General features: G+C 64.9%; 57 protein-coding genes and 1 pseudogene (1 of these 58 only partly in view). 23 read left to right on the top strand and 35 right to left on the bottom strand.

The window, feature by feature from the left end; translation table 11 throughout:
* On the top strand, positions 1-1,206 hold the 3' portion of the coding sequence (locus R3P93_RS10145) for a reverse transcriptase family protein (protein WP_317532961.1). The gene continues 54 nt to the left of window position 1, outside the view; the window shows 1,206 of its 1,260 coding nt (coding positions 55-1,260); the start codon falls outside the window, past its left edge; it ends in the stop codon at positions 1,204-1,206.
* Between the two features lie 78 nt (positions 1,207-1,284).
* Here R3P93_RS10145 and R3P93_RS10140 read toward each other — a convergent pair whose 3' ends face one another.
* Genes R3P93_RS10140 through R3P93_RS10125 form a run of 4 tightly spaced genes read right to left on the bottom strand, consistent with a single transcriptional unit; the run spans position 1,285 to position 6,587 of the window.
* Positions 1,285-3,417 (bottom strand): alpha-galactosidase, encoded by a 2,133-nt coding sequence (locus R3P93_RS10140; RefSeq protein WP_317532960.1) that lies wholly within the window; start codon positions 3,415-3,417, stop codon positions 1,285-1,287.
* The gene (locus tag R3P93_RS10135) at positions 3,414-4,343 is read right to left on the bottom strand and encodes a carbohydrate ABC transporter permease (RefSeq protein ID WP_269595789.1); all 930 of its coding nucleotides are present in this window, start codon (positions 4,341-4,343) and stop codon (positions 3,414-3,416) included. The genes R3P93_RS10140 and R3P93_RS10135 overlap by 4 nt, the downstream gene beginning before the upstream one ends.
* The gene (locus R3P93_RS10130) at positions 4,343-5,242 is read right to left on the bottom strand and encodes a carbohydrate ABC transporter permease (RefSeq protein WP_068045284.1); all 900 of its coding nucleotides are present in this window, start codon (positions 5,240-5,242) and stop codon (positions 4,343-4,345) included. The genes R3P93_RS10135 and R3P93_RS10130 overlap by 1 nt, the downstream gene beginning before the upstream one ends.
* A 49-nt stretch (positions 5,243-5,291) precedes the next feature.
* Positions 5,292-6,587 (bottom strand): ABC transporter substrate-binding protein, encoded by a 1,296-nt coding sequence (locus R3P93_RS10125; protein WP_317532959.1) that lies wholly within the window; start codon positions 6,585-6,587, stop codon positions 5,292-5,294.
* Between the two features lie 211 nt (positions 6,588-6,798).
* Here R3P93_RS10125 and R3P93_RS10120 point away from each other — a divergent pair, with 211 nt between their 5' ends.
* From R3P93_RS10120 to R3P93_RS10090, 7 genes are all read left to right on the top strand, one after another.
* Complete coding sequence (locus R3P93_RS10120) at positions 6,799-8,832, top strand: beta-galactosidase (protein ID WP_317532958.1); 2,034 nt, start codon at positions 6,799-6,801, stop codon at positions 8,830-8,832.
* Complete coding sequence (locus tag R3P93_RS10115; RefSeq protein ID WP_317532957.1) at positions 8,832-9,647, top strand: DeoR/GlpR family DNA-binding transcription regulator; 816 nt, start codon at positions 8,832-8,834, stop codon at positions 9,645-9,647. Before R3P93_RS10120 ends, R3P93_RS10115 begins: the two co-directional genes overlap by 1 nt.
* On the top strand, positions 9,634-10,779 hold the full coding sequence (gene galT / locus R3P93_RS10110; protein ID WP_317532956.1) for a galactose-1-phosphate uridylyltransferase: 1,146 nt from the start codon (positions 9,634-9,636) through the stop codon (positions 10,777-10,779). Before R3P93_RS10115 ends, galT begins: the two co-directional genes overlap by 14 nt.
* A complete protein-coding gene (gene galK, locus R3P93_RS10105; RefSeq protein ID WP_317532955.1) occupies positions 10,776-11,942 on the top strand; it encodes a galactokinase in 1,167 nt (388 codons plus the stop codon). Before galT ends, galK begins: the two co-directional genes overlap by 4 nt.
* Before the next feature lie 21 nt (positions 11,943-11,963).
* Positions 11,964-13,055 (top strand): ABC transporter ATP-binding protein, encoded by a 1,092-nt coding sequence (locus R3P93_RS10100; protein ID WP_300515952.1) that lies wholly within the window; start codon positions 11,964-11,966, stop codon positions 13,053-13,055.
* A 99-nt stretch (positions 13,056-13,154) separates the two neighbouring features.
* On the top strand, positions 13,155-14,279 hold the full coding sequence (locus R3P93_RS10095) for a hypothetical protein (RefSeq protein WP_317532954.1): 1,125 nt from the start codon (positions 13,155-13,157) through the stop codon (positions 14,277-14,279).
* 269 nt (positions 14,280-14,548) lie between these two features.
* Complete coding sequence (locus tag R3P93_RS10090; RefSeq protein ID WP_300515958.1) at positions 14,549-15,379, top strand: MerR family transcriptional regulator; 831 nt, start codon at positions 14,549-14,551, stop codon at positions 15,377-15,379.
* On the opposite strand, the gene R3P93_RS10085 is transcribed toward R3P93_RS10090, so the two are convergent.
* Both R3P93_RS10085 and R3P93_RS10080 read right to left on the bottom strand, forming a co-directional pair.
* Positions 15,367-15,549, bottom strand: a complete 183-nt coding sequence (locus R3P93_RS10085; protein WP_068045244.1) for a hypothetical protein — start codon at positions 15,547-15,549, stop codon at positions 15,367-15,369. The genes R3P93_RS10090 and R3P93_RS10085 overlap by 13 nt on opposite strands.
* Before the next feature lie 39 nt (positions 15,550-15,588).
* Positions 15,589-16,221, bottom strand: a complete 633-nt coding sequence (locus R3P93_RS10080) for a DedA family protein (RefSeq protein ID WP_149407659.1) — start codon at positions 16,219-16,221, stop codon at positions 15,589-15,591.
* 135 nt (positions 16,222-16,356) lie between these two features.
* Here R3P93_RS10080 and R3P93_RS10075 point away from each other — a divergent pair, with 135 nt between their 5' ends.
* From R3P93_RS10075 to R3P93_RS10065, 3 genes are read left to right on the top strand one after another with little or no spacing between them, the layout of a single operon-like run.
* Entirely contained in the window at positions 16,357-17,631 is a 1,275-nt protein-coding gene (locus R3P93_RS10075; RefSeq protein ID WP_317532953.1) for a sensor histidine kinase, read from the top strand.
* On the top strand, positions 17,622-18,278 hold the full coding sequence (locus R3P93_RS10070) for a response regulator transcription factor (protein WP_149407660.1): 657 nt from the start codon (positions 17,622-17,624) through the stop codon (positions 18,276-18,278). The genes R3P93_RS10075 and R3P93_RS10070 overlap by 10 nt, the downstream gene beginning before the upstream one ends.
* Complete coding sequence (locus tag R3P93_RS10065) at positions 18,275-19,048, top strand: DUF4097 family beta strand repeat-containing protein (RefSeq protein WP_317532952.1); 774 nt, start codon at positions 18,275-18,277, stop codon at positions 19,046-19,048. Before R3P93_RS10070 ends, R3P93_RS10065 begins: the two co-directional genes overlap by 4 nt.
* Positions 19,049-19,062: 14 nt before the next feature.
* On the opposite strand, the gene R3P93_RS10060 is transcribed toward R3P93_RS10065, so the two are convergent.
* Positions 19,063-20,292 carry an FAD-binding domain-containing protein gene (locus R3P93_RS10060; protein WP_317532951.1) on the bottom strand — a complete coding sequence of 410 codons (1,230 nt, stop codon included), beginning with the start codon at positions 20,290-20,292 and terminating at the stop codon, positions 19,063-19,065.
* Between the two features lie 42 nt (positions 20,293-20,334).
* Positions 20,335-20,622, bottom strand: a complete 288-nt coding sequence (locus R3P93_RS10055) for an FmdB family zinc ribbon protein (RefSeq protein WP_317532950.1) — start codon at positions 20,620-20,622, stop codon at positions 20,335-20,337.
* Positions 20,623-20,762: 140 nt separating this feature from the next.
* On the opposite strand from R3P93_RS10055, the gene fmdA reads away from it, so the two are divergent.
* Positions 20,763-22,016 (top strand): formamidase, encoded by a 1,254-nt coding sequence (gene fmdA, locus R3P93_RS10050; RefSeq protein ID WP_037195472.1) that lies wholly within the window; start codon positions 20,763-20,765, stop codon positions 22,014-22,016.
* A gap of 34 nt (positions 22,017-22,050) precedes the next feature.
* Here the strand turns inward: fmdA and R3P93_RS10045 are convergent, their stop codons facing one another.
* Entirely contained in the window at positions 22,051-22,644 is a 594-nt protein-coding gene (locus R3P93_RS10045; RefSeq protein WP_269595774.1) for a hypothetical protein, read from the bottom strand.
* Between the two features lie 236 nt (positions 22,645-22,880).
* On the opposite strand from R3P93_RS10045, the gene R3P93_RS10040 reads away from it, so the two are divergent.
* Both R3P93_RS10040 and R3P93_RS10035 read left to right on the top strand, forming a co-directional pair.
* Positions 22,881-24,767 (top strand): HNH endonuclease signature motif containing protein, encoded by a 1,887-nt coding sequence (locus tag R3P93_RS10040; RefSeq protein ID WP_317532949.1) that lies wholly within the window; start codon positions 22,881-22,883, stop codon positions 24,765-24,767.
* Positions 24,768-24,867: 100 nt separating this feature from the next.
* Positions 24,868-25,224, top strand: a complete 357-nt coding sequence (locus R3P93_RS10035) for a hypothetical protein (RefSeq protein WP_149407667.1) — start codon at positions 24,868-24,870, stop codon at positions 25,222-25,224.
* Between the two features lie 6 nt (positions 25,225-25,230).
* Here the strand turns inward: R3P93_RS10035 and R3P93_RS10030 are convergent, their stop codons facing one another.
* Positions 25,231-25,428: a PLD nuclease N-terminal domain-containing protein gene (locus tag R3P93_RS10030; RefSeq protein WP_317532948.1), complete on the bottom strand. Its 198-nt coding sequence runs from the start codon at positions 25,426-25,428 to the stop codon at positions 25,231-25,233.
* Positions 25,429-25,443: 15 nt separating this feature from the next.
* Complete coding sequence (locus tag R3P93_RS10025) at positions 25,444-26,259, bottom strand: hypothetical protein (RefSeq protein ID WP_317532947.1); 816 nt, start codon at positions 26,257-26,259, stop codon at positions 25,444-25,446.
* Between the two features lie 311 nt (positions 26,260-26,570).
* Between R3P93_RS10025 and R3P93_RS24615 the strand changes: the two genes are divergently transcribed.
* Positions 26,571-26,762, top strand: coding sequence for a PLDc N-terminal domain-containing protein (locus R3P93_RS24615; protein ID WP_394855286.1), 192 nt, complete (start codon positions 26,571-26,573; stop codon positions 26,760-26,762).
* On the opposite strand, the gene R3P93_RS10020 is transcribed toward R3P93_RS24615, so the two are convergent.
* Together R3P93_RS10020 and R3P93_RS10015 are read right to left on the bottom strand one after the other, a co-directional pair.
* Entirely contained in the window at positions 26,744-27,196 is a 453-nt protein-coding gene (locus R3P93_RS10020) for a GNAT family N-acetyltransferase (protein ID WP_317532946.1), read from the bottom strand. The genes R3P93_RS24615 and R3P93_RS10020 overlap by 19 nt on opposite strands.
* Positions 27,183-28,157: an aldo/keto reductase gene (locus R3P93_RS10015; RefSeq protein WP_317532945.1), complete on the bottom strand. Its 975-nt coding sequence runs from the start codon at positions 28,155-28,157 to the stop codon at positions 27,183-27,185. The genes R3P93_RS10020 and R3P93_RS10015 overlap by 14 nt, the downstream gene beginning before the upstream one ends.
* A 64-nt stretch (positions 28,158-28,221) precedes the next feature.
* On the opposite strand from R3P93_RS10015, the gene R3P93_RS10010 reads away from it, so the two are divergent.
* From R3P93_RS10010 to R3P93_RS10000, 3 genes and pseudogenes are all read left to right on the top strand, one after another.
* Positions 28,222-28,911, top strand: coding sequence for an aminotransferase class IV (locus tag R3P93_RS10010; RefSeq protein WP_317532944.1), 690 nt, complete (start codon positions 28,222-28,224; stop codon positions 28,909-28,911).
* Positions 28,892-28,960 (top strand): annotated as a pseudogene (locus tag R3P93_RS10005) (hypothetical protein); the annotation flags it as partial. The gene R3P93_RS10010 and the pseudogene R3P93_RS10005, both read left to right, overlap by 20 nt.
* Positions 28,961-29,008: 48 nt before the next feature.
* A complete protein-coding gene (locus R3P93_RS10000) occupies positions 29,009-29,134 on the top strand; it encodes a hypothetical protein (RefSeq protein ID WP_317532943.1) in 126 nt (41 codons plus the stop codon).
* Positions 29,135-29,137: 3 nt separating this feature from the next.
* On the opposite strand, the gene R3P93_RS09995 is transcribed toward R3P93_RS10000, so the two are convergent.
* Together R3P93_RS09995 and R3P93_RS09990 are read right to left on the bottom strand one after the other, a co-directional pair.
* Positions 29,138-30,286, bottom strand: coding sequence for a serine hydrolase domain-containing protein (locus R3P93_RS09995; RefSeq protein ID WP_317532942.1), 1,149 nt, complete (start codon positions 30,284-30,286; stop codon positions 29,138-29,140).
* Between the two features lie 69 nt (positions 30,287-30,355).
* The gene (locus R3P93_RS09990) at positions 30,356-30,928 is read right to left on the bottom strand and encodes a TetR/AcrR family transcriptional regulator (RefSeq protein WP_317532941.1); all 573 of its coding nucleotides are present in this window, start codon (positions 30,926-30,928) and stop codon (positions 30,356-30,358) included.
* 102 nt (positions 30,929-31,030) lie between these two features.
* Between R3P93_RS09990 and R3P93_RS09985 the strand changes: the two genes are divergently transcribed.
* Positions 31,031-31,870 (top strand): alpha/beta fold hydrolase, encoded by an 840-nt coding sequence (locus R3P93_RS09985; RefSeq protein WP_149407675.1) that lies wholly within the window; start codon positions 31,031-31,033, stop codon positions 31,868-31,870.
* Positions 31,871-31,914: 44 nt separating this feature from the next.
* On the opposite strand, the gene rraA is transcribed toward R3P93_RS09985, so the two are convergent.
* Both rraA and R3P93_RS09975 read right to left on the bottom strand, forming a co-directional pair.
* Positions 31,915-32,394 (bottom strand): ribonuclease E activity regulator RraA, encoded by a 480-nt coding sequence (gene rraA / locus R3P93_RS09980; RefSeq protein ID WP_037186639.1) that lies wholly within the window; start codon positions 32,392-32,394, stop codon positions 31,915-31,917.
* 24 nt (positions 32,395-32,418) lie between these two features.
* On the bottom strand, positions 32,419-32,802 hold the full coding sequence (locus R3P93_RS09975; RefSeq protein ID WP_094638507.1) for a DUF5313 family protein: 384 nt from the start codon (positions 32,800-32,802) through the stop codon (positions 32,419-32,421).
* A 225-nt stretch (positions 32,803-33,027) separates the two neighbouring features.
* Here R3P93_RS09975 and R3P93_RS09970 point away from each other — a divergent pair, with 225 nt between their 5' ends.
* Positions 33,028-33,330, top strand: coding sequence for a WhiB family transcriptional regulator (locus R3P93_RS09970; RefSeq protein WP_149407677.1), 303 nt, complete (start codon positions 33,028-33,030; stop codon positions 33,328-33,330).
* Here R3P93_RS09970 and R3P93_RS09965 read toward each other — a convergent pair.
* Together R3P93_RS09965 and R3P93_RS09960 are read right to left on the bottom strand one after the other, a co-directional pair.
* Positions 33,299-34,051, bottom strand: coding sequence for a MerR family transcriptional regulator (locus tag R3P93_RS09965; protein ID WP_149407745.1), 753 nt, complete (start codon positions 34,049-34,051; stop codon positions 33,299-33,301). The genes R3P93_RS09970 and R3P93_RS09965 overlap by 32 nt on opposite strands.
* 205 nt (positions 34,052-34,256) lie before the next feature.
* On the bottom strand, positions 34,257-35,462 hold the full coding sequence (locus R3P93_RS09960; RefSeq protein WP_068045185.1) for a lipase family protein: 1,206 nt from the start codon (positions 35,460-35,462) through the stop codon (positions 34,257-34,259).
* 115 nt (positions 35,463-35,577) lie between these two features.
* On the opposite strand from R3P93_RS09960, the gene R3P93_RS09955 reads away from it, so the two are divergent.
* Positions 35,578-37,170 carry a succinic semialdehyde dehydrogenase gene (locus tag R3P93_RS09955; protein WP_255183219.1) on the top strand — a complete coding sequence of 531 codons (1,593 nt, stop codon included), beginning with the start codon at positions 35,578-35,580 and terminating at the stop codon, positions 37,168-37,170.
* A gap of 24 nt (positions 37,171-37,194) precedes the next feature.
* Here R3P93_RS09955 and R3P93_RS09950 read toward each other — a convergent pair whose 3' ends face one another.
* The 7 genes from R3P93_RS09950 to R3P93_RS09920 all read right to left on the bottom strand — a co-directional run bounded on the left by R3P93_RS09950 (position 37,195) and on the right by R3P93_RS09920 (position 46,472).
* Entirely contained in the window at positions 37,195-38,598 is a 1,404-nt protein-coding gene (locus tag R3P93_RS09950; RefSeq protein ID WP_317532940.1) for an outer membrane protein assembly factor BamB family protein, read from the bottom strand.
* 135 nt (positions 38,599-38,733) lie between these two features.
* The gene (locus tag R3P93_RS09945; protein ID WP_394855285.1) at positions 38,734-40,680 is read right to left on the bottom strand and encodes an MDR family MFS transporter; all 1,947 of its coding nucleotides are present in this window, start codon (positions 40,678-40,680) and stop codon (positions 38,734-38,736) included.
* 57 nt (positions 40,681-40,737) lie between these two features.
* The gene (locus R3P93_RS09940; RefSeq protein WP_068045167.1) at positions 40,738-41,223 is read right to left on the bottom strand and encodes a MarR family winged helix-turn-helix transcriptional regulator; all 486 of its coding nucleotides are present in this window, start codon (positions 41,221-41,223) and stop codon (positions 40,738-40,740) included.
* Positions 41,224-41,364: 141 nt separating this feature from the next.
* Positions 41,365-42,393 (bottom strand): ABC transporter ATP-binding protein, encoded by a 1,029-nt coding sequence (locus tag R3P93_RS09935; protein WP_317532938.1) that lies wholly within the window; start codon positions 42,391-42,393, stop codon positions 41,365-41,367.
* A 25-nt stretch (positions 42,394-42,418) separates the two neighbouring features.
* Positions 42,419-44,062, bottom strand: a complete 1,644-nt coding sequence (locus tag R3P93_RS09930; RefSeq protein ID WP_394855279.1) for an ABC transporter permease — start codon at positions 44,060-44,062, stop codon at positions 42,419-42,421.
* Positions 44,028-45,065, bottom strand: coding sequence for an ABC transporter substrate-binding protein (locus R3P93_RS09925; protein WP_317533078.1), 1,038 nt, complete (start codon positions 45,063-45,065; stop codon positions 44,028-44,030). The genes R3P93_RS09930 and R3P93_RS09925 overlap by 35 nt, the downstream gene beginning before the upstream one ends.
* A gap of 117 nt (positions 45,066-45,182) precedes the next feature.
* Positions 45,183-46,472 (bottom strand): plasmid pRiA4b ORF-3 family protein, encoded by a 1,290-nt coding sequence (locus R3P93_RS09920; RefSeq protein WP_317532936.1) that lies wholly within the window; start codon positions 46,470-46,472, stop codon positions 45,183-45,185.
* 78 nt (positions 46,473-46,550) lie between these two features.
* Here R3P93_RS09920 and R3P93_RS09915 point away from each other — a divergent pair, with 78 nt between their 5' ends.
* Positions 46,551-46,901, top strand: coding sequence for a VOC family protein (locus tag R3P93_RS09915; RefSeq protein ID WP_317532935.1), 351 nt, complete (start codon positions 46,551-46,553; stop codon positions 46,899-46,901).
* Here R3P93_RS09915 and R3P93_RS09910 read toward each other — a convergent pair.
* The 9 genes from R3P93_RS09910 to R3P93_RS09870 form a co-directional block, all read right to left on the bottom strand.
* Positions 46,892-48,001 carry a TDT family transporter gene (locus R3P93_RS09910; protein WP_317532934.1) on the bottom strand — a complete coding sequence of 370 codons (1,110 nt, stop codon included), beginning with the start codon at positions 47,999-48,001 and terminating at the stop codon, positions 46,892-46,894. The two genes, R3P93_RS09915 and R3P93_RS09910, sit on opposite strands and share 10 nt — an antisense overlap.
* 68 nt (positions 48,002-48,069) lie before the next feature.
* Positions 48,070-48,978: a LysR family transcriptional regulator gene (locus R3P93_RS09905; RefSeq protein WP_317532933.1), complete on the bottom strand. Its 909-nt coding sequence runs from the start codon at positions 48,976-48,978 to the stop codon at positions 48,070-48,072.
* A gap of 24 nt (positions 48,979-49,002) precedes the next feature.
* Positions 49,003-49,860, bottom strand: a complete 858-nt coding sequence (locus R3P93_RS09900; protein WP_094669712.1) for a GIY-YIG nuclease family protein — start codon at positions 49,858-49,860, stop codon at positions 49,003-49,005.
* Positions 49,844-51,019 (bottom strand): DNA cytosine methyltransferase, encoded by a 1,176-nt coding sequence (locus R3P93_RS09895; RefSeq protein WP_255183192.1) that lies wholly within the window; start codon positions 51,017-51,019, stop codon positions 49,844-49,846. Before R3P93_RS09895 ends, R3P93_RS09900 begins: the two co-directional genes overlap by 17 nt.
* A 35-nt stretch (positions 51,020-51,054) precedes the next feature.
* Positions 51,055-51,999, bottom strand: coding sequence for a copper resistance D family protein (locus R3P93_RS09890; RefSeq protein WP_317532932.1), 945 nt, complete (start codon positions 51,997-51,999; stop codon positions 51,055-51,057).
* Between the two features lie 16 nt (positions 52,000-52,015).
* On the bottom strand, positions 52,016-52,561 hold the full coding sequence (locus R3P93_RS09885) for a copper resistance CopC family protein (protein ID WP_094638514.1): 546 nt from the start codon (positions 52,559-52,561) through the stop codon (positions 52,016-52,018).
* On the bottom strand, positions 52,558-53,217 hold the full coding sequence (locus tag R3P93_RS09880) for a YcnI family copper-binding membrane protein (protein WP_068045127.1): 660 nt from the start codon (positions 53,215-53,217) through the stop codon (positions 52,558-52,560). Before R3P93_RS09880 ends, R3P93_RS09885 begins: the two co-directional genes overlap by 4 nt.
* 43 nt (positions 53,218-53,260) lie before the next feature.
* Complete coding sequence (locus R3P93_RS09875) at positions 53,261-53,815, bottom strand: hypothetical protein (protein ID WP_068045053.1); 555 nt, start codon at positions 53,813-53,815, stop codon at positions 53,261-53,263.
* Positions 53,816-53,829: 14 nt separating this feature from the next.
* Positions 53,830-54,480 (bottom strand): DUF6474 family protein, encoded by a 651-nt coding sequence (locus tag R3P93_RS09870; protein WP_037186611.1) that lies wholly within the window; start codon positions 54,478-54,480, stop codon positions 53,830-53,832.
* A gap of 107 nt (positions 54,481-54,587) precedes the next feature.
* Between R3P93_RS09870 and R3P93_RS09865 the strand changes: the two genes are divergently transcribed.
* A complete protein-coding gene (locus R3P93_RS09865; protein ID WP_394855278.1) occupies positions 54,588-56,201 on the top strand; it encodes a TM0106 family RecB-like putative nuclease in 1,614 nt (537 codons plus the stop codon).
* Positions 56,202-56,307 lie beyond the last annotated feature (106 nt).

The following is a 56,307-nucleotide window of genomic DNA, read 5'->3' as shown; positions in this document are numbered from 1 at the left end:
GCTGATGCCGAGTGGACGCGATCAGGCCTCGAGGTCGCGTTCGCGCGTCTCACGCCTGAGAAGGCGTCGTGGTTGGCCGATCGCATCATCAATCTGTATCCGAGCCCGCCGTTCGACGAGGCATCGATATTCGTTCTGCTGCGCGATCTCCCGTTCATCTCGGAGCCTTCGAGGTCTTCGCAGCGACCGCAAGTGCGTACCGGCCGCAAACCCTGGCGATTCGAGGTGCCGCGCTACGAAACGACCGGTCAGCTCGCTCGTTCCCTCGACCTGACGATTTCCGAAATAGAATGGTTCGCCGATCTGCAGGGCAGACTCCGAACCGCACCGTTCCCGTTGCAGCACTATCGGTCTGCGCGACTCGACAAGCGGCAGGGAATCCGCCTGCTGGAGGTTCCGAAACCACGACTGCGCGAGATCCAGCGAAAGATATTGCGCCGCATCCTCGATCCAATACCGGCACATCCGGCGGCGCACGGCTTCCGAAAGGCGCGCAGCCCGCGAACATTTGCGATGCCCCACGCCGAACGCGACGTGGTGATCTCCGTGGATCTCCGACGCTTCTTCCCGTCGATCGGCTTCGATCGAGTGGTCGCGATCTTCGAGGCGGTCGGCTACCCACGGAGGGTCGCGGCAAATCTCGCAGCGCTGTGTACGACGGTCACCCCGGCCGGCGAGTTGATCGGGATGGACCGCCCCACCGCAGCGAGGCTTCGTGCCACCCATCTGCCGCAGGGTGCGCCCACGTCTCCTGCGTTGGCGAATCTCGCTGCACGACAACTCGATATCCGAGCGAGCGGACTGGCCCGATCTGTTGGAGCCCGCTACAGCCGATACGCAGACGACCTGGCGTTCTCCGGCGGTGCGGACGTCGACGTCGACAGACTGCTCTGGCTGATCTCCCAGATCGCTCACGACGAAGGCTTCACGATCCATCCGGACAAGACCAGGGTCCGACGCGCGCATCAGAGACAACAGCTCACCGGACTCGTGGTCAACTCGTGGCCGGCAGTGCCGCGAGAAGAGTACGACAATCTCAGGGCGCTGCTGCACAACTGCATCACCGCCGGCGTTGCCGAACAGAACCGAAACGACCACAACGACTTTCGGGCCCATGTCTACGGACGCATCGCCCGCATCGGCGAGACCAACGAGACGCGACGAGCAAAGCTGCTGAGTATGGCGTCGCAGGTGAACTGGGACTGAGCCGCGAATCAGCTCCTCTGATTCGGATTCCAGCCTCCGATCGCAGGCGGGAATACAGAACTGAGGAGCCGATACGCCTCAGAGGGCTCGCACTCGCAGAAGCACTCCGGTCTGCGGGAACAACACCGGGAGTGCCACACCGGCCTGCGCGAGCATCGCACCCGACAGTTCCAGTACCCCGCCGTCGGCGATCCACGGCGGCAGTTGGATACCGTTGCCGAGATCGCTCAGTTCACGCACGAAATCGACGCGATACCTGAGAGAGGGATCGAGACCCGGGAGGCGCACGCGATCCGTGCGGTCCTCGGCCGAGGTGTCCATCCGCACCACTGCGTACGCGCCCTCGGAGAAGTCCGATGCCACGACGCCGTGGACCCAGACGCTCGGGTCGGGGTGGTCGGAGCGCACCACGTCGCCGGTGTGCAGTAGCCCGCGCAAATCCTTGTACAACGTGGTCCAGGCTGCCAGGTACTCGTGATCCTCGGACGATAGTTCGGTGACGTCCATCTCCAACCCAGCGTGGCCGAACAGGGCTGTCAAGCACCGGAATTGGAGCGTGGACCACCGGCCTGATGTGTGCGCGATCTGCGGCCCGACCTGGGATCCGATCAGCTCCGGCGGCAGCAACTGCGTGGTCCACCGCTGCAGCCGTTGACGTTCGAGCGGATCGTTGGTGTCCGACGCCCATACCCGGTCGGTGTGTTCGAGGACCTCGAGGTCGATGCGGGCTCCGCCCGATGCGCAGGACTCGAACTCGACCTGTGGATGTCGGGATCGCAAGGCGTCGAGTAACCGATAGAACGCCGAGGTCTGAGCATGCACGGCAGCGCGTCCGTCGGAGTCGACCGCCAACATCAAGTCGCGGTTGTGATCCCACTTCACGTAGTCCGGCCGCTCGTTCGCCAACACCGTATCGATGGCCGAGAGGAGATAGTCGAAGACATCCTGTCGCGTCAGATTCAGCACATGCTGATGACGCCACTCGAGTGGAACTCGACCCGGTGCTGCGAGCAGCCAATCGGGATGCGTCCGAGCGATATCGGAGTCCAGGTTCACCATCTCGGGCTCGAACCACAGCCCTGGACTCATGCCGAGCTTTCGGACGTGGTCGAACAGCGGAGCCAGCCCATCGGGCCAGACGCCCTCGTCCACCTGCCAGTCGCCGAGGCCTGCCTTGTCGTCACGTCGGTGGCGGAACCAGCCGTCGTCGAGCACGAATCTTTCGACGCCCACGCGCGCGGCGACGTCCGCGATGTCCCGAAGGCGGGTGAGATCGTGATCGAAGTAGACGCCTTCCCAGACGTTGAGCACCACCGGACGCGGCGACGTGGGATGCGTCGAGCGGGAACGCATCCAGCGATGCAGCGCGTGCGCCGAACCGTCCAGTCCAGCAGCGGAGTACACGAAGTGCACCCACGGAGTCGAGTAGGGTTCACCGACCTGCAGAATTACCTCGCCGGGGGCGAGCAGCTCACCGCCGCCCAGCACGCCCGAGGCCTGACCGGCACGCTCGGGCAGGCGCTCCGCCAGGTGCAGGTGATCGCCGCTCCAGGCGACATGGGCACCCCACACCTCGCCGCTGCGGAAGCCGAAGCCCTCGCTGCCTGCGGTGAGTACCAGGGTGGCGTCGTGCCCGGTTCTTCCGCGACGCGAGGCCCGCGCCACCGTGCCGTGATCGAACCGTCGACGCTGCGGGGTGCGTTCGCGGCAGTGCCGGCCCGTCAGATCGAGCAGTTCGGTTGCAGTGTCCGGCAACGGCATCAGGGTCACGACGCCGTCGACGGTCAGGGGTCCGCCCGAGACGTTCCGGACACCCTGACGGACCCGCAGTGATCCACCGACCTCGAGCGACAGTTCGATCGACCACGAGATGCCGAGCTCGCTGTCGGAAGCGTCCACAGTGCAACCGAATTCGGTAGTGGACACGGTCACATCTGCCCACCGCGGGTACTGCACCGAACCGTCGCGATGCATTGCCAGAGCGGGGGTGCCCTGCCAGGCGTCGTCGCCACCAGGTGCCAGGGTGAGCCACCGAGGTACGTCGACACTCGAGTGCGGAACCGCGGGTATTGCGGCCCGGCGCAGTTCGGCGAGATCGTGATCGGAGAGTTCACCGAGATCGGTACCCCAGTGCAGCACGGCCGGAACCGCGGTGGACGACGGGCCGAGGATCACCATGACTCCGTCACGGCGCAGGACGGTGAAACTCACTTGTTGGCACCCATCGTCAGACCGGAGACGAAATGTCGTTGCAGCGCAATGAAAACCAACACCGTCGGCAGTGCCACCAGCACCGAACCGGCGGCGAGGAGGTTGGTGTCGGTGAAGAAGCTGCCCTGCAGATTCTGCAGCGCCGTCGTCACCGGGAGCTTGTCGCCGCTGACCATCAGGGCCAGGGCCCAGAAGAAGTCGTTGTAGATCCACGTCACCATGAGTGTCGCGAGGGCAGCCAGCGCGGGACGGCAGAGCGGCATGACGACCTGCCAGTACTGCCGGAACAACCCGGCTCCGTCGACGGTCGCGGCCTCGAGCAATTCGTGGGGCACGGTCTTCATGTAGTTGCTGAGCACGAAGACGCAGAACCCGGTCTGGAATGCGACGTGCACGATGATCAGTCCCCAGTAACTGTCGTACAGCGAGCCCGAGGAACTCATCCAGTACGGAACCGGAATTGCGTTGTACAGCCGGAAGAGTGGGGTCAGCAGAGTCTGCTGGGGTAGCAGGTTGCCGGCGATGAACACCGCCAACATGAAGATGTTGAACTTCCAGCTGAACCGCGCCAGGATGAACGCCGCCATCGAGCCGAAGAACAGGATGAGCAGCACCGACGGAACGGTGATGATCAGCGAGTTGAGGAAGTAGTGCGGGATGCCGCCGATCTGCCACGAGTCGATGTAGTTGTCGAACGTGAATCCGCCCACCGACAGGTACCCGTTGAGCAGCACATAGTCGTAGCTGCGGAACGAGTTGTACACCGCCCACGCCAGCGGAAACAGCCAGGCCAGTGCCATGACCGTCAGCAGCACGTAGATCGCGATCTGCGCAGTGCCCGCGCGTCGACGATTGGCGACGGCCGCGCGATTGCGGGTCAGCGGATCGCGCTCGGGAGGTGCTGTGCGCGTGAGTGAAGTGGTCATCAGTCTTTGCTCCGAAGAACGATGGCGAGGTACAGGGCGATGAAGACGAGTGAGATGCCGAGCATGATGGTGGCCAGTGCCGAACCGAATCCGATGCGGCTCGCCTCACCGACGACGTTCGCCGTCACGAGCGCCGAGATCAGCTCGAGTCCGTTGCGGCCCTTGTTGATCACCCACACCAGGTCGAAAGCGCGTAGCGCCTCGATGACGGTGATGACGATGATCAGCAGGTTGGTGTTCTTCATCAGCGGGAAGATGACGCTGAAGAACGTGCGAATCGGTCCAGCACCGTCCATCACCGCGGCCTCGCGGACGGACGGGTCGATGGCCTTGAGACCGGCCAAATACAACAGCATGATGTAGCCGGTGTGCCGCCAGCCTGCTGCGACCATGACGGCCCAGATGTTGATGTCCGGATCGCCGAGCCAGTCGACGTCGGTACCGAGCAGGCTGTTGAGGACGCCGCCCTCGGTGGAGTAGATGAGCTGCCAGATGAAGCCGATGAGGGCCATCGACAGCACCACGGGGATGTAGAAGATGCTCTGGTAGAGCCGAGATCCCTTGAGGTTCTTGTCCAGCAGGATCGCCAGCAGGATGCCGATGACGGTGGGGACGAGGAACAGGAACACCAGCCACAGCACGTTGTTCTGCAACGCCTGCTGGAACGGTGGATACGCCTGCACCGCGTCGACGTAGTTTTGGGTACCGATCCACTCGATACTCGACGTGCCGCCGATGCCGTCCCACCGTGCGAACGACAGGATCACCGTGAAGACCGTGGGGATCCAGACGAGTCCGATGACGATCATCGCGGGAACGCCGAGCATCATCGCGATGGTCCACTTCTCGCGAACACTGCGCCTGATCTTCGGCGACTTGACCCGTTCGGGTGCGGTCATGGCATTACCTGATCTCGACGTGGGTGAATGGTGTGGGGGCGAGCGGGATTCATGTTCCGAACACCGCCGACTTCTGACGCTCGATACTGCGGACCAATCCGTCGACGTCGTTCGGGTTGCCGATGAACTGTTGCAGGGCCGGGATCATGACGATCGACGCGAAATCGGGGCGAGTGTCGCGGTCGAAGAACTGCGTGATCTCTCCGGCGTTCTGGACGAGGTCTGCCGACTTGCGCACCAGCGCAGGGAAATCCGACAGGTCGGCGTCGCGGTGGGCGGGAATGGCCTGCGGATCCTGCTTCGCGTAGGCGACGGCAGGTTCGGGGCCGGTGAGGAAGGTCAGCAGCTTCTCGGCACCGGGGCGATTGCGTGGATCGGCCCGCATCATGAAGCCGTCCATCGGTGCCTCGACCGCGGAACTGCCGATGGCGGAGTCGAGTTCGGGGAAGGGAAAGAAATCGAGGTCGTCGCGGTCGGGCCCGGCGGGAAAACTCTGCGCGACGAACATGCCGGCGACCAAGGACCCGACGCTCTTGTTGAGCAACGCCGTCTGAGCGTCGGCGATCTTTCGACCCAGCGGTTGTGGCTGATGGAACGGTAGAAGCTCACGCCACGTGTCGAATACGGTGCGGACGCGATTGTCGGTCCAGCTGACGTCACCGGCCAGCAGGGTGCGGTGGAAGTCGACTCCGTTGAGGCGCAGGTTCAGGTAGTCGAACGTCCCCATCGGCGGCCATCCGTCGCGGGCACCGAAGCCGATCGGGGTGACGCCGTCGGCCTGCATCTGCTTGCTCAGGGTGACCCACTGGTCGTAGGTCTTGGGTGGTTCGTACCCACGCTCGGCCCACAGGCTCGGGCGGTAGAACACTGCCCACGGGTAGTAGAAGAACGGAATCAGATACTGATTGCCGTCGGATCCGGTCGAGTTCTCCTTGAAGGAGTCGCTGTATCCGCCGCCGTTGCTCGCCCACACGCTCGAGACGTCCTCCACCAGACCCTTGTCTGCGAAGTACTTCATTCGATAGCCGCCCATCCAGGTGAACACGTCGTCGGGCGTGCCCTGGAGGTAGTTGTTGACGTTCTCCTGGAACGACGTCGAGTCGACGGTGTTGACGCGGATGTCGCCACCGGTCTGCTGCCGATACATGGCGACGACGTCCTCGACGCCGACCTTGGAGTTCTTGTCCGACAGCCGTGAGCCGAGCGTGATCGTGTTGGGATCGAGACTGCTCGAGCACGACGACAGCACGCCACCTGCGGTGATCGCACCCGCGGCGACGAGCGCAGACCTGAGGAAGTCGCGCCGAGACGGCTGCCAGGTACGCGGCCACTCGTGTGGGTTCATGAGAGTCCTTCGACGGAAAATATCGATAACGATCAGAAGTGAACATTCCGCTGTGCGTTCCGCGGTACTCAACTGACCGTTCGGGGTGATGCAGGTTACAGAAACACGACGCAATGGCGTCTGTCAAGCTTTTCGACGCCCGCTCACCAGCGTCAGTAAGAAAATGTTCATTCATGTTGACATCTGAGGACGTCTCGTTCATATTGTGAGCATGGACACAGCGCGACGCAGCACCTGGCCGACCCAGGGAATCTCCTTCGGGGGCGACTACAACCCCGAGCAGTGGCCCGAGGACGTCTGGCGACGCGACGTAGAACTCATGCACGAGGCCGGCGTCGACTTCGTGACCGTCGGTGTCTTCTCCTGGGCTCGCCTGCAGCCGACCGCCACGACGTGGGACTTCGAGTGGCTCGATCGCGTCATGGATCTGATGCACGAGGGCGACATTCGCGTGGACCTGGCCACGGCCACCGCGTCGCCGCCGCCGTGGTTGGCCACTGCCTACCCGCAGATGCGTCCGGTGGACGATCGCGGTTACCGCTACGCCATCGGTAGCCGTCAGACCTGGAGTCCCAGTTCCGCTGTGTACCGCGAACATTCACTGGTACTGGTCGAGAAGATCGCGCACCGCTATGGTGAACACCCGGCGCTCGCCATGTGGCACGTCTCCAACGAACTCGGTTGCCACAACGCACTGTGCTACTCCGACGACAGCGCACACGCATTCCGGGAGTGGCTCAGCGCCAGGTACATCGACCTCGAGACCCTCAACACCGCGTGGGGCACCGACTTCTGGAGCCAGCGCTACAGCGATTGGGAAGAGATCGTTCCCCCGTCGGTGAGCACCACGTTCGGTAATCCCACGCACCAGCTCGACTGGCGTCGATTCTGCTCCGACGCACTCCTCGAGCAGTACCGCGCCGAGAAGGCAGTGCTGAACCGCATCACCCCTGACGTGCCGGTCACCACCAACTTCATGGTGGGTATGGGGCAGGGACCCGCGCTCGCCGGCAACATGGACTATGCGTCCTGGGCTCCGGAACAGGACATCGTCTCCACCGACCACTACCTGGTCGGACCCGAAACCGGTGATGGCGCAGCGCATCACAAGCTCTCGTTCTCGGCCGACCTCACACGCGGCGTCGCGGGGCGTCGACCCTGGTTGTTGATGGAACATTCCACCAGCGCCGTCAACTGGCAGCACATCAACCGCGCCAAGGTGCCCGGCGAGATGATGCGCAACTCGCTGGCACACATGGCACGTGGAGCAGACGGCATCGCCTACTTCCAGTTCCGAGCCTCCAAGGCCGGAGCGGAGAAATTCCACTCCGCACTGGTGCCGCACGCAGGCGAGGACTCCGCCCGGTGGCGTGAGGTCGTCGAACTCGGTGCGGCACTGCGTCGCATGGCCCCGGTGGCAGGCAGCACCGTCGACGCGCGGGTCGCCGTGCTCTTCGACTGGGCCTCGCAGTGGGCGTGCGAACAAGAGGGCCATCCGTCGATGGCGATGCAGCCCATGGAGATTGCCCGCCGCGCCCATCACGGGTTCACTTCCGCGGGCGTGACCTGCGATGTCGTCCCGTCCTCGATGGACCTGAGCGACTACGACGTGATCGTGGTTCCGGCCCTGTACCTGTGCAGTGACGAGACCGCTGCACGGATTGCCGACGCGGCCGAGGCGGGTGCGCAGGTGCTCGTCACTGCTTTCTCGGGAATCGCCGACGAGGACGACCACGTGCGACTCGGCGGCTACCCGGGGGCCTTCCGAGAGTTGCTCGGAGTCCGCGTCGAGGAGTTCTTCCCGCTCGCCGAGGGCGAGACCCTGTCCCTCGACGACGAGACCGTCGGTGAGATCTGGAGTGAATATCTCACCGCATCCGAGGATGTCGATGTTCTCGCGCGGCATACGCAGGGCCATTTGCGCGGCGTTCCCGCGCTGACCAAGCGGACCGTCGGCACCGGCGCTGCCTGGTACGCGGCCACCGTTCCCGACGCGGACGGCTGGGTGGCACTGACCGACAAGCTCTGCGGTGCAGCCGGTATCGAGACTCGACGTGACCTGGGATCCGATGTGGAGATCGTGCGGCGCTCGGCGGGGGAGCAGTCCTGGCTGTTCGTGCTCAATCACGGAAGTGACAAGGTGAGTGTGCCGGCCACCGGTACCGATCTGGTCAGCGGCGCACACGTCGACGGTGAGCTGATCGTGGCTGCGGGCGGTAGTGCAGTGATTGCCGAGAACAGCTGATGCTCGCCCATCAGCGTCAGCAGAAGATCCTCGACCAGGTGACCGCGCAGGGTGCGGTCAAGGTCGCAGATCTGGGTACTGCACTGTCGGTGTCGGACATGACCATTCGACGCGACGTCAACGAATTGGTGGCGCGCGGTCTGGTCGAGCGGGTGCACGGCGGTGTCACGCTGCCACGATCGGCGAGCGTGTTCGAGCCGGGCTTCTCCGCGAAGTCCGAACTGGATCGAGATGCCAAGGCGGACATAGCCAAGGCCGCAGCGCGGTTCGTGCGACCGGGGACCTCCATCGGCATCTCCGGCGGTACCACGACTCACGCGCTCGCTCAGGAACTACTCGACATCCCGGACATCACCGTCGTCACCAATTCGCTTCCCGTCGCCGAGGTCTTCCACACCGGTGGCCGAACGGATCAGACCGTCCTGCTCACCGGCGGACAACGCACGCCCTCCTATGCGCTGGTCGGACCACTCACCGTCAGCGCATTGCAGAGCATCCACCTGGACATGCTGTTCCTCGGAACGCACGGAGTGGACATCGAATCCGGGCTCACCTGCCCCAATCTGATGGAAGCACAGACCAATCAGGCGCTGGTGGCATCGTCTCGACGCGTCATCGTGCTGGCCGACCACACCAAATGGGGTGTCCGCGCGCTCGCCAACACCATTCCGCTCTCCCGCGTCGACGTGTTCGTCACCGATGCCGGGCTCGACCCCGGCGTGCAGGACGCGTTGTCCGAGGTGGTCGACGACGTGGTGATCGCCGGAGGACCCGTCGACACGAACGAGGAACGAGTACTCGATGACCGCGCATGACGCCACGACGCACGCACTGCGCAAGACGTCGACCACTCTGGCCGACGGCCGCGAGCTGATCTACTACGACGACACCGAGCCCTACGTCTCCGGCGGAGCCACCCGAGACCTGGTCGATACCCGGGCACTCTCGCCGTCGATGTCGCAGTCGCAGATGCGATTCGACGTCCTCACAGGCGAATGGATCGTCATCGCCGCGCAGCGAATGGACCGCACGTTCCTGCCCCCGGCCGACGCGTCGCCGTTGGCACCGAGCCGGCCGGGCCGCCCGGCCACCGAGATCCCGGCGTCGGACTACGACGTGGTGGTGTTCGAGAACCGGTTCCCATCACTGTCCGAAACTGCTGCACAACAGACGCTTCCGACAGAGGTGGACGGCGAGGCGCTGTGGCCGCTCGCGCCCGGCACCGGACGCTGCGAGGTGATCTGCTTCGCCAGTGATCCCGAGGCTTCCTTCGTCTCGCTGGAGCTCTCCCGCGTCCGCACCATCATCGACGTCTGGGCCGATCGCACAGCGGCTCTGTCGGCAATACCGGGCGTGCAGCAGGTGTTCTGCTTCGAGAACCGTGGCAAGGAAATCGGCGTCACGCTGACGCACCCGCACGGTCAGATCTACGCCTACCCCTACCTTCCGCCCCGCACCGACGCCATGATGCGACAGTCGCGCACACACTTCGAGCGCACCGGTCGAGTGCTGCTGGCCGATGTACTCGCCGCCGAGCTGCGTTCGGGTCGACGCATCGTCGTCGATGCCGAACACTGGGTCGCGTACGTCCCGGCGGCGTCGCGCTGGCCCGTCGAGGTACATCTCGCTCCTCGTCGCGACGTTGCGGACCTGGCCGAGTTGAACAGTCCCGAGCGGGACGAACTGGCCGGGGTCTATCGTGATCTGCTGCGCGGCGTCGATGCATTCTTCGACGGCGTCGACGAAGTGCCGTACATCTCGGCGTGGCATCAGGCCCCCGTCGGAGCTGATCGCGAACTGGGACGTCTGCACCTGCAACTGTTTTCGATGATGCGTTCACCGGGTCGGATGAAATTCTTGGCCGGATCCGAATCGGCGATGGGGGCGTGGGTCAACGACACCACACCCGAGCGGATTGCCGATCGGTTGCGCGAGGTGTTGACGTGAACTGGCTCGACGTCGTTGCCGAGGAGGACCTCGCCGATAGTGCCGCCGCGCTGTTTCGTAGCGCATTCGGCGGCGAACCCGACGGCGTCTGGATCGCTCCCGGACGCGTCAATCTCATCGGTGAGCACATCGATTACGCAGGCGGACTGGTGTTGCCGTTCGCGCTGCCGTACGCAACCGCAGTCGCTGTACGGCGGCGCGAGGACACCACGATGCGTGCCGTGTCCACACACACCGACGAGCCGTGGACCGGTGAGCTCGGCGACATCGGGCCGGGCACGCCGTCGGGCTGGGCCGCGTACGTGGCAGGTGTGTCCTGGGCACTGCGGGAACACGGTGTGGGCGGAGTCGATGTTGCCGTGCACTCCTCGGTACCGGTGGGCTCGGGCCTGTCGAGCTCGGCGGCCCTCGAATGCTCGTTCGCGCTGGCGCTCGACGACCTCTTCGATCTGCAGGTCGATCGGAAAGTGTTGATCAACGCCAGTATTCGGGCCGAGAATGAGATCGCCGGTGCGTCGACCGGCGGCATGGATCAGAACATCGCGATGTCGGCCCAGTCGGGACATGCGCTGCTACTCGACTGTCTCGACGGTTCGACGCGTCAGATTCCCCTCGATCTCGCCGCGTCGGGAACTCGGTTGCTGGTGATCGACACCAATGCGCCGCATCGGTTGGTCGACGGCCAGTATGGGGAACGCCGGAAGTCGCTGGACACCGCGTACGCCGAATTGGGGGTGACGACGCTGCGCGGTCTCGATCTGGACAAGGCGGTATCGGGACTCGTCGACGACACCCTGATCGCGCGAGTTCGCCACGTGATCAGCGAAATTCGCCGAGTCGAACAGTCTGCCGAACTGCTCGACCGCGGCGCCGCAGGAGTCGAACTCGGTGAGTTGATGACGGCCTCGCACGCGTCCTTGCGAGACGACTACGAGGTCAGCTCACCGGAGCTGGACAGTGCGGTCGATGCGGCGCTGCGCGCGGGTGCATACGGGGCCCGGATGACCGGCGGGGGATTCGGCGGCTCTGCCATTGCGCTGGTTCCCTCGGAGCTGGTCCAGGCCGTCGCGGACGAGATCGCTACCGGTGCAGCGCGATCCGAACTGCCGGAACCCACTTTTCTGACCGCCGAGCCCTCCGGCTCCGCGCATCGATTCTTCTAACCTCTACAAAGGAGTACTCCCATGGCACAGGTCACGTACGAAGGAGCGACCAAGCTCTATCCGGGATCGGACGTCGCGGCGGTCGAATCGTTGGACCTCGCCATCGAGGACGGCGAGTTTCTGGTTCTCGTCGGTCCGTCCGGCTGCGGAAAGTCCACCTCGTTGCGCATGCTCGCCGGGCTCGAGGACGTCGACTACGGTGCCATCAAGATCGGCGATCGCGACGTCACCTCGCTGGCACCGAAGGAACGCGACATCGCGATGGTGTTCCAGAACTACGCGCTGTACCCGCACATGACCGTCGCCAAGAACATGGGCTTCGCACTGCAGATCGCCGGCATGGACAAGGCCGAAGTGGGCCGACGCGTCGAGGAGGCGGCGAAGATTCTCGACCTCACCGACTACTTGGGCCGCAAACCCAAGGCGCTCTCCGGCGGTCAGCGTCAGCGTGTCGCGATGGGCCGCGCGATCGTGCGGAACCCGCAGGTGTTCCTCATGGACGAGCCGCTGTCCAACCTCGACGCCAAGCTCCGCGTTCAGACCCGCACGCAGATTTCGTTGTTGCAACGCAGGCTCGGCACCACCACGGTCTACGTCACCCACGATCAGGTCGAGGCCATGACGATGGGTGATCGCGTGGCGATCATGAAAGCCGGTGTGCTGCAGCAGTGTGCCAGCCCGAAGGAGCTGTACGAGCGCCCGGTCAACGCCTTCGTCGCCGGGTTCATCGGCTCTCCCGCGATGAATCTGTTCGAGGTGGACGTGGTCGCCGGAGCCGCGAAGCTGGGCTCGCTGTCGGTCCCCATCGAGCGCGCCATCGCCGACCGGATCGACGGCAGCCGCGTCACGATGGGCGTGCGACCGGAAGCGTGGACGCTCTCCGAGTCCGGAACCGACATCGTCGTCGACGTCGTCGAGGAACTCGGTGCGGACGCCTACATCTACGGCCGGACCGTCGAGGACGCGTCGAACCTCGGCACCGTCGGGGCACAGATCATCGCGCGCATCCCCGATATCGCAACCCCGTCGCAGGGCGATGTCCTCCGAATCGCTCCACGCGCCGAGTCCGCTCACTACTTCTCGACGACAACAGGATTGAACCTGCGCCCCTAGGGCCACCTCTCGCTTCTCAACGGCTGTTGCGTTAGTCTCCTCGGCGGGGTGAGTCCGATCTGCACCGATTGCGGATCCACATTTTCCGGGGGATACGAAATGTCGAAGAAGTGGTTGCGCGGCGTCGTGGTGTCTGCAGCGGCGGTCGCGTTGTGTCCGATTGCTACGGTCTCGGCGGATCCTGCGCCGAGTCCGGCACCAGCGACCATCATGGGGTCCATCGACAACGGGCCGGGTCACTTCAGCGTTTTCCGTACCGTCGACAGCGGCCAGCGTCCGACCGCGGAGGACAACGCGGCGTGCAACGACTACTTCGGCTCCCCGCGTTCGTCGACCGTTGTCGAACGCCTCGACGCGCGGATGTACACCTTCACCCACGACCCGTCGACGGGCTTCTTGCAGAACCCGACGGCTCAGAACGTCGGACCGATCTACGTGTGCGCCGGGCCGATCATCGACGGCCAGGCCTTCCTCGACCAGTGGGGCGCACTGACAGCCCCGGGACTGGGCGAGTTGTCGATGTATGGGCCGTGCGGGATCGAGTTCATGATCGGGTTGCCCGGTCGCGCGGCCGTCGATTGTGTTCTGCGAGTGAACCCCAACGATTCCGGGGTCATCGACGGTGTCGCGACCAGCAACTCGATCGCCAACCCGCTTCGCCTGCCGGACGGACGCACCGGCTCGCTGTGGACGCTCTACACGCTCGGTGAAGGGACTGCTCCCGTGCCGGAACCCGTTGCGGGAACACCGCAACCGACCGGTTCGGTGAAGTACAGCGTCGGGCGCGAGGTGAACTCGGTCTCGACCGGAAGCACTCCCGCATGCCCGGGTGGAGTGCGCACGACGGAGATTCACGCGGTGTCGGTGGACGCCGCTACCGGCGCGGCATCGACCGAGCCCTCCGCGGACGTCGCAGCCACCGCATCGATCTGCTACCAGAACCCGTCGTCTCCGGATTTCGGCGCATCGTTGAGCATCACGAGCTACGGTGTCACGCCTGCGCTCACGGCCACGTCCACCGGACAGTGCCGTCGTATCGATCTGCCGATCGAACCGGGCACCGTGCAGCAGTCCTGCGGCTTCACCTTGCCGCCGCAGCCTGCTCTCGGTCTGACCGGCGGACAGGTGACACTCAACGGTCTGGTTCCGACGAACGATGCTGCAGGATCGGCAAACTCGGCCATCTGGACCACCTCGTTCCTCGGTTCCATCACCCCTCGATGAGCGGACGTCGGATCGGGGTGCGCCTCGATCCGGTGCTACCGTCGGCCGGTGCACCTCGTCGTTCCCTCCGATGACTTCGCCGCCGCCTGGGAGGCTTACGCTGGAGCGAGCCGGAGGCGTACGTGTCGACTTCATCGGGTCGGCGGTTCGCTTCTCGATTCCCGTGCCCTGAAGAATCGGGTGCAGCTGACCGCGCTCACCGCGGTCCAGTGCACCCGATTTTGTTCTCTTGACCCTCACACTGTGTGAGACGAGAACCTCGGAGGGTCATGTTCAGCATTGGAGAGTTCGCATCGATCGGCCGGGTGTCGGTTCGGATGCTTCGGCATTACGACGAGATCGGGCTGTTGACGCCGGCACGGGTGGATCCGTTCACGGGCTATCGCTCGTACGACGGTTCGCAGTTCGAGGTTCTGGGACGCATTCTCATGTTCAAGGACCTCGGGTTCAGGCTCGACGAGGTGACGCAGATCGTGCACGGCCAGGTCGATGATGATCGGCTACGCGAGATGCTCGCCGCGAAGCGTGATGATGTCGCGCGTCGACTCGATCTCGATGCCGCTCGTCTGCGTCGCATCGATGCGCGTCTCTCCCACACCGAAGGGATTTCGATGATCACCGTGGACACCAAGTCGTTGCCACCCACCCGTGTTGCCCTCGTCACCGATACCGCCGCCGGGTTCGGGCCCGAGAACATCGGCCCGGTCATCGGCCCGATGTACGCCCGACTCGCCCAGACGCTCGCTGGGCACGGCGTGACGTTCGGGCCGTCGTCGATCGCCATGTACGAAGCCGTCGACGACGGGGACGGCAGCGGCATCACCGTGCATGCCGCATTCGAGGTGACACCTGAGGTCGTTTCGGGTGAGGGCTTCGAGGTTCGTGAGCTTCCGCCCGTCGAACTCGCGGTGACCACCGTTCACCACGGTTCGATGGCCACGATCGGTGAGACGTGGGAACAGTTCATGGCGTGGATCGAGGCCAACGGCTACGAACTCTCGGGTGTCTGCCGCGAGTACTACCTGGTATCGGAGCCGCAGCCGCAGGAGAACTGGGTCACCGAGCTGCAGCAGCCGGTGGTTCGACGTCAGGACGCCTGAGCGAACTCCACGAGGGCGGTGCACTGGCAGCCGCCGGTGACCTCCTCGCATTCGAGCACCAGGAAGTGGCGGACGTACTCGAGGTCCACGCAGTCCGGCTCCGTGCACTCCGCACCGCCGACCGCGTGGATCACGAGTGTGCCGTGGCAGGTATCGAAGCGTGCGGACATGCGAATCCCTTTCTGTCGTATCTCTCTACATCCTTGATATCACCGGGCTCCGACAAGTTCGGGAGAAGACGAGCGTGTTCGACGCCTGAGCTGGGTCGCGATCATGATCGTCAGAGCCGGAATCCAGGCGTATCCCAGGGCGGTCCTGATGATGGTCCGGTCGCCCAGCCACGCCCCGGCCGACACCAGTACACCTGCCCACACGACAGCGGCCAGCAGGCTGAGCACCACGTATTCGCGATGCCGCAGTGAGGAGGTCGCCACGAGTCGGGGCGTGATGGTGCGGACACCCCCGATGAGGTGACCGGCAGTGGCGACAGCGCGTGGTCGTGATCGTGCGTGTGTGGCCAGCCCGTGGACAACCCTGATCACCGCGGCGGGCAGCGCCGACTCCGCGCGCCCGAGACCCAACACCGTGCCGGTGCGGCGACCGTGCCAGAACGCCCACTGCGCCCCCAGGCTCGACGCGACCGCGGCGGTGACGACGGCAGGGAGCCACGGTACGACGCCGATCGACGTCAGCACCCCGAGCGTGATCGGGACGCTGTTTCCTGGTGTGAAGAGACCGAGCAACGACGCGGACTCGAACGCCAGCAGCACGAATACGACGGCGAAGACGACCCATACGGGCACGGACGACAAGCGGTCGACGTCGAGGATGTTCAGGTTCATACTTGTCGAATCTGGTCGACCGTGGCACGGAAAACACCACGATCGACCCACGGATCGACGGTAGGGCCAGCCCTACCTCGGGCCGTGGGTTCACACTGCGGACAAGCCGACGACACCCGACTTAGGCTGATCCGCATGAACGAGGCTCTACCGATTCCCGTGAATCCACTCAGGGCGTGGATATCGCCGCACTGGTGGCTTGCGGTGGCGTCGTTGCTGGCATCGACGGTCGCCGGGCTGGGCGGTTGGATGATCCTGGGTCTGCTGATTCTGGCGGTGTGCGCCTTGCCGTTTGCGCTCAGCGGTGTGCTCGTCTTCGCGCTGACGATAGTGGCGCTCAAGTGGATGGACCGTGCAGCGCGTGCCGGAATCGGTTTCACCGGTGGAATTGCCATCGAGGGCCCCGAAGTGACCGTGTACCCGACCAGTTGGCGCAAGTTCGTCTGGTGCCTCCGCGACATCGGATTGTGGAAGTCGTTGTGCTACTGGCTCATCCGCATTCCGGTATCGGCTGTTCTGCTGTTCTTGCTGCCGGCGCTCTTCGTGGCCCTGCCGGTTCTCGCGCTGGCCCCGGTCGCCTGGATCGTGACGAATCCGGTCGCCAATCAGCTCGAAATCGGCGAGCGGGTGGGCTATCCGTTCGTCGCGTTGGTCGGCTTCGCATCCTTGGTGACTTTCGTTGCGGGGGTGCCACTGCTGCTCACCGCCCTGGCGCGACTCGACTGGTGGAGTGCCGCAGCCCTTCTGGGTCGATCGGAGTCCAGTAGGAGAGTGGACGAATTGACGGTGAGTCGAGCTCGTGTCGTCGACGCTGCGGATGCCGAACGCCGTCGTATAGAACGCGATCTGCACGACGGGGCCCAGCAGCGTCTCGTCTCGGTGGCAATGTCACTGGGGCAGGCGAAGTCGCGCGTCTCTGCGAGCGAGGACGCGGTGTTGAAGGAACTGCTGGACGACGCACATCGAGAAGCAAAGAACGCGATCGGCGAGATCCGCACCCTCACCCGCGGTCTGCATCCGCCGATCCTGACCGACCGTGGCCTCGACGCCGCACTGTCGTCCGTCGCGGCGTTGTGCACGGTACCGGTGACGTTCCGGATAGACCCGGCCCTATCCGGTGATCGACGCCCGGACGCCACCGTCGAGTCGACGGTCTACTTCGTCGTCTCGGAGGCCCTGACCAACGTCAGCAAGCACGCGAAGGCAAACCACGTCCGTGTGGACGTCGCGAGAGTCGAGTCCGCAGTGCGGGTGACGGTGGTCGACGACGGATGTGGCGGAGCGCATCCGGCACCGGGAGGCGGCCTGGCCGGGCTCGAGGACAGGCTCAGCGGAATCGACGGAACCCTGTCCATCACGTCGCCGTCCGGTGGCCCGACGCGGCTCGAGGTGAGCATCCCGTGCGAGTGATCATCGCCGACGATTCGGTTCTGTTGCGAGAGGGAGTCGCTCGCCTGCTGACCGATGCCGGAGCCGACGTGATCGGCAAGGTGGCCGACGCGTCGGAACTGCTCGCGGCCATGTCCGCTGCCGATCCGCTTCCCGATGTCTGCGTGATCGACGTACGCATGCCTCCCACCTTCCTGGACGAAGGTCTGCGCGCAGCGCTGGTCATTCGCCAACGGTGGCCCGCTGCAGGGGTTCTCGTGCTCTCGCAGTACGTGGAGGAACGGTACGCGGCCGAGCTCATCCGGCAGAGCACGGACGGCGTCGGCTACCTGTTGAAGGACCGGGTAGCCGACGTGGACGAATTCGCCGATGCTGTGCGGACCGTTGCCACCGGCGGCACGGTCATCGATCCAGAAGTGGTGCAGCAGATCCTGGCTCGGGCCCCACGATCGGATCCACTCGACTCGCTGACCCCGCGCGAGCGGGAAGTGTTGACCGCCATGGCCGAAGGCAAGTCGAACGCCGGAATTGCCGCTGCTCTGGTGGTCGGTCAAGCAGCCGTGGAGAAGCACATCGGAAACATTTTCGCCAAGCTCGGGCTGCTCGGCGACAGCGCCGATCACCGCCGTGTCATGGCCGTCCTGCGATATCTGGGAGCGATCCAGTGAGAAAAGTTCTGTGGCGCACTGCTGTCGCCGTGTCGGTTGCCGTCGTAGCGGTCGGTACCGCAGGAGCGGCCACGACGGCCACCCTCGCCGTCGGCTTCACCACCCCGAAGATGCACTCTTTCGATTACTCTGCCGATACGACGATCGCCGGAAATAATCTTTCCGTCACAACGAGATTCGCCAAGGTGTCGGTGTCCATGAGCCCCGACTCGGAGTTGCACGTACGGGCCGACGGCTCGTACCGAGGAGATACTCCGACGGTCGACATCAGCGAGGACGGCTCGACGATCGCTGTGGAGTGTTCCTACCGCAAGCGAGGCAGCTGCGACATCGGCCTCGAACTACGGATACCCGCCGGCTTGATTGTCGACATCGACGCAGCAGCAGGCGACGTGGAGCTCTCCGACGTGGACGCGCAGGCATCGGTGTCCACGTCCGCGGGATCCGTGACAGCTCGGGGATCTGCCGGAACCCTGGACATCACCACCGGATTCGGTGACGTCGACATCACCGACGCGGCTGTGTCGACAGTCGAGGTGGATACGACATTCGGTCGGGTCGCCCTGGATTCGAGGGTGCCACCGGACTCGGTCCGCGTACAGAACATGCAGGGCGACAGCATGATCGAACTACCGGCGGCCGATTTCTACGACGTCGAGGCGACGTCGGAGAAGGGCGATGTCGACATCGACGTCGTCGACGATCCGAATTCCCCGAGGTCGGTGTCGATCACCAGTGAAGACGGCCAAATTTCGGTGCAGCGGAGATAGTTTCGGTCAGCGACTTACCTGTTCAATGACTCCGACGCCATGCGCTGAACGATCTGACCGAGGACGTGGTGGGACGCACCAGCCACGGCCACGGATGCAACTCGACCGGGGCCACGGCGTCGGCGATGCGGGAGAAGCCGGGAACGGGCGCCCAGGTGGTGGCCAAGGGGGCGCCCGGAGAGTTCGTCGGCCACTCGACCGCGGCGCACCTCCAACGGGCGGGTCGACGCGATCTCACCGAGCGTCTCGGCAAGAAAGACCAGCCTTTTGCCGGAGAGCCGCAGTTTCCGCAGGAGTGGTTCGTCGAACACGAACACGGCAGGTCGGTCGGTATCCGCAGCCGAGGCGGGGTCTGCGGTTCCGAGAGATTCGGCTGTCAGCCAGACTTGTTCCGCACCTTGTCCTTCCACGTTTGCAGGACCGGCGGGAATCGGCGCCTTGTTCAGATCCGGGCCGTCGACCGCGGGGCCGAGATCGTCATCGGGCCAATTCTCGATGGGGCACGCATCTTTCAGTGCGCAGTTGCCGCACAGGGACGGTGCTCGCTTGTTCACCTGCCATCGACTGAAGCCGTACACTTTGCCGCTTCCGGTGCCGACGGTCCACTGCCAGCCGAGGCGATTGGCTGCGCGAGAGCCGTCGAGTAGGTGGGCGAACATCTCGTCCTCGCCATCGCGCCACGTCGCACCGGCGCGGACTGCCCACTGGGACGCCAGCCACATGCGAGTTTGATTGACGAGCCAGCCGTCGTCGTGCAATTCACCGACCACCGAGGACATGCAGTTCATCTCCTCGGGCCACGGCTGCGCGGTCCAGCCCTGCGGACGCGGCTGCTCACGGCGGAGCGAACGGCCGAGATCCGTTCCGACCCGTGCATAGAGGTGGCGAGCATATTCCTGCCACATCAATTCGTCGCGGTAGCGGGAACGGTCGCGGGAGGGAGCGTCGGCGACCGCGTCCCACACTTCGCGCAGCGTCAGCAGCCCGTGGCGGATGTACGGCGACATGCGACTCGCACCTCGGCGGTTCACCGGGAGAACGGTGCTTCGATCGCGGGCATAGCCGGTGATGTCGAGTCCGGCCAGCGCGCTATCGGCAGCGGACTGCCCACCTGGAATGGCACCGGCGGTGACCCCGTCCGCCCCCTCGCGAGCCAGATCGCCCAGGTGCTCGGCAACCCAGGCGACGACGTCATCGGTGGCGGCGCCATCGGCGATGGACGGGGGAGGAGGTAGCTCGGACATGCCGTCGGACTTCCCCGTCGGGAGGAAAGGGAAACGCGGGGGTCAGGGTCGCGGCAGGCGTCGATGAAGCAGGTTCGATGTCGTTCTTGTCGCCGCCCTACCCTGGTGAGGTACGGACGAGACGACGGCGGGCGTGTCCGCGGTGGCGCGGGCGGCATCGTGCGCTTGCATCGCAGCGCTGTTACCCCGACCGAGAACGGGTGAGGAGATCTTTCGGGCTGCCGCCTGCCCGCATGCCGGACACGGCACCTCGGAGGGCACGTCGGCCATGGAGAATCGCTGCTCGACGGGGGCGCAACGCTGTGCGCAGCGGAAGCTGTAGGTGGGCACGTATCCGAGGGTAGCGTTAGATGTCGCATCAGCGACGTTCCGGCACAACGTCATACAAGATTTACATGCCATATGCGGCCGGATGCACCACGACGGTGCAATGATCGAGGCAGGGGAATCCGCGCAACCGGAGGTGTCCAGTGCCCGAACTGCTGTTTCCGCTCGACTCGACGAAGAGTTTCACCGAACAGGAGATCGTCGGCCACAACCGATGGCATCCCGACATTCCGGCGGCGGTCACGGTCAAACCCGGCACATCTTTTCGGGCCCACTGCCGCGAATGGTTCGACGGGGCCATCCACAACGACGATTCCGCCGAGGACATTCTGAATGCGCCGCTCAACAACGTGCACACACTGTCCGGGCCGTTCCACATCGAGGGAGCCGAGCCCGGCGACCTGTTGATCGTCGACATCCTGGACGTAGGGCCGATCCCGCAGGAGGATTCGGGTCCGCTGGCCGGTCAGGGCTGGGGTTACACGGGAATCTTCGCCAAGGAGAACGGCGGTGGGTTCCTCACCGATCGATTCCCCGACGCGTACAAGGCAATCTGGGATTTCTCGGGGCAGACCACCACATCTCGTCACGTTCCGCACGTGAAGTACACCGGCATCACCCATCCCGGCCTCATGGGGACCGCGCCCTCGGCGCAGTTGTTGGCGAAGTGGAACGCCCGTGAAGGTGCCTTGATCGCTACCGACCCCAATCGTGTTCCGCCACTGGCACTTGCCCCAGAACTCGACGGGGCAATTCTCGGATCACTGAGCGGCGACGAATTCTCCCGTGTCGCAGGTGAAGCCGCGCGCACGGCACCGCCCCGCGAGAACGGCGGAAATCAGGACATCAAGAACCTCACCAAGGGCACTCGCGTCTTCTATCCGGTGTTCGTGCCGGGGGCGAAATTGTCTTTCGGAGACCTGCACTTCTCGCAGGGAGACGGAGAGATCACGTTCTGTGGCGCCATCGAGATGGGCGGCTTCATGGACCTGCACGTCGACCTGATCAAGGGTGGCATGGAGACCTACGGGGTGAGCGAAAACGCGATTTTCATGCCCGGCAACACGGCACCGCAGTACTCGGAATGGATTGCCTTCTCGGGCATTTCGGTGACCGTCGACGGTGAGCAGAAGTATCTGGACTCCGACCTGTCGTACCAGAACGCATGCATGCACGCGATCGACTACCTCACCAAGTTCGGCTACAGCCCCGAGCAGGCGTACCTGTTGCTGGGTTCGGCCCCGATCGAAGGACGCCTGTCCGGGGTGGTGGACATCCCCAATTCCTGTGCCACCGTGTACATCCCCACCGCGATCTTCGACTTCCCGATAGCGCCCTCCGCCAGCGGACCATTCCAAATCGACCCGGGAATGGGAGCGCCGAGAGCGCAGTTCTGACGCAGCGCGGTGGTCGAGATTTGCCGCCGAATGGCTAGTGGCTCTCGTCGTAGCCGGCAGTGATGTTCTGATTGACGCGGACCGGCCGGGACTCGACTTCGGCGAGCGCAAGGATGTCCGAGACCGTCTCTGTGCTGCCACCGAGATACGCGCAGGGGAAGTCGAAGTGCTGAGCCACGCACCATGTGTGATCGCTGGGCCACCACAGGTTCGGTGACAATCGTTCGAGTGTGTCGGTTGCGCGTGAGACCGGTCCCTTCAACAGAAAATAGTTGTAGCCGGCGATGGCTGCGGTCGGTGCCGTCGCGCGAATGTCGTCGAGTGCGGTGTTGCCTTCCCAGACGGCGAACCAGCACTCGTCCGGCGTTGTCGTGTGTCGAGTCAGTACGGTGCTGACGGATTCCAGCTGATCACGCCAGGGTGCAACGGTTTTCGACGATGCATGCTGGGTCGTGCTGGCACGTACGGGATACAGGACACGGGCAAAGGCGTCGAACGCAGTGGGGACCAGCGAGCCCACTGTGATTGTGGCGAGGCCGTCGAGGTTGTAGTCCACCCACTGCGCTTCCGAGACATTCTGCTGCAGATCGTCGTTCGACCATTCCGGGCGATACGTGCTCGATGCCATAGCCCTCACGCTACCGACATCGAGTGCGCCCGCTGACAGGTTGAGCCACCACCTGCCAGGCGAATTGTTCAAGCCAGGATCGTTCAGCTCCGAATGCCGATCATGCGGTTCGGATGGCTCACGTCAGTTCCTACCACCGTGACTGCGTAGATGATGGGCGGAGCCGTCGACAGTCGTCTTGCCCTGTTCGTAAATCTGTTCGAAAACTTGTCGGTGGGTCGCGGTAGATTTTGTTCATGCTTTCGGGGGACGGCGGATCAGGGGTGGACGGCATCGATGTGGTGCCGCCTGCCCCTGACGTGTCCGATCCCGACTTGTCGGCATTGGTGGAGCGGGTCGAGTCCGTGGTTGCGGAGTTGGCGGAGCAGGCGTCGGCGTCGTGGACGAACCCGGATCGGCGTGCGGTGATCCAACGCATGGAGATGCTGACACGGTCGCTGACCGCGTACTCGTACACCTGGCTGAACGAGTTGATTTCTCAGCATGGCCTCGACGTGTATCCGGGCTCGGTCCCGTCCTCGGTGGCGTGGATGCTGCGGATCACCCCTCGAGCAGCAGGAGCACGAGTCCGTCTGGCCGCGGAATTGGGTGACCGGACTGCGTTGTCCGGAGAAGTACTGGCCCCGTTGCTACCGCGAACTGCCGAAGCATTACGGGCCGGGTTGCTCGATGCCAAGCATGTGCAGATGATTCGCGAGTTCTTTCGCCATCTGCCCTCGAGTGTCGATCCGCAGACCCGCGATCTCGCCGAACAACAGTTGGTGGAACAGGCAGTGAAATTGCGGCCGGACGATTTCGCGCCGGTGGTGGCGTGCCTGGACGCGATGGTGAACCCGGACGGCGACCACGATGATGATGATGATGACGACGGAAACCCGCCGAAGCCGCGGAAGCGGAGGGATGCGTTCTTCTATCTCGGCGAGCAAGGGGTCGACGGGATGTCGGAAGGAAAATTCTGCGTCGACCCCGAACTACGCGCCTACCTCGAGGCCCTGTTCTCCAAAGCCGCGAAACCGGGCATGTACAACCCCGCCGACGGCAAACCGATCGTCGACGACGACACCGGAAGCGACGAGGACGACCACACCTCGGGCGAGGATGCCCACGCACGACCGCAGCCCGGGACCACGCCCCGCGAAGCAGAAGCGAGTGATTCAGGATCGGGGGACTCCAATTCCGAAACACCACCGCTACCCAAGCGGGAAAACCGGTGGCGACATGATGCGGGACTCTGGAACGACGGTCCATGCGGTGACGGCCCTTGCGGTGACGGCCCTTGCGGTCACGACGAATGCGGTCACGACGAATGCGGAGGCGGCATCGAATGCGGTTGCGGTACAGGCTCTGACGACGCCTACTCCGACGCCTCTGCTGCCGGTCGTACCGCTGCCGGGCACGGCGATACCGAGAGCAGTCAGGCACGGGCCGAGGCGGCGGCGTCAACGCGCGAGGCCGCAGCCCAGCGTGACATCCGCACCCAGAACGAACGTCGTCACGACGCCCTGAAACTGGCGCTCCGGCACACCCTCGCCTCCGGGACTCTCGGCACACACCGAGGCCTGCCCGTCACCGCGATCGTCACCATGAACCTGAAGGATCTCGAAGCCGGCTGCGGTTACGCGAAGACCGCTACCGGATCCCGCGTGTCGATCCGCGACGCGATCCGCATGGCTTCCCATGCCCACCACTACCTGACGATCTTCGACGACGACGGCAGAGCCCTGTATCTGGGTCGTTCCAAACGCATCGCCTCCGCAGACCAACGCATCGTGCTCATCGCCCGAGACCGCGGCTGCAGCTTCCCCTCCTGCACCCGCCCCGCAACCTGGTGCCAAGCCCACCACCTCACCGATTGGATAGACGGCGGCAACACCGACATCGACGGATTGACCTTCGGCTGCGACATGCACCACGCACTCGTCGGCACCGGACCCGGAAAGTGGGCGACCACCAAAACCACAGCAGCACATCGCTACCCAGGCCGGACCCTGTGGCATCCACCGGCCGGGATGGACCCGCGTAGGCGTGGGCTGATCAATCACGCACACCACCCCGAGGAAGTGCTGTACCCGCCCGACCACCACGACGACACCGGCGACGAGGAACCACGACAACCCGCATAACGACCCACACCAGTCTCAGGGCACAGCCCTGCCTGTAATCAGCACAACCTGCCTGCCCGCAGGACGGACTCGGAGGTCGGCCGTTGCGTACGGTGGGTCGATGATGGTTCTCGGGAGCGGCACGGCTTCGTTGTCGCCGCCTGCGCGCTTCGTGTGGAATGCGCTGATGCATCCCGATCTGCACCCGCACAATCGAGGCTTCGCCTGGCCGGTGATGTTCCAGGACGCGCCGCCGCCTCGGGTGGTCGAGAGCAGTGAGTTCGACCGTGTCGTGTGGAGCTCACCGTGGCCTACCGTTCCGGAAGTGCTGGTGCAGTTCGATTTACGACCGAATACCCGGCTCCGATGGACGTTGCTGGCTCACGCACCTACGCCGAGTCTGCAGACGATCGAATGGTTGCGCGCTCAGGCAAGCCATCTGGTGAATGTCGATCTCAGGAGCGCACTCGGTCACTAGCGGCGGTTAGCCGTTGCCGCCGCTCGGCCCGTAGGAATACCGCTTACCGATTGTGAACCACAGGATCGGCCCGATGATGGGCAGAACGAACGCAACGAGAATCCATGCCAACTTGGCAAAGAATCCCAGGTAGCGGTCACGGACGATCGAGAAAACAGCCATGGCGAACAGGGCGAGCGCGACAGCGACACCGGTAGAGGTCATCTGTCGAGACGCGACTCAGTTGGTTCCGCGCAGAGAATCGCGACGTACCGCGACTCGTCGACCACGGTCCACCGGATCCCCTGGGTGCAACGATTGCTGCAATTCGAGGATTGCAGCATCATCCAACTCCGTGTCGAACGCTCCGGCCGCCCAGTCCCAGTCCTGCGTGGACCACACATAGTGCGTCACCCTCCACTTCGGTGCCCATCCCTCGTCACTGCGGGGACGGCGGCCCAGGAACGTTCTGCAAGAACTGGTATCGAAGCCCCCGTCACCGGCGATGCGAACGTCCTCGGGAGTGAAATCCAAAGGTGCGCGAACGGTCAGCGGCGTCGACGCCACCTGCTCGGTGAACCACTGGACGTGCTCGCGACGCAACGCCCTCGACTCGTCCTCGAGCAGTTTCTGGTACTCCTCGGTGGTGTATGCGGGCCCGTCCCAGACGAACAACGCCTCGTCGATCGGTTCGCCCACTGCGAGTTCGACGAACTGCGAACCGATTCCGACTTCGTCGATGCGGTCACCCAGGATGAAGCCGGACTCGACGTCGACCCAGATTCGGAGCGGATACGGCTTGCCCTCCGGCGGAGCCAACCGAACCGTCCAACACTTGCGCCTGGCGAACTCGACCGTCTCTACCGGCCCGGTGGGTTGGGCGAACTCGTTGCCGGCCCATTCTGCGGTACTGCGTTGCTGCAACAAGAATTGGCTGGGACCCAGGTAGATCACTCTGCCGAGAGGGCCGACGCGAGGCCGGTCGGCCGGGCCCGTGAAGTCCCAGGCGCTCGTGCCGTCGCTGATGAAGATGGGACTGCCGTCGATGCTTTCCACGCGGGTCTTTCGCCCGGATCGCCATACCCGACAGCTGTCTTCGGGCGCGATCAGAACGGGTGGCGTTCCGCTGTAGGCGAATCCGTGACGAAAGGACTCGGGGCTGCCCGCTTCGTGGACTTCCTCGATAGTGCCGCGAAACGGTATGTTCGATTCACTTGTCATAGCCGTGAGCACTTCGATCCACGCGGTCATGGCCGCAGCCTAGTGCGATCTAACTCGACAAGGTGGAGTTCGGAGTCGAAGGGAGTCGGGTGAAAATCAGCGCCGAGGTCAATCCCACACTTCCGCTGGCGTTCGACCTTGCCTGGATGTCCATGGTCGTGTTGTGGCTGGTGCTCGTCGTTGTTGCGTGGGTGTCGATAATTCGCAGCACTCAGTCGCGTAGGGGCACGAAATTCTGGTGGTGCGTATTTGTATTGCTGATGCCGATAACCGGTGCACTGATCTGGTTCGTCGCTCGCCCGCGTAACTCCGACAACGATCAGCGAACGAGTTCGTAGCGAGCCAGCCACAGTCCCGGCAGTACTTCTTGATCTTCGGTGTGTACGAAGCCGAGTGACTCGTACAACCTGCGGGCCGGTGCATTGTCTCGTCCGGTAGCAACCTGAACTCGCTGTCCCACAATCGAATCCAGCATCACGTCCACCAAACCGCGTCCGATACCCCGGCGATGTGCGTGTGGAGCCACCACCACGCGATCGATCTCCGCCTCGGACCATGCAGCGGCACCGAGCATTTCGTCACCTTCTCGCGCGACGAGCCAGTGGACCTGTGCGGCGCACAGATCGTCCACCGACTCGTGCAGCAGCGGAATCCTGTTGTCGCCGATCAGTCTTGCTTCGACCGCATACGAACTCTTCTGCACTGCGAGAATCTTCTCGGCGAGGCCGAGGTCGGCGGCAGGGTCGACACCGACGATCTCAATAGCGACCACCAGCGGGAGCCGGCAGAGCGTCGAGTGCAGCGAGGTGATCGGCGCTCAAGGTCAACTGGGCCGCTCCTGCGTTCTCGTCCAGACGCGACGTGCGCCGGGTGCCGGGAATCGGGACCACGTGCTCACCCTGCGCCAGAACCCACGCCAAGGCCACCTGCGCAGGCGTCGCACCGAGCTCGTCGGCGACGGCCGCGATGGCGTCGACGATCACGAGGTTGGCATCGAGGTTGTCCTGGCTGAAGCGCGGCAATCGTGAACGGAAATCGTCTGCGGCAGGTGTGGTTCCGCGAAAGTTGCCGGTCAGGAAGCCTCGGCCCAGCGGTGAGAACGGGACGAATGCCGCACCGTTGTCTTGCGTCCACTTCAGGGAGGTCGTGAGGTGGTCGCGCGTCCACAGTGACAGTTCGGACTGCACGGCCGAGATCGGATGCACCTGCTGGGCCCGATCGAGCTGCTCGACGGTGAACTCCGAGACGCCCAGTGCACGAACCTTTCCGGCCTGCACGGCCTCGGCCATCGCGCCGATGCTGTCTTCGACGTCCACCTCGGGATCCGGGCGATGCAGGTAGTACAGATCGATGTGATCGACGCCCAGGCGACGGAGCGAATCGTCGATCGCCGAGCGCAGGTGCTCGGGCTTGCCGTTGGGGCCCGAAATGACCGGCTCTCCGGCGTCGCCGATATGAGATTCGAGACCGCCCTTGGTCGCGAGGATCACCTCGTCGCGTCGGCTACCGATGGCCGTGCCGACGACCTCCTCGTTGGTGAACGGTCCGTACACATCGGCCGTGTCGATGAAATTCACACCCAGGTCCAGGGCGTGCCCGATGACGTGATCGGGGCTCTCCGTCCGGTCGTCGGCCTTGTATGCCCAGGTCATTCCCATGCATCCCAGGCCGATGGCACCCACCTCGGGGCCGTCGTTCCACAGGGTTCGGGTCTGTACTGTTCGTGCGCTCATGGACTCGACCATACGACGAGAAATGTGTTGTCGCTCGGACTTGCCGGGCGACTAGCATCGCCGCATGGCTCTTCCACACTCGAAGGTGTATTTCGGCGACCGTTTGGTCGAGGCGCAGGATGCGACGCTCGGAGTAGCGACCTCGGCCGTTCTGTACGGGCTCAGCGTCTACACCGTCTTCCCCGTGCAGGTGGACGGCGATCGGCGTACCGCGTTCCGGTTGCTCGATCACTACCAGCGACTGGTCGAGTCCTGCAAGATCATCGGCATCGACACGTTCGCGTCGCAGTGGACGTTCGAGCGGTTCGTACAGGCGACACGCGACGTGGTCGACGCCAACGCCCCGACGGCCGAGGTCTACGTTCGAGCTACCGTCCACGTGGACGAATCGATTCCCGGAACTCGGGTGCGCGGGCTGCACACCACGGTGTCGATCTTTCTGTACGACGCCAATCCCATTGTCCCGCAGGACGGCATGCGGTTGAAGACGAGTGTGTGGCGTCGAATCCCCGACAACGCCATTCCATCGCGCGCCAAAGTCAACGGTGCGTACGTCAATTCTGTTCTCGCCAAACAGGATGCGATCGACAGCGGTTTCGACGACTGCATCTTCCTCGACATCAACGGCCACGTGTGCGAACTCAGTGCCGCGAACATCTTCCTCGTCCGGAACGGCGTGCTCGTGACCCCGGACGTCACCAGCGACATTCTCGACGGCATCAACCGTCGGACCCATTCTGACCCTGGCGCGTGAGGAAGGGCTGACGGTTCAGGAGCGGACGGTCGATCTCACCGAGCTGTACATCGCCGACGAGGTGTTCGTCTGCGGCACCTCGGCCGGAGTTGCTCCGGTGTACGAAATCGACGGTCGCGCACTAGGAACCAAGGAAACCGGCCCGGTGACGCTGACTCTGCGTAAGCGACACCAGGCCGCGCTCACCAGCGACGAGGTGCACGGCTGGGTGAGCGTGCTGTGAGTTCTACGCCGGGCAGGTCGAGGTGAGTCCGGCGATCAACGCTTCGGCGGCCGGCTGCTCGAGTGGATCGGCGGCCGGGTTCGGACCGGCCGTGGTCCAGGCCAGCGATACCTGACGTTGACCGTCCGGGCTCGAGAACGCGTAGGTGCGGTAGCCGAAGCCGTTGCCGCGGTTGCCGAATACGAGCTCGCCCGAGCCGGGGTTGCACGCGTCTCCGCCGAGCAGCAGGCCGAGTCCGTACGTGGACGGCGTCACGACCTGCATTTCGTCGATCAGGTTCTGCGGGATCAGCGTGCCGTCGAACAGCCCTCTGAAGAAGGTGTTCATGTCGGCCACGGTGGAGACCACTGCCGCCCCCGCCGACCAGATGCTGGCGTCGTACTCGGTGACGTCGGTGTACGTCCCGTTGTCCAGAACGTAACCGTGCAGGGCATCGGCGTCGAGCGTCGAATCGGTGGGGTACGCCGTGTCGGTCATCTCCAGGGGATCGAAGATCCTGTCCTGCAACGACTGTCCGATGGACTTGCCGTCCAGATCGGCGATGATCTTCCCGAGCAGGACGTAGTTGGTGTTGGCGTAGCTGAACTCCTGCCCGGGCTCGCTCGTCCAGGGCATGGCCACAGCCTGGGCGAGCAACTCGTCGTCGGTGACGGCATCGTTCGCGCGGGCGGCGATCTGCTCCGCTGAGTCGAAACCGGTGAAGTAGTCGGGAACGCCGCTGGTGTGGTCGAGTAGCTGGCGAACGGTCACCGCCCTCGGGAGCAGGCCGGGAAGCAACTCGTCGACCTGCTGATCGAGCTCGAGCTTCCCCTCGTCCACCAGCTGAAGCACGACGGCAGCAACCATTGCCTTGGTGACGCTGGCAATGCGGACCGGGTCGTCGGCGGACGCGGCCTCGGTGCCGTCGCGTTCGACGAGGCCTGCGGCTCCCGACCATGAATCCTCGCCGTCACGTACCTGCGCGACAGCGGCGACGGACCCGGCGTCGACCATCGCGTCCAAGGCCGCCTGGACATCGTCGGTTCTGATGGTTCCGGTCGAGGGCGTGGTGGTGGTCGACTCGACGGCTGACGGCTCGTCGGATGTGGAGCATCCACTGACCAGCAGGGACGTCGACACGGTGAGGGCGGCGAGGATTCGTAGCTTGCTCATGCCTTCGACGCTAACGCCGCCCCGCGAAGGATTTCAGTGTCAAATGTCAGTGATTCTCGATGGGAGAGGTCAGCGATCGACCTGCCCCGCGCTCGAATCCAGCAGAACCTCGGCCGCAGTCTTGGCCGCAGCGGCAGATTCGGCCAGTTCGGTGATGGCCGCCGTGGTTTGAGCGCCCTCGGCGAGCAACGCGATCTGCAGTCCGACGGTCGGTGCGCAGCCGGCTTCGACGGCCAATCGGGTGACGTACTCGATGAAGTTCTTCTTGTGCTGATGCGCGGCGTCGGCGACCTCGGGCATGGTTGCGCCCAATTCGCCGAAGGAGTTGATGAAGGCACAACCGCGGAAGTCGTCCTCGCGAAACCAGTGGTCCAGGAAGTCGAAGATCGACAGCAGCTTCTCTCGAGGAGACTCGTGAACGGCGGCTTCGGCATGGATGCCGTCGTTCCACTGGCGGGTGCGACCGCGAAGAACCTCGGCCACGATGGCGGTCTTCGACGGGAACAGGGAGTACATGCGTTTGAGAGAGATGCCAGCCGCAGTGCGCAGTTCGTCCATGCCGACGGCCTGAATTCCGCGGGCGTAGAACAGCGCGTCCGCTGCTCGGATCACGTCGTCTCGCCCGAGTTCCGTATTCGTCATCGTCTACCCCTTGCCGAGAGAACCAACGTTCTCTACAGTAGTCCACATGCGGCGAGAACGACCGTTCTCCTGCTCGGCTCAGGACCACAGGAAGGCAGGATCATGGCGCACATCAACGTCGGAACCGAGAACTCCACACCCGTCGAGGTCTACTACGAGGATCACGGCACCGGGCAGCCCGTCGTGCTCATCCACGGCTACCCGCTCGACGGCAACTCCTGGGAACGTCAGTCGCGGGCGTTGCTCGACGCCGGCTACCGCGTCATCACCTACGACCGCCGCGGATTCGGTCAGTCGAGCAAGCCGACCGTCGGATACGACTACGACACCTTCGCCTCCGACCTGGACAAGGTGCTGACCGAGCTCGATCTGAACGATGTGATCCTGGTCGGATTCTCCATGGGCACAGGCGAACTCGCGCGCTACGCCGCGAAGTACGGCACCGATCGCGTCGCGAAGTTCGCGTTCCTCGCCTCGCTCGAGCCGTTCCTGCTGCAGACCGACGACAACCCCACCGGCGTTCCTCAGTCGGTGTTCGACGGCATCGACAGTGCTGCTCGCGAGGACCGCTTCGCCTGGTTCGACAATTTCTACAAGGACTTCTACAACCTCGACGAGAACCTCGGGACCCGCATCAGCGAGGCCGCGGTCCGGGCGAGCTGGAACACCGCGACCGGCAGCGCTCCCGTGGCTGCTTACGCCGTCGTGCCCACCTGGCTCGAGGATTTCCGCGGCGATGTGGAGAAGGTCCGTGAATCGGGCAAGCCGACGCTGATCCTGCACGGCACGGCCGACAACATCCTGCCGATCGATTCGACGGGCCGGCAGTTCCACAAGGTGTTCCCGGAGGCGACGTACGTCGAGGTCGAGGGCGCACCGCACGGGCTGCTGTGGACGCACTTCCAGGAAGTGAACGACGCGCTGCTCGCGTTCGTGAAGTAAGAACATTGCGGCGGCAGGCATTCTGGCCTGCCGCCGTACGTGGGTCAGACCGCGACGACGCCGTCGTGGTCGCTGTAGACGATCTCGCCCGGGTTGAAGGTCACTCCGCCGAAGCTCACCGGGACGTTCTTCTCGCCCGAGCCGGTCTGAGTGCTCTTGCGCGGGTTGGTGCCCAGTGCCTTGACGCCGATGTCGAGTGTGCGCAGGATCGCCGAGTCGCGCACCGCGCCGTTGACGATGACACCCGCCCAACCGTTGGTGACGCCGCGTCCGGCGATGATGTCTCCGACCAGCGCGGTATGCACGCTGGCATCGCCGTCGACCACCAGTACGCCACCGTTGCCGGGTTCGCTCAGGGTCTGCTTGACCAGCAGATTGTCCTGGAAGCAGCGAATGGTGGTGATGGGGCCCGCGAACTCCGTGTGCTTGCCGAACTGGATGAACTGGGTGTCGCAACTGCGGATATCGGGACCGATCTCGTCGGCCAGATCAGCTGTTGCCTTGAATTCCACAGGTGACGTCATGCGGCACAGACTATCGCTCGCACATCAACCGCGGCCGTGACGCCGTTCGTAGTCGTCACGAGTGCGGTCGACCCGGCTCTGGGCCTTGGCGTTGATCATCTGCGGGTCGAGGCCGTGGATCAGTAGCCGATGCCGCCGATAGACGTTCATCAGCGCGATCGAGAAGTAGACCAGCGGAATGAACAGCAGCGACATCATCGCCAGGGACATCCACAGCGGTCCCGGGATCAGCAGGAACAGCAGCAGTAGCGGAACGATCGGAAGAACGAAGCGCGCGATGTAGCGAACCTGGGCGCCATTACCCACCAGATCGTTTCGAACCCAGTCTTGCATCGACGCGGGCAGGACGCGTCCGAACGTGTACCCGAGGAACTGCATGGGGCTCGGGGTAGAGCGATCGGTTGTCATCGCGCAATGCTAGTCCGACCTGTCTTGGTATATGTCACCGTTGACTGCGGTTTATCTCATATGTGACGCTAACGTCAGTTTGTGAGGCGGACCGAAGGACTTCGACAGTGATCGATCGCAGAACCCTGCTCAGCGCACGTGCCGCGGACGGCGGACTCGGGAACTGGCGCGCAGTCACATCCGGCAACACCCGCCGACTACTGAATCTCTGATCGAAAGGGGTGGATGCTGCCGATGAGAACGCAAGCAATGCAACCGATCTCCGAGCACTGGGATTGGCAGATGAACGCTGCCTGCCGCTCGATGCCGGTCTCGATGTTCTACCCGCCCCTGGGACTGCGGGGATACTCGCTGAGAAACCTCGAGCGACAGGCGAAGCTCGTGTGCGATCGATGCCCCGTGATCGCGCGCTGCCTACAACACGCACTCGACTCGGACGAAAAGTACGGAGTCTGGGGTGGATCGACCGCACACGAGCGGTCAGTGATGGCTCGCGTCAACCCTGGCGAGCGGCGTTCGCAACGATGACGTCGCGAAGGTACTGCGCCAAGCCTGGCGCAATCTCGTTGTAGTGCTTGGCAAATCGCTCGTCCGCGATGTACATCTCCGCCAGGTTCACCTGCATCTCGTAACCGCAGTCGTAGTACCGTTCGATCGATGCCCGATGACGCTCGGCCAGTACCCCGGCCTCGGCGGAATCCGGTGACACACCCCGCTGCATCGCGGCTGCGAGATCCGCTTCGAGGAGATCGGCCTCGTCCTTGATGGCCTTCCAGTCGTCCTTGGTGAACGACGCCGTCCGCTCCTGCGACTGCTTCCACTCGTCGGTTTCGCCCCAGCGTTGCTCGGCTTCCTCTGCGTACTCTTCGCCGGTCCAGTTGTCACCGAAGATCTCGCGCTGCTCCTCGGGAGTCAGTTGCATACCCATCTTTTTCGCCTCCATCATCTTGTCCACGGCCGCAGCCATTGCGTGCAAGTGATCGATTCGCTCGTTCAACAACTCTCGCTGCCGACGCAGATGCGCCATGGCGTCGACCGAGGGATCGTCGAGCAACGCCGCGATGACGTCGAGCGCAAACCCGAGCTCGCGATAGGTCAACACCTGATGCAGCCGCTCGACATCGGCCGACGAGTACGTCCGATAGCCCTTCGGAGTTCTGCCCGACGGCACCACCAACGCGATCTCGTCGTAATGATGCAGCGTCCGGACGCTGACACCCACCAACCGTGCGACAGTACCGACCTGCATGCTGTCCTGGTCGCTGCCGAACGTCTCGTTGCCGACGAAGGAAGAATCACTCACGAAAGACACTGTGCTGCCTCCCGTGGCGTGAGGGTCAAGCGCTGCTGGCCTTCATGGTCGTTCCGCAGGCTCCACTGCTGACGAGCTTCCATGGTCGTTCCGCAGGCTCCACTGCTGACGAGCTTCCATGGTCGTTCCGCAGGCTCCACTCCTACCGGGTCACACGTTCGCACCCGGAGGTGGATTCTCCGGCGAGGCGCTGCCCGAGCCAGTCGTACGCACCGGGACGGCCGTTGGTCTGCGCCACCGAATGATCTCCGGGAACCAATTCGAGGCGAACCGACGCTCCCGCCGCGCACCACTGGTCCTGCACGGCCTCGGCACCTTCCTTGGGAATGAGGAAGTCCTGCAGCCCCTGGTAGATGTAGATCGGTGCGTCCGGCGTCGTCTGGCCCATCCGGTTCTCTTCGACGACGGCCTTGGTGATCGGGTGGTCGAAGACATCAGGCACGTTGGAGAGGTTTCGCTGGTCCAGCAACAACAGGCCCGAATACGACAACACATCGACGCATTGATCCTTCTGCGCCAAAGCCAGTCGCTTCCCGTTGTCGTTGGCGAGCTCCCGCATCTCCGGGTACTCCCTGGACAATCCGATCGTCGCCGCAGTGAACAGACCGGAACCGATCTGGCCGTTCAGTGAGGTCTGCAAAATCTTGTAGTCGGTCGGCGGGCCACCGAACGCGACACCGGCGATGTTCAACTCGGGCGCGTACTCGGGAGCCAACTGCGCTGCCCAACCCGAGGCGATGGCACCGCCGGAGTAACCGGTGATGCCGATCGGCGCGTCCGCAGCCACTCCTGCACTCTGGGATGCGCGTAAGCCGTCGAGCACTGTGTGTCCGGAGACGAGACCGGCCGAATAGGCCTGCCGAGGACCCTGGTAATCGGTGACGACGACCGTGTAGCCGCGGTCGAGCAGAATCCGGACCTGATCGACTTCCTTGTTGTTGCCGCGCGGCAGCGTGTACGACGGCGCGCACTGATTACCGAGCGAGTCCGTTGCCTCGTTGTACGCGATGACCGGACGATCTCCGGCTCCGGTCCACGGCGCGGTGGGCGTCAGGACCGTCGTCGCCGCGGCGATGGGTCGGTTCTTCGAATCGGTGGAGCGGAAGAGCAACTGCACGGACGACGCCTCGGGCGTGACCGCGACGTCGCGACGGTTCAGCACTGTGCCGGGCTGCAGGTTCTCGTACCCGGCAGGCGGGTCGAACCATGGATCACCGAGTGAGGTGGGGAGATACGCATCCGGATCGCTCGGCGGAGCGATGAAATCCTGCAGTGGATCGGCCTGGGCCGACCCTGCGAACGACAGCATCAGTGCCGCGGCTCCGGCCAGAACGAATGCCTTGCGCATATATTTCCCACCCTGTAGCTCCGTACGCCCCGACGTCCGGTAGACCACTGACCATCGTGCCACAGGATTCGGTAATTTCGGCCCTGTGAAGTGAGCCGAAGACCAGGTAGGTTGTCTGTTACTCAAAACACTACTCACCAGTAGGGACCAGTCCATGCCAGCACCGTCCGCCTCGACCTTCTCCCGGCTCGCCGATCTCATCGCCATCCCCGACGCCGAATCGCGGCCGACGAAAACGATCACCGAGGTGTTCACCGGCAAGGAGCTGGCGACCATCCCGGTGGGCACCGCCGCCGACGCGACCGCTGCGATCGCGCGCGCACGCGCAGCTCAGGTGGCCTGGGCCAAGCGTCCGGTGTCCGAGCGCGCCGAGATCTTCCACCGCTACCGCGACCTGGTGCTCGCGCACCGCGACGAGCTGATGGACATGGCGCAGGCCGAGACCGGCAAGTCTCGCGCCGCTGCTCTCGAAGAGGTTCTCGACATCTCGATGACCGCTCGGCACTACGCGCGGACCGCCGCCAAGCTGCTGGCTCCGAAGAAGGTCACCGGCATGCTGCCCGTGCTGACCAAGACCCGGATCCGCTACCAGCCCAAGGGTGTTGTCGGAATCATCTCCCCGTGGAACTACCCGATGACCCTCGCGGTGTCCGACGCCATCCCGGCACTGCTGGCAGGCAACGGCGTGGTGCTCAAACCGGACAGCCAGACGCCGTACTGCGCGCTCGCCTGCGTCGAACTGCTCTACAAGGCCGGACTGCCCCGTGACCTGTTCGCTGTGGTTCCCGGCCCGGGTTCGGTGGTGGGTACCGCCATCGTCGAGAACACCGAGTACGTCATGTTCACCGGCTCCACCGCCACCGGTCAGCTGTTGGCCGAGCAGGCCGGGCGTCGACTCATCGGATTCTCCGCCGAGCTCGGCGGCAAGAACGCGATGATCGTCGCCAAGGGTGCCAACCTCCGGGAAGTGTCCGACGCGGCCGTGCGGGCCTGCTTCTCCAACTCCGGCCAGCTCTGCATCTCCATCGAACGTATCTACGTCGAGAAGTCGATCGCCGCGGAGTTCACCGAGAAGTTCGGTCAGCGGGTGCGCAACATGAGCCTCGGAGCCGACTACGAATTCGGCATCGAGATGGGCAGCCTCATCTCCGAGGATCAGATCAAGACGGTCTCGGCCCACGTCGACGACGCCAAGGTCAAGGGCGCGACCGTCGTCGCAGGCGGCAACGCACGCCCCGACATCGGCCCGCTGTTCTACGAGCCGACGCTGCTGACGAACGTCACCGAGGACATGGAATGCGCGGCAACCGAGACCTTCGGGCCGCTGGTGTCGATCTACCCCGTCGCCGACGTCGACGAGGCCATCGAGAAGGCCAACGACACCGAGTACGGACTCAACGCCAGCGTGTGGGCCAAGACCAAGGCGCAAGGCGAAGCCATTGCGGCGCGGCTGCATTCGGGCACCGTCAACGTCGACGAGGGCTACGCGCCGACGTGGGGCACCACCGGCGCCCCGATGGGCGGCATGGGTGTGTCCGGTGTCGGACGCAGGCACGGTACCGAGGGGCTGCTCAAGTACACGGAATCGCAGACCATCGCGACGACGCGTCTGCTCAATCTCGGTGGGCCGCGCGGACTTCCGCCGAAGCTGTGGGCAAAGATCATGCCGCCCTTCGTCAAGGCGCTGAAGTACATTCCGGGTCGGTAAGCAGCGTCGACGACGGGGGAAGATCTATCTCGCTCGTAGCAGCGAGATGCTCAGTGCCCTGGTGTAAATGGAATCGGTGTAGATCGAGTCGGTGTCGACTCGATCGAACATCGGCCACGACTGCCGATCGATTCCCTCGTCGTCGAGTGCGGTCGTGGGTATGTCCCACACCGTGGATCCGGTTCTGACGTCGATTCCGCGCAGCACTTCCGGTCCGAACAGCGTGGCGACGTCGCCGTCGAGGGCACCGACCTCCGCGAAAGCCCCCGATTCTCGACTCCACAGCGTGGTCCCGGTGTCGAGGTCGATCGCGGATTCGGTGGCCGTGTCGGTGTTGCGCAGCAGTGCAACCGAACCCGTGACGGCGTAGGCAAGGCCGTTGGTGGACAGGAACGCCGCGGCGGGGCCGGTGATGTCCGACGGAACGGCCCAGACCAGACTCTCGTCGGTCCACACGGGGTCGGGATTCGGCGGCCGATAGCCTCCCGTTCCGAGCAGTAGCGGACTCGACCCGGCGGGGGAATCGAACGTCGGTTGCTGCAGGGTCACGGAATCCGTTGCAGCGAGCACGGTTCCGTCGGTAGCGATGATTTCCGAACCCACGATCGCATTCGGGTCCGAGCAGTCGGCCCGCGCCACCCGCACTGCGCCGTCGCGCGAGGCGACGCCCGATCGGGCGCAGTCGGGAACCGTTCTGGACCAGAGGTTGTCGCCGGTGTCGAGGTCGAAGGCGAACACTCCCCGGCCGTCGTCGAACAACCCGATTCCGTTCTCGGTGTGCAGTGTGGACGCGAACGGTGCGTCAGGCGAGGCCGTGGAATCGAACTGCACCGACCAGTCCGCGTCGAGGGCGTCCGCAGTGCCGCGAGACACCGTCGCCCTCGCACCATCGCGCACCGCCCGGGAGGTGTACACGTGGCCGTCTGCGGTGGTCAGACTCGTGATCGGAAAGGCCGCGTCCCGAGTGCTCGATTCCCCGGATTCGGTGTCGACAGCGAGGATTTCGGATGTCGTGCCGGTGTTGGCGCGGTAGCAGACGACCTGCCCGTCGACGAATTCCTCACCGCAGCCCACGATATCGTCCGCGGGGGTGCGCCAGCGCACCGAGCCGTCTGCGATGCTCGCGCCCACCAGGGTGGCGTCGACGAACTCCCTGCCGTCCAGGCGGCCGACGAGCGTGACGACCGTCGACCCGTCGGAGATGGAACCCGAGTGCATCGAATCGGTGTCGCTGCCCTGGACGGGATCGCGAAACTGGCCGCCCTCGATACCCGCATCCGAGGGAGTGAGAGTCCACCCGAGTCCGGGAGCGGACACCGTTGCACCGTCGATGGGGGTGCCGGGCGTCCGCTGTTCGGTGGCGCACGATGCACAGACGAGCACTGCTACCAGGACTGCGGCGGCAGAGATCTGGCGGCGACGTGTCATGAGCGATTCTCCCGCCTGTGCAGAACCGAAAGAAGGTGGCCGGTCCGTTCTTGGAGCATAGAGAACGAAAATTCCCCGCACTCCCGGTGGGGGTGCGGGGAACTGCCGTAACGCTTGGCCTGGTCGGCGTTGGGCCTAGTTGACGCTGTGTCCGTTCAATCCTGCGTGTGCGTAGTGATTGCGACTGTCGGGAATGTGGTTGTCTCCCAACACTCGAGCGATCTGCTGCTCGCTGAGTCCGAGGCGACGGAGTCGCTCGCACACTGCATCGAAATCGAGCATCTTGGCGTCGAGTTCCTGCTGCAGTTCGATCACTTCGGCGCGGATGGTCTCGGCCTCGTCCAGTGCGGCCAACGTGTCCTTCGGCTCGGGTAGCAGCAGTGCGAGCAGTCGATCACGTGCGTCGGTGCTCAGACCCTCGAAGGGGCGCTGTCCCGGTTGAGCCTCGTGCCGACCCTCGGCGCGACGATGGGCGTCGTACTCGGCCTCGCGCTCGGCGGAGACGTACTCCTGCGTGTCACCGAAGGACGGAATCTCGGCGAGCTGGTCCTGCGGCTCGCCCTTGGGTCCCTGCGCAGGGGCCGTCGCGATGTCGATCGTCTGGCGCAGTGGGCGATTCGGAATGAAGATCACCGCGATCAGCGTGACGATCGCAACGAAGCCGGCGATCATGAAGATGCGTCCGGTCGCGTCGCCGTAGGCGGTGCGGACGACTTCGAGGACCGGCGCGGGCAGTGCGGTGAGATCGAGTGATCCACCGCCACCCGACGAGCTGTCGACACCGAGCTGGGCCAGGCCTGCCGCGGACTTCTCGGCAACCCGAGTTGCCAGGAGCGAGCCGAGAACCGAGACGCCGATCGCGCCGCCGAAGGTACGGAAGAACGCCACCGTCGACGATGCCGCACCGACGTTCTGCACACTGACCGTGTTCTGCACTGCGAGAACGAGATTCTGCATCAACATGCCGGTACCGAGGCCGACGATGGTGATGAAGATGCCGACCGTTACCAGGCTGGTCGCGTGGTCGATCGTGCCCAGGAGCAGGAATCCGACGACCAACAGAACGGATCCGGTGACGATGAACGGCTTCCACTTACCGAACTTGGTGATGAGCTGACCGGAGCCGACGGAGGCGACGAGCATGCCGAACACCAGAGGGATGGAAAGCAATCCGGCCTCGGTGGGGGTGTAGCCGCGAGCGGTCTGGAAGTACTGGCCGAGGAAGGTGGTGGCTCCGAAGAGGCCGACGCCGACGGCGATGGACGCGACGATGGCCAAGCCGGTGGTGCGCTCGGTGACGATCTTGAGCGGGATGATCGGCGACTTGTGACGCGCCTCGACGATGATCGTCAGGATGAGCAGCAGCACTCCGCCGCCGACCAGGTAGGCCGTCTCACGGGAGAGCCAGGCGTAGTAGTCGGCCTTGCCTGCGAACGAGACCCACACGAGGAGAACGGAAACACCTGCGGTGAGCAGAAGTGCACCGAGCCAGTCGATGGAGACGTTGTCCTTGCGGATGGTCTTGATGTGCAGGGTCTTCTGCAGCAGGCCGAGGGCGATGACGGCCAGCGGTACGCAGACGAAGAAGCACCAGCGCCAGCCGAGCGGGCTGTCCACGATGACGCCGCCCAGGATCGGGCCACCCGACATCGACACGGCCATGACGGCACCGGTGTAGCCGGAGTAGCGGCCGCGATCACGCGGGGAGACGATGGTGCCGATGATGGCGATGACGAGAGCCGTCAGACCACCCATGCCGATGCCCTGCACCACGCGAGCGGCCAGCAGGACCGGCACGTTGTGCGCGAAGCCGGCGATCAGTGAGCCTGCGACGAAGATGAGAATCGCGCTCTGGACCAGCACCTTCTTGTTGAACAGGTCGGCCAGCTTGCCCCAGATCGGAGTGGACGCGGCATTGGCCAGCAGGGCAGTGGTGATGACCCAGGCGTACGCGGTCTGCGAACCCTTCAGATCACCGATGATGGTGGGCAGTGCCGTCGAGACGATCGTGGTGCTCAGCAGCGCGGTGAACAGCGCGGCGAGCAGGCCGGTGAGGGCTTCGAGGATCTGGCGATGCGACATCGCGTCGGGATCGACGACTGCCTGATTGGGCGGAGTATCCGCAGATGTGGTCATGTCTTATCTCGCAATCGATTCAATACGTGCCACGTCCTGATGCTGGGCGTGGGCGTCTTCGGTGAAGGTGTCGTTCAGTTTGCGGATCGAGTCGAGTGCATCGAGTGCCTCGTCCTCGCTCCAGCCGCTCAACATTTCTGCCAGGCGGCGTGCGCGTCTGTTCCAAATTTGTGTCAGTCGAACCTGACCGATGTCCGACACACAAACCCGTGACGCCCTTCGGTCGTCGGGATCGGGATGTCGATCGATGTAGCCGAGGTCGACGAGGTCCGCGATCTGCCGGCTGAGGGCCGACTGACTGACGCACAGCCTGCTGGCGAGGTCGGTCTGCCTGCATTCACCCTCGGTCGCCAGGATGGCCAGAACTCCGGTCAGGGCCTGCGGCAGTGGTGAATCCTCGACTCCGGTGGTCACGGCCCGCTTCAGCGTGCGCCCGAAGAGGAAGACCTCTTCGACCAACGACTCCGCTGTCGTGGATTGAACTGCCATGAGTACTCCAACGCCGATGTCCATTTACTTGCTGTCTGCAACCATATATATAAATACATGTGCTAAGCAAATAATATTCCTGTCTGGTGGGTCACAGTGGTCGGTCGGCTGCTGATCGGGTGGATCCGCGGTCGAGGCTGGCTACCGCGGGTAGAAGAACGACCGCCGGACGGTCAGCGCGACGGTGTCACCCACCTCGGGACGCGGTCCGCGTACCGAGCATCGGAAGTCCACATCGCCGGAGCGCACCAGAACATCGCTGGCATCGCGGCCGAAGAGTGACGAGGTGACGGTTCCCTTGGTGGTGCTCTCGCGCTCGCCGTCGGGCACGAGCTCGATATCGGTCGGCAGGATTGCAACCGTCCCGGGGCCGGAGCCCTCCGCCGCGAGTGTCAGGGAGCCCGAGGTGAAGGTGCCGTGGGCGACGGTGCCGTCGACGAGGGTGGCGTCGGACAGGAAGTGGGCGACGAACGCCGACGCCGGAGCGCGCACCACGTCCTCGGGTGTACCGATCTGCGCGATGCTGCCCCGATCGAGGACGACCACCCGGTCTGCGAGGGCGAGGGCCTCGGTGCGATCGTGCGTGACGTGTACGACGGTCAGACCGGCTGCGCACGTCAGAGATCTCAGCTCGAGGCGAAGCCGGTCTCGCAGTGGCTCGTCCAATGCCGAGAGCGCCTCGTCTAGTAGTAGTGCCCGTGGCGAGCCGACCAGAGCGCGCGCGAGGGCGACGCGTTGCCGCTGACCACCGGACAGCGTCGACGGGTCCCGGTTCTCGAGCCCGGGCAGCCCGACGAGCTCGAGCACGTCGGCGACCTTCTTCGTGCGCTCCGGTTTGGAGACCTTGGCCAGTTCGAGTGGGTAGGAGACGTTGCGCCCGACGCTGCGGTGCGGCCACAGGGCGTGCTGCTGGAATACCATGCCGAGCTTGCGCGACTCGGGAGGCGTCGAGAGTTGTTCGCTTGCAACCACATCCGGTCCGATGGAGATCGAACCGGCAGTCGGGGTCAGGAAGCCGGCGACGGTACGCAGCAGCGTGGTCTTACCGGAGCCCGACGGCCCGACGAGTGCGACGAACTCGCCATCGGCAATCTCCAGGTCGATGCCCTCCACGCCGACCGTGCCGTCGTGGTACCGGAGGCCGAGACGTTCGATCGTGATGGCAGACATCGGTTCTCTCTTCTCAGCGTTGGATCTACGGTCGCCCGGCTCGGGTGGACGCCACGAGGCCGAGGCCCGCGAATCCGACGAGCGCGACGAGTAGGGACAGGGCGGAGGCGGCGTTGTAGTCGCCGGCCTGCTGCAGGTTGAAGATGGACACGCCGAGGGTCTGTGTACCCGGAGCGACGAGGAGCACCGACATGGTCAGCTCGCGCACTGCAGTGAGAGCAACGAGCACCGCACCGGTGACTGCAGCGGGGATCGCCATCTTCCACGGCACGTCCCACAGCGATCGAAGATGTGACGCGCCGGAGGATCTGGCGACTTCTTCGAGGGCTGTCGGAGTGGAACTCAGCGGTGCTCGAACGGCCTGGACGACGATCGCGAGGAACGCCATCACGTAGGCGCACAGGATGACCCACTTGGTGTCGAACAGTCCGGTGTACCGGCCGATGATCAACCAGCCCACTGCGATGACGAGGCCGGGAATCGCCTGCGGCAGCATCGCTGCCAGATCCAGGCCGACGTTGTCGCGAGACCTGGTGCGGGTGGTCAATACCCCGATGGCCAGGCCCAGGAATCCGCAGACGACTGCGGCTCCCAACGCCAGCGTCACCGAATTCTGAATGCCGACGAGGGTTCCCGGTGCGGTGACCGCGCTCTCGATACTCTGCAGCGTGAGATTGCTCCAGGTGAGCGGCACGCCGGGAGCCGGAAGCAGGGCCTGCGTCGCCAACGCCAGGATCGGCAGGACCGTCAGAACGAGGCCGAGGATCCACGCAGCGAGACCTGCTGCAATTCGGCTGCGGCCCAACGGAAGTAGCTGCGGGGCCGTGACCGCACCGTCGAGCTGAACGGAGCGACGCCCCAGAACGCGGTCGAGTGCGACCGCGACCACGGCCAGTGCGAGGAGTCCGATGCCGATGGTGGAGACCACCTCCAGTGGTCGATCGACGGTGCCCGACTGGATGTATCGGTACACCATGGTCGACAGGGTGACGTAGCGCTCGGGCAGTCCGACCAGCGCCGGGATGCCGAAATCGGCCAGATTGGACACGGCCGTCAACGTCAGCGACGCCAGGAGAGCAGGACGCAGCAGTGGCAGCGTCACATCGCGCATGGCTCGCCAGGGAGATGCCCCGGCAATTCGAGCCGCCTGTTCCAGATCGCCGGGTACGCGTCGGAGCGCCGCCGAAATGATCAGGTACGCAATCGGATACGAGTGGACCGTCAGCAAGAAGATCACTCCGTCGCCGCCGTAGATGTTCCACAGCGGTCCGCCGCCGAAGGCGTCGTTCCAGTACGAGTTGATCATCCCGCTCGGGCCCAGCAGGCCTGTCCAGGCGATCGCGCCGACGAACGGCGGAATCAGCAACGGGCTGAGCAGAATCAGGCGCAGTACCGATCGGCCCGGCAGATCGGTGCGATCGAGAACGAGGGCCATGATGGTCGCAATCACCACCGCCGCGGCCGCCGACACACCGGCCGACACGACGCTGTTGGTAGTGGCCGACGCGATTCCGCCGTCGAGCAGCTCCTGTATGTGGTTGCCGCCCAATCCGATCGAGACCACGGCCGCCAGTGGAGCGCCGACCAGGGCCAGTACTGCCAACCACAGGCAGGCGCGAACCCAGGTGACGCGGTCAGCCAAGAAGATCGTTGAACGTGGCGACGGCATCGGGCTGGGAGGCGGTGATGGTGTCGAGGTCCGGGTTCAGCAGTTCGATGTCGTCGAGAGCGGGCGCGCCTTCCGGCGTGCCGACATCGGACCGAACCGGCAGGTACTGCTGCTCGACGGCGATCTCCTGACCGCGCTTGCTGACCAGGAAGTCCACGTACTTCTGCGCGGCCTCCTGATTGGCCGAGTCCTTGAAGATTCCGGCCGGTTCGGAAATGTACGGGACGCCATCGGTGGGGTACGACGCGGCGATGGGCGAGCCCTTCTCGGCCAACTCGCGCACCAGGTAGTCCACCACGATCCCGACCGGCTGGGTGCCGGCCGCGACGGCCTGAGCGACCGGGCCGTTGCTCTCGGCGACCACGGGTTCGTTGGCGACGAGATCGGTGAGCCACGGAAGGCCGAGGTCTTCCTGGCCCAGCCAGACGGCGGTGTTGAACGCTGCCGCGCCGGACACATCGGGATTGGGCAGCGTGATCCGGCCCTTGTACTGGGGGTCCGCCAGGTCCTTCCACGATGTCGGGGGCTGCGAGACGGTCCCGGTGTTGTACGCGATGACCGTCGGGATGATGCGGGTTCCCACGTAGTAACCGTCGGGATCGACGACGTTCGGGTCGAGGGCGTCGACGTCGGCCGGGGTGTACTGCAGCAGCAGATCGTCGGCCTTGTACTTCTCGAACGTGGGGGCGTCCGCGGCGAGCAGGACGTCGGCACCGATGGAGCCGGTCTGCCGCTCCGACGCGATGCGCGCATTGAGATCTCCGGTGCCCGCGCGGAACACCTGTACGTCGATGCCGGGGTTCTCTGCGGTGAACTCGGCGTTGAGAGCGTCGATCTTCGCCTGCGGCTCCGAGGTGTACACCGTGAGAGTGCCGCCGGCCCGGTCGCCGTCTCCACCGGCATCGGGAGCCGCAGGCTCGGAGCAGGACGCGAGGGTGAGAGCGGCTGCGAGACCGAGGATTCCACCGGTGGCAACGCGACGAACAGTGTTCACTTGGTACATCTCCTGGAAGCATCGAGCACGGAAGTTGCTCATGCTTCCGACCTGAATCGACACGCAGACATGTGTTGTGGGAACTGCACGTGTCGCCGGGGTGAACGACTCGGGGGCAGGGGTTGACTACCCAGCTCGAGACGACAAGGCGTGTACCGCGAACTGCCGTCCCCAATCCGGCCCGGCCCCTTCACGACCCAGGGTCGACGGCACAGCGCCGATCAGAGTCAGGAAGTCCAAGGTCGGTCGAGCGAGGTACTGGGCGTACGGTCTCTCCCTCTCGGGGATCATCCATCCGAGCGCCTCGAGGCTTCGGAAGACCAGCGAATTGCGTTCGTCTACAGAGCAACTCGCCGCAACCGACACCAGGAGCAGGACGTCCGCGTCTTTCTCGTACTGCTCGCGCCCAACGGGCATCCGAGCCGCGGCGTGTGACCACAGGCGGACCGGGTCGGTGGCGAGGGTGTTGCCCAAACGGGTGCGAAGAAGCCGCTCCTTCAGGACACGAACGAGTCCGAGTTGCGTCACAGCAGTCCGAAGCCAGTGCACCTGTTGATGGTCCACCTCGCGGTTGGAGCTTCCGAACCATCTGGTACCCCACTCGAGCTCGGTACGCATCGCCGCAACGTCCCTGGGCGGCACATAGCCTGCAGCGGTCAGTGTGATTCCGTCTTCGCCCACGCGCGCCAGCATCCACGTCAGCTTTTCCATTGCCGATGCCGCCACTGCAGGGTCCACCTGATCCACATCGACATCGACGCGCGCGAGGACATCGGGCAGATCGGGGTGATACTCGAGGGGCCCGCGTTCGAGAAGCGAGCCGAGTTTGGGTAGCCGTTCCCGTACGCGACCGGCCAACTCCGTCACCGCGCGCCGCAACGCGATTCTGTTGTTCGCGTCGGCCACCGCGAAGCGCTCGTCGAAGTCGCCCGCCCAGAGCTTCATGTGGTCGTGCTCAGGATGGTCGGTATCAGCGAGAACCTTCAGCAGTTCGGCGTAGCCCGACGAGCCGCCGCAGTCTTCGGGTGGGCAGGCGCGGTCGCCGTCCAGGCAGGCTGCAGTACCGGCTACGGGCGATACCTCTTCCACGACCAGGTGGTGTGTCCATCCGTCACCGAAGTCGTACTCGTACCCGAGACGATCCCCGACGGCACCGAGGACGTCGTCCACCCGAACGCCGTCTTCGAGTGTCCCGGTGCCGCCGTCCCACTCCTCGAGCGAGGACTTCATCTCGTAGCGTCGAGTGCTTCGAAGAGGATCGTCGCCGACGAAGAACATGTGCAGATGTCGGTCTTCCCAACCCATGACGTCCTGAATGACGTCGTGCAGCTCGGGCAGTGTGGCGTCGGAGGCGATGGTGAACCGCCGCCACACCACCGGCTCGACGTCGGCCAGAGTCACCCTGATCGTCAGCATCGTCAGGATCGTCCATCATGTGTGAGATGTTCGTCGAGCACGTCCCCGCGGGGACGTTGTCGCCGATACAGTCCGGGCATGGATGTTCTGCGCGCGATGCCATTGCTCACGGTCACCGATCTCGATGCGGCGCTGGACAAGTACGTCCAGGTCACCGGCATGGAGGTGGTGATGAATCACGGCTGGATCGCCACGCTCGCTCCGGCGGGCGACAGTGCGGCGCAGCTCAGTCTGATCACCACCGATCCCACCGGGCCGGTCAATCCGTCGGCATCGATCGAAGTGGACGACGTGGACGCGGCGTACCGGGCAGCGATGGACGCCGAACTCGAGATCGTCTACGAGATCACCAACGAGGAATGGGGAGTCCGCCGATTCTTCTTTCGGGATGCAGGCGGCAACGTCGTGAACGTGCTGTCTCACCTGTGATCCGGATGCAACAACTCTCCGTGCCGGATTCCGCGAACGGTTCGGGTGGCCACGGTGAGCCAGGCGGCGAGCAGTAGGACATACAGGGCAACGGCCAGAGCCTGCACCGCACCGAAGTTCAGCGCATGACCCAAGGCAGTCGCTCCGGTGACGCAAGTCCCGATGGGGAACGTGAACGACCACCACGTCAGCGAAAACCCCAGGTTTCTGCGTGCCGCGTGCACGGTCAGAGCTGTCGCCAGCGCGAACATCAGCATTCCGAAGCCGCCCATGATCAGCCCGTAGCCGATACCGAAGACGTGTAGCCCGACGGCGACCGACGCCTGTGTACCGGTGAACACCATCGATGCGTCGGTGCCCAGCAGGTTGGCCGCCGTGATCGACTGGCCGATCAACCCCAACGTGATCCACACGGTCGGGGCCGCGTCGACGGGCGGCAGACCGCCGTGCAGCAGGTGCCCGTAGATCAGAGTCAGCGTGATCATCCCGACGATCAGCGACAGCCCGAACATCGCATAACAGGCGCACAGCAGCGCCAGCCGCCACTGGCCCTCGGGTAGGTGCGGAAGCAGCAACGCCCCTGTCGACGCCGACACCATCGGCGGCACCACAGGCATCAGCCACGCGGGCAGGGCTGCGACGTCACGATGATCGGACGCGGTGATCATTCGATACGGAACGACGACACTGGTGAGCAGACCGGCGATCGTCCCGGCGATCCACAGGCCGGCGAACAGCGTGGTGGCTGTGGTGGGGCCGAGTACGTCCGCGCCGAGTAGGCCCGCTCCCGCGCCGACGGTGAGCATCGCCATGGGCGGAGCGCCGTAGAACTGCACCATCACCGGGTGTCGGGCGTACTCGACGGCCCGGTCGCGGTGCCGGATCCAATGCCGCGCGAAGGCTCCACCGATCACGGCCAGCGCCGTAGCGGCGATCACCCATACCGCAACGGCAAAGACGTGCAGTGTAGGAAACTGCACAGGCAGAGTTGCGGCCGCAGTGGCGACGATCCCGGTACCCATCACCGCGGCGAACCAATTGGGGGTGATGTGCTCGAAAGTCCTGGGATGCACAGCGGGGGTGAGGGCGGTGACGGTCATGACTTCAGCGTGCGCGTAGCCGGTCACGTCCGGTAGGTGCCGAAATGTTCGTTACCCATAACTGGACGTTATGGCTGGGTCTTTGCCGCCACGGACAGCAATTCTGCGGCGGGGCCGGTGGGGATGCGGCCGGACGGCCAGATCGCCCTCAACTCACGACGCAGAGTCAGTCCTGGGATCGGTACGCGGACCAGGGTTCCCGCGGCCAACTCGGGGGCGACGGCCAACGAGCTCAGCACGGCTCCGCCGATTCCCGCACCGACGGCGGACTTGATCGCCGTCGTCGAGGAGACCTCGAGAAACGGCGACATCGGCTGCCCGAGACCCGCTGCAGCCACCGCGCTTTCGTAGGCCGAGCGCGTTCCCGACCCCGCCTCCCGCGTCACCAGTGCGGTGGCGACGATCTCGGCGGCCGACGGCGCGGTGATTGTCCAGGCGTGATCCGGTGCCACCACGAGCACCAGTTCGTCGGTGGCAACGGTCCGATGATCCAGATCCGCAGGCACAGTGGGACTTTCGATGAAGCCGAGGTCGGCAGCGCCCGCAAGTACCTTCTCGGCGACCACTGTGGAATTGCCCGACGTGAGGCTCGGAACGATGTGCGGAACGAGCGTGTGCAGCGTGACCAGCCATCGGGGCAGAAGATATTCTGCGACAGTCTGACTCGCGGCGATCTGCACATGGCCGACGCGTTCGGCGTGCAACGTGGCGATGGCCGTCGCCAGATCCTCGGCGGACCGCACGACCGGCGCTCCCCAGCTCGCGACCAGCTCGCCGAACTCGGTCAGCACCGTTCCGCGTGCGCCCCGTTTCAACAATGGAGCGCCGACCCGTCGCTCCAATGCACGGATGCGCGCGCTGGCCGCCGGCTGCGACATGCCGTGCGCTCGACCCGCTCGCCCGATGCTGCCGAGCTCGGCGACCGACAGCAGCAGGTCGATGCTGGTGAGATCGGCAACGTGAGGGGGGAGCGGCACAGGGCGAGCGTACGACGACCCGAGTCAGAACTCGCTGAACAGGTCCAACTCGCCTTCTGGGTCGGTGGCTCCTTCGATGTCTTCGGGCTCGTCGTCCGAGTCCGGGGCGCGCTCGTGCAGCACCGAACCCACCAGCGCGGTGACGTCGATCGCGGCGGGATCGGGAATGGGATGCCCCTCGACGAAGGCGAGTCGCTCGGCCGACAGGTAGGCCAGGCGCACGGCCTGGACCACGAGGACGCGTCGTAGACCCTCGGAGACCTCGCCGCGTTCGCGAGTGACGGCTGCCAGCCGTGAGATGGTCTCGGCGCGGCGCGCGATGCGAATGTCGGGGTGCCCGCGCTCGCGGCGGGTCTGCTCGGAGATCAGCGACCGACGCAGTGACGCGGGGAGTGCGATGGGCTCCGAGACCGGCGGAATCTTCTCGTTGAGGATCGCCTTGTGTCGAGACTTGTCGATGGCCTCGAGGTACGCCGTGTACTCGTGCGCATTCAGATCGCGCTCGGCTGCGCGGAACTGCTCTGCGCCGTCGGACTTCTTGAGATCCTCGTACTGCCACAGAGGCCAGATCTCGATCTCGGCGACCTCGAAGACGTCGAGTACCCGCATCGCGACGGCGTCGGTTCGCTGATTGGTCAGATGACGCTGCACCCGGACGCTGAGCTTCTCCTTGGTCTGCCCCACGTAGATCGGCTCACCGTCGTAATCGTAGAACGCATACACGCCCCATTTGGCCGCCGACCATACTCGGCCCTGATCGTCTTTCTCGCTCAGCACTTCTCGCAGTGCGGTGCGAAAGGACTGCACGTCGTCCGCGGGCAGAGTGCTCTTGCGCGGAGCGACGGCGGACGACCGCAGCGAGGACTTACCGTGACTGGACATGTGCGGCAGTCGAACTCAGGGTCCCGCTGACCAGCGGCATCAGATAGTGCTCGGCGAGCCAGGCGACCACGGGAACGCACACCGCATCACCGAAACCGAAGAGCGCCTGGTTGTTTCGCAAACCGTCGAGTGTGTACTCGCCGGCACCCATCAGGCGGGCGTATTCGAGTGGCGTCATCCACCGCACCTGCAACCGGCCGTTGCCCATCTTGACCACCGCTTGTTTGGACGAACCGCCACGGGCGGTACGGAGGCAACCGGAGATGTCGTCGGGGCGAGCTTCCCAGACGGCGACGCCGTTACGGGTGCGACGGTAGGCGGTACGGTAGCTGACCTTGCGGGCCTTCTTCAGGATCTCGATGCGCTGCAACTGAATCGGCGACAAGGACTGCACGAATGCTGCGGTACGGTCTGCATCCCACCACCGCTCGTCGCGGTAGTCCATGCGCTCGACCAGATCACCGAGGCCACTGGTCAACGGAATCGGCGGACTGGGCAAGGGTGCCCGATGGGTCAGCAATGTCGAATCGCCGTACACCGCTTGCAGCCAATCCGGCCGAAGCTCACTGTTGGGATCGCGCGCGTCCTCCGGGGGATTCTGTGCACCGACCAGGAAAAGGCGCGGACGCGACTGCGGAACGAAGCGTCGAGCATCGATGGTGAGGACATCCACGGAGTAACCGAGCTGGTTGAGCTCCCGGACCGCTGCGGCCAGATCGTCTCCACCGTGACTGGTCGCCAGCCCGACGACGTTCTCGAGCGTCACCACCTCGGGTCGAGCATCACCGAGCTCGCTCAGTACCCGCGTGAAATGCCGAAACGTCGACGAGTTCTTACCCGCGAGCCCGGCCCGGCCGCCGGCCAACGACAGATCGGTGCACGGAAACGACGCCCACGCCAACGACAGCCCCTCGGGCAGATCGTCTCCTCGAGTGCGTGCGACATCGCCGAGCTGAAAATGGCCGGCCTCGCCACCGAAGTGCTGGCGGTACATGTGATGCTTGTCGCGCTCGATGTCGTTGGCCCACGACACCTCGAAACCGGCCTGCTCCAAGCCCATTCGCACCAGGCCGATACCGGCGAAGAACTCCGCGACAGTATGGATCCGACCGAGCGCAGGTGCCGAAGAACCACCCGGCACCACAGTCAACTTCGGCATGCACCCAGGCTAGTACAGAGCACCGACAAGCTTGGTTATGCAGTGGTCGCCAGCGCCGCAGCCAAGCCGAACGCCACCGCCAGCAGGCAGATGTGCGCTGCGGCTCGGCCCACCGAGTGCTCGACAGTGGATCGGTGCGCGGCGACGGTGGGTAACCACGTCCCACGGATTCGGTGAGCGGACGCGATCAGGATCACCGTGACGAGAAGCTTCGCGAGAACGATTCGGCCGTAACCGGTCTCGACCACGGCAGCAAGGCTGTCCAGCTTCAGGACCGCGTCGAGCACTCCGGTGGTGGCAACCCCGACGACGCACCAGAACGCGACTCGCGAATAGACCGGCAACAGCGTCGCCCACGCGGATTTGCTCCGTAGGCTCAGCGCCATCGCACCCAGGACGCCGAGCCACACCGACGCGCACACCACATGCACGGCGACGGCAAAAGACCCGAACGTGAACTGAGACATGTGCCCGGTGATCGGCCGAGCGACCAGCGCAAGGGATGCCAGCACGACCACCGGAATCGGTGACCAGCTCGCCCTCAGTCGATACCCGGCCACCCCGATGGCACACAGGGTGAGCGTCAGGATCACCGTCGCAGAACCCAGACGGCCCACCGAGATCGAGGTGGCGAACGTGGCGAAAGCGCTGGGCGACAACGTCAGTGGCGTGCGACCGGCAGAATCGGCTGCCGCGGCGGCCAGCAGAACGAACTCGGCCACCGCCCACAGTCCCGACAGGTAGCCGATCGCGCGCCACATCACCGGCGGGTCCACGGCGGGGCGTCGGGAATCGGAACTGGCGTCCAGGACTGCGAGAACCCCGAACCCCAACACCACCGAGCCCGACGCCACCGCGATCACCCGTAGCCACGACGACCCACCGGGAAAGGTGGGGAACGCCAGCGCGAACGCTGCCGCGACCCCCACCAGCGCCGCAGCTGCGGCGGCGAGTACCAGCCGAACACTTCTCTCGCCCACCGCAGCCACGTCGGTGCTACTTCCGGGTCTTGGGCTTACGGAGCGCGAATCCCAATGCCCCGGCGAAGGCCAGAACCGCCACGGCGATCAGCGCGATCCGACCGTAGCCGCCGAGGAACGAGCCCTCGGACTCCTCTGCGCTTCCCGACGCGTCGGCGGGTGCCCCCGGAGTCCCTGACCCCTCCTGCGTCAGCGTGAACGACGCTGTGCCGCTGACCGGATGGCCATCGGCCGAGGTAATGCGGTACGCGAGGGTGTACTCGCCGACCGGCCCCAGCTCGCCGACGTCGACGACGACGCTCTGGCCCTCGATGCGCGCATCACCCTTCGACCAGATGTTGCCGTCGGGCCCGACGACGTTGAGTGTGGCGAACTGCGACTGCGGCACCTCGTTGAACGACACGGACGCCGTGGCCGGAGACGCGTCCAGGGAGGACCCGTCGGCCGGGCTGTACCCGGTGACCTGCGAATGAGCCGAGGCGATCGGTGCGGCGATCAACAGCATCAGCAGTGCTGCGACCGAGACGACCAGCGCCCTCGTGGACAGGACCAGTGATCTCATGAGCGCCGCGCCCTGATCGTTGCACCGATGCCAAGGCCTGCGCCGACGGCACCGAGCACGAGTCCGACGCCGGCGAGCCAGCGGGCGGTGTTGTCCTCCGAAGACGTCGACGCCTGAGAGGCGGCGGTGGTCTCGGTGTGGGCGCTGCCGTGCGCATCACTGCCGGCCGCGGCGAGAGTCAGGGTGGGAGCGGGCAATTCGGGCTCGCTACCGTCCTCGGTCATCGGCTCGTTCCAGTCGACGACCTCACCGTCGGTGTAGGTCTGGGTGGCCGGGAACGAGACGGTCTCCTGCTCGGGCAGCGGGCCCGCCGAGAGCAGGAACTGCTGGAACTGGCCTGGCCCGACCTCGGAACCGGGGTTCGCCGTCCACGTCACCGATACCGCGAGATCGGCGGAGTCCTTCTCGACGGTGGATGTCCAGCCCGGAACGGGCTGTGTGCGAGCGGAATTGAGGCCGGGGAGGGTCACCTTGACCGAACTGGTCGAGGCGGTATCGGACTCGGTGGGAACGCGGAACGTCAGCACCGAGTAGCCGCCCTGCGCGGCGTCGGGAGCGGAGACGACGACGTGCGCGGACGCAGCGCCTGCGCCGATCAGCAGTGCGCCGACGGTGGCTCCCGAGACGAACAGGGCACGGGAAAGAGAGCTCTTCATGGGTTGGGTCATTTCTGTGCAGAGAAGCGGAAAAGGGTGTCGGTCAGAATGCCGACCGCGAGTGGAGCCCGCGGAACGAGCAAGACGACATCGGGGGACCGCGACGAGAAATGACCCAGTCCAGAGCGGTGCCGTCTACCGACGGAACAGCAACGGACATGGACACGCGACCGACGGCGGAACCGTCGGGCAGGGGAGTGAGGAGCGCGAGAATCGCTCGGACGATGGACGTGATGGGGCCGTAGAGGCGCTCGGCCGCGGCGATCATCAGGCCGGTGACGACCGAGGCGGCCGCGTGAAAGGCGATCATCGCTGTGCTGGGCAACAGTGAATGCGCGTGCATCTCCGCTGCACTGCCGAGGCTCAGCGCGATATGGGCGACGAGTTGTCCGCCCAGCAGAGCGGGAAGCAGCAGGACGGTCGAACGTCTGGGCAGGGCCGTCATGGCACCCACCCCGATGCTGACGACGACGAGCAGAGCCAGTGCGGAACCGTCGGGCCAACCGCCGCCGGCCATGCCGTGAGCGGCCACCGCGAGCGCCGCGGTGACGATACCGACAGCTCCGCCGCGAAGCGGGGCGGCAGAGCTGTCGGTCATCGGTTGTGCAGGGTTCAGCGCACGCCGAGGCGGGCGAGCAGATCGGCCTCGATGCCGTCGAGCTCGGCGGAGATCGCGGCGTGCGCGGTCTTGCGGCGAGCGGGCGGCATCTGCTCGGATGCGCGGACGGCGGTGGTCAGATCGTCCAGACGCTCGCTGATCGCGGCACCGAAGCTCTTGGTCTCGGGATCGGAGTGGCGCGCACCGATGGTGTCGAGCGACTTCTCGGCACCGGCGATGCGGGCACTGAGCTTTCCGCCGTGGCCGGTGTACTCGCTGAGCTGGTCGGGAGCGACACCGAGCTGCTGTGCCTTGCGGCTGTCCAGCTGCGCGCGAACGACGGTCGCACCGCGGTAGAGGATGGGAGCCAGCACCGGAATCAGCAGTCGAGCGATGCCGAGGTACTTGCGGATCTGAGCCACGCTGAGCGTTCCCTGTACCGCGGCCTTCTGCTGCGCCTTGAGAGCGGAGACCTGGGCCTTCTCGACGTTCTTCTGCGACTTCGCCTCCACCGCGCTGAGCTTGCGCTGCGCCTTGGCGATCGACTTCAACTGCTTGCGCTCGTTCTTCGCGCCCAGCTTCGCTTCGAGTGTTGCCTTGTGCTTGAGCGCCTTGGCCTCTGCCTTGCGAGTGGCTCGACCCTTACGCTTGCGGAACAAACCCATCGAAAAGGCTCCTGACGTGTGCTGCTAGGCGGGACAGTGCGTTACCCACACCCTATCGGGCGCTGATCTGTGCAGGCTGTCGGAGGGCTGACCTAGTGTCTAACAGTGTGAACGGTCAACGAGGCGCGGCAGCAACATCACCTGTGCCCGTGCTGCTCGATGCCGGATCGTTGACGCGGTGCAGGCATCGGCTCTATCTCGACACCGCGTACGGATCGTTGCTGCGCGGTGAACCCGAGAACCCAGGGGTGCGGCAGCGTCGAGAAGCAGCTCAGGCGCACCGCGAGAACGTTCGCGCGCAGCTGGCCGTGGACGATTCGACGCGGTGGATGGAGATCGACGAACCCACCGCCCGAGAGGCTGCCGACGCGACCGTCGCCGCCTGCCGGGCCGGCGTGGAACGCATCTGGAACGCGGTACTGCCCCTCGAACGCGACACCGGTCGACGCGGGCGCAGCGAACTGCTCGTCCGCGACGCGGCGGGCGGATACATCCCGGTGATCGTCGTCAACCACAAGGTCACCGACCCCGGCCGTGGGGCGCGCACCACCCCGCTCGATCAGTGGTCTCCGGCGATCGACGAGACTCGAAAGGTGCGCAGTCAGCTGCGCGATCAACTCCGGCTCGCGCACCTGTATCGGATGCTCGCGCACGAGGGCCTGGCCACGGCCACACCCGTCGGCGGCGCGGTGGGCTACAAGGGTGAATGCATGCTGGTGCACGATCTCGCGACGGTCCTCGACGAGTACGACACCCGCTTCGCGGACCGGCTCGAGGTGGCCCAGGGCGTCGCGTTCACCGTGCCCTCCCAGGTGAGCGAATGTCGTTCGTGTGCATGGTGGTTCGACTGCAAGCCGCAACTCGAAGCCGTTCGGGACGTCTCGCTTGTCGCCTCCGGGTCCCGCGCCGAGGTGTTGCGCAGCGCGGGCGTGCGCACCATCGACGAGTTGGCGCAGTGGACCGGCCCGGCTCCCGAGGAGTGGCCGTTCGGAAACTTCGACGACGCCGTGTCCGCCGCGCTGGCCTGGCGGGCGGACGTGCCGTTGCTGCGGCGCTCGGAGACCGTCTCGGTGCATCGCGCCGACGTCGAGGTGGACGTGGACATGGAGAGCTACCAGGAACACGGCGCGTATCTGTGGGGCACGCTGCTCACCGAGGCAGGCGGTCCGCCGCCGTCGTATCGCGGTTTCGTCACCTGGGACCCGCTGCCGACCGTCGACGAGGGACGCTCGTTCGCGGTGTTCTGGAACTGGCTGATGGATACCAGGGCCGACGCGGCCGCGCGCGGTAAAACCTTTGCCGCGTACTGCTATTCGCGGCAGGCGGAAGACAAGTGGCTGCTCGATTCGGCACGCCGTTTCGCGGACGTTCCCGGGGTTCCCACCGAGGCGCAGATTCGCGAGTTCATCGACAGTAAGCAGTGGGTGGACATCTACCAGGCCGTGAGTGATCAGTTCATCTGCCCGAACGGCAAGGGACTGAAGAAGATTGCGCCGGTCGCAGGATTCGCTTGGCGTGACGACGAAGCCGGCGGCGAGGCGTCGATGGGGTGGTACCGCGAGGCCGTCGGATACGACGCCGAGCCCGACCACACGCAGCGCGAGCGACTGCTCGTCTACAACGAGGACGACGTGCTCGCAACGAAAGTGTTGCGCGAGTGGATGTCCGACCGCGCGGAGAAGGAAATCCCGACGGTAGCGGACCTGCGCGCTCGCGCGTGACCCCGCCGCGATCGGCGGGGTCACCCGCCCGTGGTCAGAGGTTAAAGCGGAGCCCAGCGGGTAGCGCCGTCCATGCGGATGGTGTCACCGGTGATGTATTAGTGCT

Source organism: Rhodococcus cerastii (assembly GCF_033042195.1).
Taxonomy (GTDB): domain Bacteria; phylum Actinomycetota; class Actinomycetes; order Mycobacteriales; family Mycobacteriaceae; genus Rhodococcoides.
This window is presented reverse-complemented; position numbering and strand designations above follow the sequence as displayed.

Coding starts and splice junctions, on each gene's coding strand:
- R3P93_RS10135 (WP_269595789.1), bottom strand. CDS start 4,343: ATGACCACTTCACTCACGCGCACAGCACCTCCCGAGCGCGATCCGCTG.
- R3P93_RS10130 (WP_068045284.1), bottom strand. CDS start 5,242: ATGACCGCACCCGAACGGGTCAAGTCGCCGAAGATCAGGCGCAGTGTT.
- R3P93_RS10125 (WP_317532959.1), bottom strand. CDS start 6,587: ATGAACCCACACGAGTGGCCGCGTACCTGGCAGCCGTCTCGGCGCGAC.
- R3P93_RS10120 (WP_317532958.1), top strand. CDS start 6,799: ATGGACACAGCGCGACGCAGCACCTGGCCGACCCAGGGAATCTCCTTC.
- R3P93_RS10115 (WP_317532957.1), top strand. CDS start 8,832: ATGCTCGCCCATCAGCGTCAGCAGAAGATCCTCGACCAGGTGACCGCG.
- galT (WP_317532956.1), top strand. CDS start 9,634: ATGACCGCGCATGACGCCACGACGCACGCACTGCGCAAGACGTCGACC.
- R3P93_RS10100 (WP_300515952.1), top strand. CDS start 11,964: ATGGCACAGGTCACGTACGAAGGAGCGACCAAGCTCTATCCGGGATCG.
- R3P93_RS10095 (WP_317532954.1), top strand. CDS start 13,155: ATGTCGAAGAAGTGGTTGCGCGGCGTCGTGGTGTCTGCAGCGGCGGTC.
- R3P93_RS10090 (WP_300515958.1), top strand. CDS start 14,549: ATGTTCAGCATTGGAGAGTTCGCATCGATCGGCCGGGTGTCGGTTCGG.
- R3P93_RS10085 (WP_068045244.1), bottom strand. CDS start 15,549: ATGTCCGCACGCTTCGATACCTGCCACGGCACACTCGTGATCCACGCG.
- R3P93_RS10080 (WP_149407659.1), bottom strand. CDS start 16,221: ATGAACCTGAACATCCTCGACGTCGACCGCTTGTCGTCCGTGCCCGTA.
- R3P93_RS10075 (WP_317532953.1), top strand. CDS start 16,357: ATGAACGAGGCTCTACCGATTCCCGTGAATCCACTCAGGGCGTGGATA.
- R3P93_RS10060 (WP_317532951.1), bottom strand. CDS start 20,292: ATGTCCGAGCTACCTCCTCCCCCGTCCATCGCCGATGGCGCCGCCACC.
- R3P93_RS10045 (WP_269595774.1), bottom strand. CDS start 22,644: ATGGCATCGAGCACGTATCGCCCGGAATGGTCGAACGACGATCTGCAG.
- R3P93_RS10040 (WP_317532949.1), top strand. CDS start 22,881: ATGCTTTCGGGGGACGGCGGATCAGGGGTGGACGGCATCGATGTGGTG.
- R3P93_RS10035 (WP_149407667.1), top strand. CDS start 24,868: ATGATGGTTCTCGGGAGCGGCACGGCTTCGTTGTCGCCGCCTGCGCGC.
- R3P93_RS10030 (WP_317532948.1), bottom strand. CDS start 25,428: ATGACCTCTACCGGTGTCGCTGTCGCGCTCGCCCTGTTCGCCATGGCT.
- R3P93_RS24615 (WP_394855286.1), top strand. CDS start 26,571: ATGTCCATGGTCGTGTTGTGGCTGGTGCTCGTCGTTGTTGCGTGGGTG.
- R3P93_RS10015 (WP_317532945.1), bottom strand. CDS start 28,157: ATGAGCGCACGAACAGTACAGACCCGAACCCTGTGGAACGACGGCCCC.
- R3P93_RS10010 (WP_317532944.1), top strand. CDS start 28,222: ATGGCTCTTCCACACTCGAAGGTGTATTTCGGCGACCGTTTGGTCGAG.
- R3P93_RS09995 (WP_317532942.1), bottom strand. CDS start 30,286: ATGAGCAAGCTACGAATCCTCGCCGCCCTCACCGTGTCGACGTCCCTG.
- R3P93_RS09990 (WP_317532941.1), bottom strand. CDS start 30,928: ATGACGAATACGGAACTCGGGCGAGACGACGTGATCCGAGCAGCGGAC.
- R3P93_RS09985 (WP_149407675.1), top strand. CDS start 31,031: ATGGCGCACATCAACGTCGGAACCGAGAACTCCACACCCGTCGAGGTC.
- rraA (WP_037186639.1), bottom strand. CDS start 32,394: ATGACGTCACCTGTGGAATTCAAGGCAACAGCTGATCTGGCCGACGAG.
- R3P93_RS09975 (WP_094638507.1), bottom strand. CDS start 32,802: ATGACAACCGATCGCTCTACCCCGAGCCCCATGCAGTTCCTCGGGTAC.
- R3P93_RS09970 (WP_149407677.1), top strand. CDS start 33,028: ATGCTGCCGATGAGAACGCAAGCAATGCAACCGATCTCCGAGCACTGG.
- R3P93_RS09965 (WP_149407745.1), bottom strand. CDS start 34,051: ATGCAGGTCGGTACTGTCGCACGGTTGGTGGGTGTCAGCGTCCGGACG.
- R3P93_RS09960 (WP_068045185.1), bottom strand. CDS start 35,462: ATGCGCAAGGCATTCGTTCTGGCCGGAGCCGCGGCACTGATGCTGTCG.
- R3P93_RS09950 (WP_317532940.1), bottom strand. CDS start 38,598: ATGACACGTCGCCGCCAGATCTCTGCCGCCGCAGTCCTGGTAGCAGTG.
- R3P93_RS09945 (WP_394855285.1), bottom strand. CDS start 40,680: ATGTCGCATCGCCAGATCCTCGAAGCCCTCACCGGCCTGCTCGCCGCG.
- R3P93_RS09940 (WP_068045167.1), bottom strand. CDS start 41,223: ATGGCAGTTCAATCCACGACAGCGGAGTCGTTGGTCGAAGAGGTCTTC.
- R3P93_RS09935 (WP_317532938.1), bottom strand. CDS start 42,393: ATGTCTGCCATCACGATCGAACGTCTCGGCCTCCGGTACCACGACGGC.
- R3P93_RS09930 (WP_394855279.1), bottom strand. CDS start 44,062: ATGCCGTCGCCACGTTCAACGATCTTCTTGGCTGACCGCGTCACCTGG.
- R3P93_RS09925 (WP_317533078.1), bottom strand. CDS start 45,065: ATGTACCAAGTGAACACTGTTCGTCGCGTTGCCACCGGTGGAATCCTC.
- R3P93_RS09920 (WP_317532936.1), bottom strand. CDS start 46,472: ATGCTGACGATCAGGGTGACTCTGGCCGACGTCGAGCCGGTGGTGTGG.
- R3P93_RS09915 (WP_317532935.1), top strand. CDS start 46,551: ATGGATGTTCTGCGCGCGATGCCATTGCTCACGGTCACCGATCTCGAT.
- R3P93_RS09910 (WP_317532934.1), bottom strand. CDS start 48,001: ATGACCGTCACCGCCCTCACCCCCGCTGTGCATCCCAGGACTTTCGAG.
- R3P93_RS09900 (WP_094669712.1), bottom strand. CDS start 49,860: ATGTCCAGTCACGGTAAGTCCTCGCTGCGGTCGTCCGCCGTCGCTCCG.
- R3P93_RS09895 (WP_255183192.1), bottom strand. CDS start 51,019: ATGCCGAAGTTGACTGTGGTGCCGGGTGGTTCTTCGGCACCTGCGCTC.
- R3P93_RS09885 (WP_094638514.1), bottom strand. CDS start 52,561: ATGAGATCACTGGTCCTGTCCACGAGGGCGCTGGTCGTCTCGGTCGCA.
- R3P93_RS09880 (WP_068045127.1), bottom strand. CDS start 53,217: ATGAAGAGCTCTCTTTCCCGTGCCCTGTTCGTCTCGGGAGCCACCGTC.
- R3P93_RS09875 (WP_068045053.1), bottom strand. CDS start 53,815: ATGACCGACAGCTCTGCCGCCCCGCTTCGCGGCGGAGCTGTCGGTATC.
- R3P93_RS09870 (WP_037186611.1), bottom strand. CDS start 54,480: ATGGGTTTGTTCCGCAAGCGTAAGGGTCGAGCCACTCGCAAGGCAGAG.